Origin of the sequence: Salmonella sp. SAL04213 (assembly GCF_046550535.1) — a bacterium.
Classification (GTDB): domain Bacteria; phylum Pseudomonadota; class Gammaproteobacteria; order Enterobacterales; family Enterobacteriaceae; genus Salmonella; species Salmonella enterica.
Map to the genome: position 1 here is coordinate 57,672 of NZ_JBGDXS010000009.1, position 48,537 is coordinate 106,208.

41 protein-coding genes, 1 tRNA gene and 10 pseudogenes (1 of these 52 cut by a window edge) are annotated in these 48,537 nt (G+C 48.5%); 35 read left to right on the forward strand and 17 right to left on the reverse strand.

Annotated features, from left to right (window positions below):
- The 5 genes and pseudogenes from ACLJPQ_RS18885 to ACLJPQ_RS18905 form a co-directional block, all read left to right on the forward strand.
- Nucleotides 1–67, forward strand: a pseudogene (locus ACLJPQ_RS18885) (RHS repeat-associated core domain-containing protein); its annotated part reaches 106 nt to the left of the window's first position; the annotation flags it as partial.
- A 762-nt stretch (nucleotides 68–829) separates the two neighbouring features.
- Nucleotides 830–1,201, forward strand: coding sequence for a hypothetical protein (locus tag ACLJPQ_RS18890; RefSeq protein ID WP_161594455.1), 372 nt, complete (start codon nucleotides 830–832; stop codon nucleotides 1,199–1,201).
- Nucleotides 1,198–1,665, forward strand: coding sequence for a sugar tyrosine-protein kinase (locus ACLJPQ_RS18895; RefSeq protein WP_000828182.1), 468 nt, complete (start codon nucleotides 1,198–1,200; stop codon nucleotides 1,663–1,665). Before ACLJPQ_RS18890 ends, ACLJPQ_RS18895 begins: the two co-directional genes overlap by 4 nt.
- A gap of 29 nt (nucleotides 1,666–1,694) precedes the next feature.
- Nucleotides 1,695–1,851 (forward strand): annotated as a pseudogene (locus ACLJPQ_RS18900) (RHS repeat-associated core domain-containing protein); the annotation flags it as partial.
- 130 nt (nucleotides 1,852–1,981) lie between these two features.
- On the forward strand, nucleotides 1,982–2,260 hold the full coding sequence (locus ACLJPQ_RS18905) for a hypothetical protein (RefSeq protein WP_080184623.1): 279 nt from the start codon (nucleotides 1,982–1,984) through the stop codon (nucleotides 2,258–2,260).
- A 66-nt stretch (nucleotides 2,261–2,326) separates the two neighbouring features.
- On the opposite strand, the gene ACLJPQ_RS18910 is transcribed toward ACLJPQ_RS18905, so the two are convergent.
- On the reverse strand, nucleotides 2,327–2,641 hold the full coding sequence (locus ACLJPQ_RS18910; protein WP_080184619.1) for a SymE family type I addiction module toxin: 315 nt from the start codon (nucleotides 2,639–2,641) through the stop codon (nucleotides 2,327–2,329).
- A 52-nt stretch (nucleotides 2,642–2,693) separates the two neighbouring features.
- Between ACLJPQ_RS18910 and ACLJPQ_RS18915 the strand changes: the two are divergent.
- A pseudogene (locus tag ACLJPQ_RS18915) lies at nucleotides 2,694–2,855 on the forward strand (transposase); the annotation flags it as partial.
- A 64-nt stretch (nucleotides 2,856–2,919) separates the two neighbouring features.
- Here ACLJPQ_RS18915 and ACLJPQ_RS18920 read toward each other — a convergent pair.
- Nucleotides 2,920–3,510, reverse strand: a pseudogene (locus ACLJPQ_RS18920) (ATP-binding protein).
- A gap of 1,003 nt (nucleotides 3,511–4,513) precedes the next feature.
- On the opposite strand from ACLJPQ_RS18920, the gene tcfA reads away from it, so the two are divergent.
- The 6 genes from tcfA (at nucleotide 4,514) to tioA (ending at nucleotide 11,120) form a co-directional block, all read left to right on the forward strand.
- A complete protein-coding gene (gene tcfA, locus ACLJPQ_RS18925) occupies nucleotides 4,514–5,224 on the forward strand; it encodes a fimbrial chaperone TcfA (RefSeq protein WP_001009507.1) in 711 nt (236 codons plus the stop codon).
- Between the two features lie 50 nt (nucleotides 5,225–5,274).
- Entirely contained in the window at nucleotides 5,275–5,850 is a 576-nt protein-coding gene (gene tcfB / locus ACLJPQ_RS18930; RefSeq protein ID WP_000287812.1) for a fimbrial protein TcfB, read from the forward strand.
- Between the two features lie 108 nt (nucleotides 5,851–5,958).
- A complete protein-coding gene (gene tcfC, locus ACLJPQ_RS18935; protein ID WP_023138327.1) occupies nucleotides 5,959–8,646 on the forward strand; it encodes a fimbrial outer membrane usher protein TcfC in 2,688 nt (895 codons plus the stop codon).
- A gap of 22 nt (nucleotides 8,647–8,668) precedes the next feature.
- Nucleotides 8,669–9,775 (forward strand): CfaE/CblD family pilus tip adhesin, encoded by a 1,107-nt coding sequence (locus ACLJPQ_RS18940; RefSeq protein WP_023138326.1) that lies wholly within the window; start codon nucleotides 8,669–8,671, stop codon nucleotides 9,773–9,775.
- Nucleotides 9,776–9,907: 132 nt separating this feature from the next.
- Nucleotides 9,908–10,363, forward strand: a complete 456-nt coding sequence (tinR, locus tag ACLJPQ_RS18945) for an Lrp/AsnC family transcriptional regulator TinR (RefSeq protein ID WP_000141547.1) — start codon at nucleotides 9,908–9,910, stop codon at nucleotides 10,361–10,363.
- Between the two features lie 139 nt (nucleotides 10,364–10,502).
- The gene (gene tioA / locus ACLJPQ_RS18950) at nucleotides 10,503–11,120 is read left to right on the forward strand and encodes a protein TioA (RefSeq protein WP_023138325.1); all 618 of its coding nucleotides are present in this window, start codon (nucleotides 10,503–10,505) and stop codon (nucleotides 11,118–11,120) included.
- Nucleotides 11,121–11,722: 602 nt separating this feature from the next.
- On the opposite strand, the pseudogene ACLJPQ_RS18955 reads toward tioA, so the two are convergent.
- Nucleotides 11,723–11,835, reverse strand: a pseudogene (locus tag ACLJPQ_RS18955) (hypothetical protein); the annotation flags it as partial.
- A 56-nt stretch (nucleotides 11,836–11,891) separates the two neighbouring features.
- Between ACLJPQ_RS18955 and ACLJPQ_RS18960 the strand changes: the two are divergent.
- The gene (locus ACLJPQ_RS18960) at nucleotides 11,892–12,080 is read left to right on the forward strand and encodes a hypothetical protein (RefSeq protein WP_031603244.1); all 189 of its coding nucleotides are present in this window, start codon (nucleotides 11,892–11,894) and stop codon (nucleotides 12,078–12,080) included.
- Nucleotides 12,081–12,083: 3 nt separating this feature from the next.
- On the opposite strand, the gene pagN is transcribed toward ACLJPQ_RS18960, so the two are convergent.
- The 4 genes from pagN to fadE form a co-directional block, all read right to left on the reverse strand.
- The gene (gene pagN / locus ACLJPQ_RS18965; protein WP_079954830.1) at nucleotides 12,084–12,803 is read right to left on the reverse strand and encodes an adhesin/invasin protein PagN; all 720 of its coding nucleotides are present in this window, start codon (nucleotides 12,801–12,803) and stop codon (nucleotides 12,084–12,086) included.
- Between the two features lie 330 nt (nucleotides 12,804–13,133).
- The gene (locus tag ACLJPQ_RS18970; protein ID WP_000788200.1) at nucleotides 13,134–13,541 is read right to left on the reverse strand and encodes a Spy/CpxP family protein refolding chaperone; all 408 of its coding nucleotides are present in this window, start codon (nucleotides 13,539–13,541) and stop codon (nucleotides 13,134–13,136) included.
- A gap of 309 nt (nucleotides 13,542–13,850) precedes the next feature.
- The gene (locus tag ACLJPQ_RS18975; RefSeq protein ID WP_000015789.1) at nucleotides 13,851–14,618 is read right to left on the reverse strand and encodes an amidohydrolase; all 768 of its coding nucleotides are present in this window, start codon (nucleotides 14,616–14,618) and stop codon (nucleotides 13,851–13,853) included.
- 108 nt (nucleotides 14,619–14,726) lie between these two features.
- On the reverse strand, nucleotides 14,727–17,171 hold the full coding sequence (gene fadE / locus ACLJPQ_RS18980; RefSeq protein WP_000973041.1) for an acyl-CoA dehydrogenase FadE: 2,445 nt from the start codon (nucleotides 17,169–17,171) through the stop codon (nucleotides 14,727–14,729).
- A gap of 239 nt (nucleotides 17,172–17,410) precedes the next feature.
- Here fadE and lpcA point away from each other — a divergent pair, with 239 nt between their 5' ends.
- Both lpcA and ACLJPQ_RS18990 read left to right on the forward strand, forming a co-directional pair.
- Complete coding sequence (lpcA, locus tag ACLJPQ_RS18985) at nucleotides 17,411–17,989, forward strand: D-sedoheptulose 7-phosphate isomerase (RefSeq protein WP_000284051.1); 579 nt, start codon at nucleotides 17,411–17,413, stop codon at nucleotides 17,987–17,989.
- A gap of 212 nt (nucleotides 17,990–18,201) precedes the next feature.
- A complete protein-coding gene (locus ACLJPQ_RS18990; RefSeq protein WP_000333387.1) occupies nucleotides 18,202–18,969 on the forward strand; it encodes a class II glutamine amidotransferase in 768 nt (255 codons plus the stop codon).
- On the opposite strand, the gene dpaA is transcribed toward ACLJPQ_RS18990, so the two are convergent.
- Entirely contained in the window at nucleotides 18,940–19,680 is a 741-nt protein-coding gene (gene dpaA, locus ACLJPQ_RS18995; protein ID WP_001225658.1) for a peptidoglycan meso-diaminopimelic acid protein amidase, read from the reverse strand. The genes ACLJPQ_RS18990 and dpaA overlap by 30 nt on opposite strands.
- A 249-nt stretch (nucleotides 19,681–19,929) precedes the next feature.
- Between dpaA and dinB the strand changes: the two genes are divergently transcribed.
- The 3 genes from dinB (at nucleotide 19,930) to prfH (ending at nucleotide 22,954) form a co-directional block, all read left to right on the forward strand.
- On the forward strand, nucleotides 19,930–20,985 hold the full coding sequence (gene dinB / locus ACLJPQ_RS19000; protein ID WP_001226204.1) for a DNA polymerase IV: 1,056 nt from the start codon (nucleotides 19,930–19,932) through the stop codon (nucleotides 20,983–20,985).
- 218 nt (nucleotides 20,986–21,203) lie between these two features.
- Nucleotides 21,204–22,343, forward strand: a complete 1,140-nt coding sequence (locus tag ACLJPQ_RS19005; protein ID WP_000528878.1) for an RNA ligase RtcB family protein — start codon at nucleotides 21,204–21,206, stop codon at nucleotides 22,341–22,343.
- Nucleotides 22,340–22,954, forward strand: coding sequence for a peptide chain release factor H (gene prfH, locus ACLJPQ_RS19010; protein ID WP_000602086.1), 615 nt, complete (start codon nucleotides 22,340–22,342; stop codon nucleotides 22,952–22,954). The genes ACLJPQ_RS19005 and prfH overlap by 4 nt, the downstream gene beginning before the upstream one ends.
- 154 nt (nucleotides 22,955–23,108) lie before the next feature.
- On the opposite strand, the gene pepD is transcribed toward prfH, so the two are convergent.
- Entirely contained in the window at nucleotides 23,109–24,566 is a 1,458-nt protein-coding gene (pepD, locus tag ACLJPQ_RS19015) for a cytosol nonspecific dipeptidase (RefSeq protein WP_017442094.1), read from the reverse strand.
- A gap of 248 nt (nucleotides 24,567–24,814) precedes the next feature.
- Here pepD and gpt point away from each other — a divergent pair, with 248 nt between their 5' ends.
- The 3 genes from gpt to crl all read left to right on the forward strand — a co-directional run bounded on the left by gpt (nucleotide 24,815) and on the right by crl (nucleotide 27,065).
- Entirely contained in the window at nucleotides 24,815–25,273 is a 459-nt protein-coding gene (gpt, locus tag ACLJPQ_RS19020; RefSeq protein WP_001292018.1) for a xanthine phosphoribosyltransferase, read from the forward strand.
- An 88-nt stretch (nucleotides 25,274–25,361) separates the two neighbouring features.
- Entirely contained in the window at nucleotides 25,362–26,606 is a 1,245-nt protein-coding gene (gene frsA / locus ACLJPQ_RS19025) for an esterase FrsA (protein WP_000189586.1), read from the forward strand.
- Between the two features lie 57 nt (nucleotides 26,607–26,663).
- Complete coding sequence (crl, locus tag ACLJPQ_RS19030) at nucleotides 26,664–27,065, forward strand: sigma factor-binding protein Crl (RefSeq protein ID WP_000174693.1); 402 nt, start codon at nucleotides 26,664–26,666, stop codon at nucleotides 27,063–27,065.
- Nucleotides 27,066–27,115: 50 nt separating this feature from the next.
- Here the strand turns inward: crl and phoE are convergent, their stop codons facing one another.
- Nucleotides 27,116–28,168, reverse strand: a complete 1,053-nt coding sequence (gene phoE, locus ACLJPQ_RS19035; RefSeq protein WP_001043668.1) for a phosphoporin PhoE — start codon at nucleotides 28,166–28,168, stop codon at nucleotides 27,116–27,118.
- Nucleotides 28,169–28,450: 282 nt separating this feature from the next.
- On the opposite strand from phoE, the gene proB reads away from it, so the two are divergent.
- From proB to ACLJPQ_RS19055, 4 genes and pseudogenes are all read left to right on the forward strand, one after another.
- A complete protein-coding gene (gene proB / locus ACLJPQ_RS19040) occupies nucleotides 28,451–29,554 on the forward strand; it encodes a glutamate 5-kinase (protein ID WP_001285275.1) in 1,104 nt (367 codons plus the stop codon).
- Nucleotides 29,555–29,565: 11 nt separating this feature from the next.
- On the forward strand, nucleotides 29,566–30,816 hold the full coding sequence (proA, locus tag ACLJPQ_RS19045; RefSeq protein WP_023218789.1) for a glutamate-5-semialdehyde dehydrogenase: 1,251 nt from the start codon (nucleotides 29,566–29,568) through the stop codon (nucleotides 30,814–30,816).
- Nucleotides 30,817–30,931: 115 nt separating this feature from the next.
- Nucleotides 30,932–31,007: transfer RNA gene (locus ACLJPQ_RS19050), tRNA-Thr, on the forward strand.
- Between the two features lie 163 nt (nucleotides 31,008–31,170).
- Nucleotides 31,171–31,410, forward strand: a pseudogene (locus tag ACLJPQ_RS19055) (Arm DNA-binding domain-containing protein); the annotation flags it as partial.
- Between the two features lie 32 nt (nucleotides 31,411–31,442).
- On the opposite strand, the pseudogene ACLJPQ_RS19060 reads toward ACLJPQ_RS19055, so the two are convergent.
- A pseudogene (locus ACLJPQ_RS19060) lies at nucleotides 31,443–32,222 on the reverse strand (IS3 family transposase); the annotation flags it as partial.
- Nucleotide 32,223: 1 nt separating this feature from the next.
- On the opposite strand from ACLJPQ_RS19060, the pseudogene ACLJPQ_RS19065 reads away from it, so the two are divergent.
- The 8 genes and pseudogenes from ACLJPQ_RS19065 to ACLJPQ_RS19100 all read left to right on the forward strand — a co-directional run.
- A pseudogene (locus ACLJPQ_RS19065) lies at nucleotides 32,224–32,946 on the forward strand (diol dehydratase reactivase subunit alpha); the annotation flags it as partial.
- Between the two features lie 109 nt (nucleotides 32,947–33,055).
- Nucleotides 33,056–33,379 carry a DUF1889 family protein gene (locus tag ACLJPQ_RS19070; RefSeq protein WP_071591294.1) on the forward strand — a complete coding sequence of 108 codons (324 nt, stop codon included), beginning with the start codon at nucleotides 33,056–33,058 and terminating at the stop codon, nucleotides 33,377–33,379.
- A 341-nt stretch (nucleotides 33,380–33,720) separates the two neighbouring features.
- A complete protein-coding gene (locus tag ACLJPQ_RS19075) occupies nucleotides 33,721–34,959 on the forward strand; it encodes an MFS transporter (RefSeq protein ID WP_080184622.1) in 1,239 nt (412 codons plus the stop codon).
- Between the two features lie 131 nt (nucleotides 34,960–35,090).
- The gene (leuC, locus tag ACLJPQ_RS19080; RefSeq protein WP_080184617.1) at nucleotides 35,091–36,512 is read left to right on the forward strand and encodes a 3-isopropylmalate dehydratase large subunit; all 1,422 of its coding nucleotides are present in this window, start codon (nucleotides 35,091–35,093) and stop codon (nucleotides 36,510–36,512) included.
- A 1-nt stretch (nucleotide 36,513) separates the two neighbouring features.
- Nucleotides 36,514–37,140, forward strand: a complete 627-nt coding sequence (gene leuD, locus ACLJPQ_RS19085; RefSeq protein WP_000379343.1) for a 3-isopropylmalate dehydratase small subunit — start codon at nucleotides 36,514–36,516, stop codon at nucleotides 37,138–37,140.
- A 14-nt stretch (nucleotides 37,141–37,154) separates the two neighbouring features.
- On the forward strand, nucleotides 37,155–38,033 hold the full coding sequence (locus ACLJPQ_RS19090; protein ID WP_000780210.1) for a fumarylacetoacetate hydrolase family protein: 879 nt from the start codon (nucleotides 37,155–37,157) through the stop codon (nucleotides 38,031–38,033).
- Nucleotides 38,033–38,947 carry an alpha/beta fold hydrolase gene (locus ACLJPQ_RS19095; protein ID WP_000105592.1) on the forward strand — a complete coding sequence of 305 codons (915 nt, stop codon included), beginning with the start codon at nucleotides 38,033–38,035 and terminating at the stop codon, nucleotides 38,945–38,947. Before ACLJPQ_RS19090 ends, ACLJPQ_RS19095 begins: the two co-directional genes overlap by 1 nt.
- A gap of 33 nt (nucleotides 38,948–38,980) precedes the next feature.
- Complete coding sequence (locus ACLJPQ_RS19100) at nucleotides 38,981–39,946, forward strand: LysR family transcriptional regulator (protein WP_000859023.1); 966 nt, start codon at nucleotides 38,981–38,983, stop codon at nucleotides 39,944–39,946.
- On the opposite strand, the pseudogene ACLJPQ_RS19105 reads toward ACLJPQ_RS19100, so the two are convergent.
- Nucleotides 39,891–40,163: pseudogene (locus tag ACLJPQ_RS19105) on the reverse strand (cytoplasmic protein). The gene ACLJPQ_RS19100 and the pseudogene ACLJPQ_RS19105 overlap by 56 nt on opposite strands.
- 691 nt (nucleotides 40,164–40,854) lie before the next feature.
- On the opposite strand from ACLJPQ_RS19105, the pseudogene ACLJPQ_RS19110 reads away from it, so the two are divergent.
- Nucleotides 40,855–41,254, forward strand: a pseudogene (locus ACLJPQ_RS19110) (hypothetical protein).
- Between the two features lie 47 nt (nucleotides 41,255–41,301).
- On the opposite strand, the gene stbE reads toward ACLJPQ_RS19110, so the two are convergent.
- The 5 genes from stbE to ACLJPQ_RS19135 all read right to left on the reverse strand — a co-directional run bounded on the left by stbE (nucleotide 41,302) and on the right by ACLJPQ_RS19135 (nucleotide 47,260).
- The gene (stbE, locus tag ACLJPQ_RS19115) at nucleotides 41,302–42,060 is read right to left on the reverse strand and encodes a fimbrial biogenesis chaperone StbE (protein WP_080184616.1); all 759 of its coding nucleotides are present in this window, start codon (nucleotides 42,058–42,060) and stop codon (nucleotides 41,302–41,304) included.
- Nucleotides 42,026–43,351, reverse strand: a complete 1,326-nt coding sequence (gene stbD / locus ACLJPQ_RS19120) for a fimbrial usher protein StbD (protein WP_000899093.1) — start codon at nucleotides 43,349–43,351, stop codon at nucleotides 42,026–42,028. The genes stbE and stbD overlap by 35 nt, the downstream gene beginning before the upstream one ends.
- 4 nt (nucleotides 43,352–43,355) lie before the next feature.
- A complete protein-coding gene (locus ACLJPQ_RS19125) occupies nucleotides 43,356–45,917 on the reverse strand; it encodes a fimbrial outer membrane usher protein (protein ID WP_080184615.1) in 2,562 nt (853 codons plus the stop codon).
- Complete coding sequence (gene stbB / locus ACLJPQ_RS19130) at nucleotides 45,901–46,662, reverse strand: fimbrial biogenesis chaperone StbB (RefSeq protein WP_000781492.1); 762 nt, start codon at nucleotides 46,660–46,662, stop codon at nucleotides 45,901–45,903. Before stbB ends, ACLJPQ_RS19125 begins: the two co-directional genes overlap by 17 nt.
- A gap of 61 nt (nucleotides 46,663–46,723) precedes the next feature.
- Nucleotides 46,724–47,260: a fimbrial protein gene (locus tag ACLJPQ_RS19135; RefSeq protein ID WP_000062035.1), complete on the reverse strand. Its 537-nt coding sequence runs from the start codon at nucleotides 47,258–47,260 to the stop codon at nucleotides 46,724–46,726.
- Between the two features lie 663 nt (nucleotides 47,261–47,923).
- Here ACLJPQ_RS19135 and ACLJPQ_RS19140 point away from each other — a divergent pair.
- The gene (locus tag ACLJPQ_RS19140; protein WP_410967607.1) at nucleotides 47,924–48,487 is read left to right on the forward strand and encodes a winged helix-turn-helix domain-containing protein; all 564 of its coding nucleotides are present in this window, start codon (nucleotides 47,924–47,926) and stop codon (nucleotides 48,485–48,487) included.
- Nucleotides 48,488–48,537: the final 50 nt, after the last annotated feature.

Below are 48,537 nucleotides of genomic sequence, written 5' to 3' on the forward strand. Positions count from 1 at the left end.
GAAAGGGGGATTAAATCCTTACCACTATCCGTTGAATCCCGTCACAGATACAGATCCGCTGGGATTGTTTACATGTGAATTATGTAGTCGCATGATAGATGAGACTAATAATAGTCTGGATAATCTTCCATTTAATCCGGCAAAAATGTTAACGGCTAGTTTAAATACGGCTAATTCTGCAAGATTGCACACAAGTGGGGTAACCAAACTCGGGATAGGTATTGCTGCTGATGGATTTATTATATCGTCTCCAGTGGGCAATGTCTCTCTGGCATGGGGGGAATATCAAATTAGCAACTGCTTCATATAACAGGGCAAATTTATGATTATCAGAATCACTTAATGAAACCGACAAGGATAGGTGCTGGAGAAATTTATTAGATGTATTCCCTTATAGCGAACAGTTTGACGCCCAGGTAAGCCATCAATTAGCGATGTGTGTAAAGAGAAACTCCATAACATGATGGATTCTCCAATGAATTTCATCAAAAAGATAGGGACATTGATGTTTGATGAATATGATTAATAAAATATCCATGTTGATCTTTATTATTGGAAGTATAATCGCGATAATATGGGTATTATATGCCACTTTATCGAAAAGAGGGATGTTTAGAGATAATCTTAAAAAAATAATCAAGATAATATGTGATTTATTTTGGGGGATAGGCTGATAACTCTGAGTAAAGAATATCAGAGACTGTACATGAAATTATTAATCCTTCGTTGAATAAAAGCCGGGAAATCATTATAGGCGGATAACCGCATCACGGAAGATATGTAGTAACTGTACCGGTATGACTGTTACGGGAGGCTGACGCCGGAGCAGATGGCGGGACAATTGGAGCTGGAGTACACACCCCCAAAGGAAAGAGAGGTTTGTGCGTATTATTCATTGTGTGATCATAGCGGTACAGGTACTTCTGCTGGTTTGTTATTCACACTATCAGCCCCTGATGCTGATTTATCACCAGGAATATCAGAGTCTGGAGGGGATTCTTATGGGGCACTTCTTGCGGGAGTGGCTTATACAGATGCTCGTAATAAAAATGATAGTTATAAATATACAAAAGGTGTGAGTATGGGACCCGGATTTGGAGACTGGGGGGAACTCACATGCTCCCGGCATTCGAGGTGTCTATCGGAGATTTTCGATCTGATGGATAAGGAATATGATTGGTTATCAGGTGAATTCAAGTGAAAAGAAATAGATTTTTTCTATCGTTACTATTTATGGTGTTGATTGTGTTGTTCGTTATTCTATTTTTTACATGGTTAGGTAGAGAGAATATTAAAAATGATAGCGCTATTCGAGAAGTTGCGAAAGAAGAAGTTGATAAGCTTTTTTCTCTTTATAATAAAGGGGAGTATGCTGAGATATATGATTTGTCATGTGACTCTTTCAAAAATGCCACTGCGAGAAAAGATTTTTTAACAGTTATGGGAACTAAAATGAAAATACTCGGTGAATTTAAAGGGCGAAAACTTCAATATAGTAATGTCATTAATTCAAAATCCGTGGAGTTATATTATAGAGTGGACTATATTAACTATTCTTTAATTGAAGAATTTAACTATATTAAAAATGATGGACAAAAAATATGCTTGCAAGCAATGTTTACGGATGATGCGGGGAAACATGGGGAGGTAATTAAATTACATTAACGTGTGATAACTCCAGTTAGAGCCTATCCCAATGCGATGAAGAATTGGGGCTGTATTATAACTAGCACCGTTCTATAATCCGGGACTGGGAAGGTATATTACGCAGATCCAATAGGGCTGAAAGGGGGATGGAACCGATATCATTCTCCGCTGAATCCTATTACAGATAGTGATCCTCTTGGCCTTATTACTTGTGGTGCTGATAGAGGTGATTCTGGCAAGTTATTAAGATGAAAAATGGTTGAAAATAATTGCGTTAGTGAATGCTCATTTATGCCTTTACCTACAAAAAGTAACGGATTTGCTTGCTGGAATTGTGTTAACGAATGCAAATAAAATCAAGGCTGTTGATGTTTTTACTACAGGAATAAGTATGGTTAACGATAAGGATACAGCTATATTAATTAGTGAGTTAATGTTGAGATTCGGTAAGGAACTTGATGAATCTGTTGCTGTTGTTCAGTCCCGTTGTGATGAGGATGAATTTAATGTATATCGAGAAACGGTTGGTTTTATCATGGGTGAAATGCTTATTAAAATAATGAATCCATTATATGAAAAACATCCAGAAATAAAACCAAAAGGATTGAAATAAAACATCTGGAACCGGATGAATAATGTGTAAAAGCCGGAGGGGTTATCTTTTCCCGGCTTTTTATTATCAATTACTCATTAACTCCTGTTCCGTTCTTTTACGTTTAATCACCGGAATATCCCCGGTATCGTTCAGCGCCCCCAGAAATTTTTTTAACCACTGTTCTGCATTCCGTTTATTAATGCGGGTTACACCCATCCCTTCAATACAGCCAAAGAGTCCGCGGGTATGCTGCGGCGTGATCACGATGCAATCCCTCATTACCCGCACCTTGACGGGCATCCCGTTAATAAACCCCGCCTGCGGCATCCATTCACCGTACAAACGAACTGAAAGTCTCTCAACGCGTGAGTATGTAAGTATCCCGCATAATCGAGCCATTCACATTTAGAGATCATCCGGCATAATCAATCTGCCAACGCAGGAGATCGCTGTGCGTAAAGCCCGTATTACTGCGCACCAGATCATCGCTGTGATTAGATCAGTTGAATCCGGACGGATTGTTAAAGATGTCTACCGGGAGGCCGGTATTTCTGAAGCCACCAGGGACAACTGGAAGTCTGGATACGGCGGCATGGAAGCTTCTGATATTAAATCTTGAGGATGTCAACGCCAGGATTTATGGTCGTTTTTCGCTATTTTTAATGTCCGCTGTTTGATCACTTCTGCTGTCCGCTTTCCGCCATTTCATCTTCACTGATTGGCGTTGCGCTTTTGGTCAGCGCCCCGACTTTGCGTTTTTCCTTCAGTTGGTAACTTTCTCCTTTGATATTCAGTGTGGTTGAGTGATGCAGCAGCCGATCCAGGATCGCTGTTGCCAGCACGTTATCACCGAACATCTCTCCCCAGTCTGCGAAGCCTTTGTTTGACGTCAGGATAATGCTCGCTTTTTCATACCGTCGGTTCAGCAGTCGGAAGAACAGACTGGCTTCCTCACTGGTCATTGGTAGGTAACCTATTTCGTCCAGGATCAGCCCTCGCGCATAGCTCAGTTGTTGTAGCTGGCGCTCCAGGCGGTTTTCCAGCTTCGCTTTCATCAGCGTCTACCAGCCTGTCCTGCGGCATGAACAACACCCGATGGCCCACATCTGCCGCTTTCACACCGGGGGCAGCGGCCAGGTGGGTTTTCTCCACTCCGGGGGCCCCAGCAGGATCACATTCTCGCAGCGCTCCACGAACGCCAGACCGGCCAACTCCCGGACGACCTTACGATCGATGCCTGGCTGGAAGCTGAAGTCGAACTGCTCCAGCGTTTTGACTCATGGCAGACGAGCCTGTTTCAGCCGGGATTCCATTCCGCGCTGATGTCTGCCGTTCTATTCCTGCTGTAGCGCCATGCACAGGAATGTCGACTTATTTTTGGGCTGACAGAGGCATTGGTCGTTAAGACTTGTATATTCATGTTGCTTACTCGCACAAAAGGGGGAAAGGAACCGTAAACAACATTGACAGGTAAGGGACTGGCATCAATTTGAATGGTGTTTTTTTATAACATTATGTTTTAAAAGGTGAATTATATTTTCATGGTGAATTATTCTGTTTTCTATTGTTGTTTATGGAGTATTTAACCAATATTTCGGCTAAAAACAGTGTATTATATTGATTACACTTTGCTGGAGAGGTGTAAACATCAAGCATAACCATATGATGTATATTAGTTTTTGTTTGCTGATATCATATTTTTAACAGATATTGAGCAAGTAAATCTGATCTAACTGTAACTTTAGTTTTCTAAATTAATTACCTTGCTTACTTTTTTTTACCTGGTTTTGTAAAACCTCATAATGATCAGTCTATTTGTGGCTTTGTTTAAGGTTTATTTGGTTTTGTAGTCTGAATTGTATCTCCCTCCTGGAGGGCTTTCTTTAGATTCTCTGTCTCCTACGTTGTTATGTTACGTATTTGTTGCTTTGAAGGGGGTGAAAATACAGTTCCATTTATCTGAGTAAGTCAGGTACACAGTAACAACTTTCTTATAAAGAATTTCCAAAATTTTTACTGCGGCGTTATTAATTGTTCAGCGATTCTTACAGATCTGTCGTTCGCTTTTGGTGAATGAAATCCGTGGACTTTTATTTACTAATTTTTCCTTTCCTGAAAAAAACAGAGGTATTGAGCGAAAAATTTTATTCCGTATGATGCCCTCCACACAAAATGTATTAACACTGAATCGTAATTTGCTTCTTTATGCTGATAACTTTCTGTCTATGCTAATACTAAAATTTAGATGACTTTTATACGGTAAAATCTGGTATGAATTTTAAAGATACTCTTCCCGGGGTGTTTCTCTGTGTCGCTATGTTTGCATGTGGTCATGCCAGGGCGAATATGCTCGTTTATCCCATGGCGGCAGAAATTAATAGTAGCCGCGAAGAGGCCACCTCGCTGTTCGTCTATTCTAAATCAGATCATGTGCAATATATTCGAACAAGAATCATGCGTATTGAACACCCTGGTATGCCACAGGAGAAGGAGGTACCAGCAGGGAATGATATAGAGACAGGACTTGTTGTCTCCCCGGAGAAATTTGCCCTTTCCCCGGGAACAAAAAAAACAATACGTGTTATCAGTACTCAGGCACCGGAAAGAGAGGAAGCCTGGCGGGTATACTTCGAGGCTGTTCCTGAACTGGAAGATGATCCACAGGCAGGCGGAAAGCAAAATTCATCCGTAAGTGTGAATCTTGTCTGGGGGGTGTTGCTGCGTGTTTCTCCGTCAGACCCCAGGCCTGCGCTGGTAACGAACGGTCACCACCTGCTGAATACGGGAAATACCCGGCTTTCTCTTATTCGGGCCGGCAACTGCGACACCACATGCCACTGGCAGAATATAGACAAAAGTATTTATCCCGGCGGGAGTGCTGATATTCCGGCCGGAATAAAAAGTAATGCATTTCGTGTGGAATATCGTACGGGTGCAAATTCACCGGTAATCTCTGCTGATTTAACAGCAGCCGGAAAGTAAAAACACACGGAGCGTACGCTATACCCTACATTTATTCTCAGGGGGAGCGGATGTATACCGAGTGTACATATATCACTGTAATAAACAACAAAGCAAGGTTATTTTTTATGAACATGAAAACATCTTTTATTGCCGCAGCTGTGGCATTGGCCACCGTTTATTCTTTTTCTGTTTCTGCGGTTCAGAAGGATATTACCGTCACTGCCAATATTGACAGCACACTTGAACTGCTGCAGGCCGATGGTTCATCCCTCCCGTCGACTATGAAGCTGGATTTCATGCCGGGTAAGGGCCTGGTCCATAAATCACTCCAGACCCGCCTTTACAGCAACGATCAGACCAAGTCGGTTAATGTAAAACTGTTGAATGCTCCACAACTTATCAACGTCCTGGATCCCACCAAAACCATTGATATGGAAGTGACTCTGGGAGGACGGTCACTGACCACCACCAATTCTGTACTGGAAGCTAAAACCCTGTTCCCGGACGGAAAAACTGGCGATGCTTCAGCTCCGCTGAACCTGGATATTGGTCAGAAGGCTGGAGCAGCCTTACAAAACCTGCCTGCCGGTGAATACAGCGGATTGGTCAGTCTGGTGATTTCACAGGCTGTCACTGCCGGCTAATAACCGGTTATTAGCTCTTCATCTGATCCGGTTTTGGGGTGTCACCGTTCGTACCTGAACCGGATCCGGTATTGATCTTATTATTCATTGCAATTCAGGTCTCTTTACGTGAGTCGTTATTTCTGGATGTATTATTTACTGGGGTTGTGCAGTTTTACCAGCCAGGCAACTCTTATTCCCCCTCCTGGATTTGAATCTCTGCTGGAAGGACAGACTGAGCAAATTGAAGTGTTGCTACCAGGGCATTCACTGGGATTATTTCCGGTGGTGGTTAAACCGGACACCGTGCAGTTCATGTCCCCATTGATGGTACTTGAAAGCAGTGGGCTTGCCGCGTTGCCGGCCGCAGAACGGCAAAAAGCGCTGGCTGCACTCAGCCGTCCGTTGCTACGTAACAGCAATCTGGTCTGTGGTGTCTCAGAAGCAAAAGACAGCAGCGAGTGTGGTTACGTGGCAACAGATAAAGAGGATGTTGCGGTTATTTTTGATGAGAACAACGCTCAGTTATCTTTGTTTCTTAACCGGGACTGGTTGCCGGATGAAGAACGACGTGATAAACGCTGGCTGACTCCGACCCCGGAGGGTGTCAGCGCATTTATTCACCGCCAGACGCTGTATCTGAGTGATGATCTCCACAGTCGTAATATGACACTGAATGGTAGCGGTGCCCTGGGGCTTGGTGATGGTCGTTATCTGGGAGGCAACTGGGCGGCTATCTGGAATCAGTCAGAACATTACAATAACAGTCAGGCCTGGTTTGACAATCTGTTTGTCCGTCAGGATCTCGGCAATCAGTATTATCTCCAGGCTGGTCGGATGGATCAGCGGAATCTGTCCAGCGCCACGGGGGGGGATTTTGGGTTCAGTCTGCTTCCCCTGAGCCGGTTTGATGGATTACGAACCGGGACCACCCAAGCTTATGTTAACCATGAGGTGGACCAGAATGCCACTCCGGTTATGGTTCAGGTTACCCGAAATGCCCGTATTGATATTTATCGTGGCAGCGAGTTGCTGGGGAGTCAGTTCCTGACCCCGGGAATGCATACCCTGGATACTCACTCTCTTCCACCGGGAAGCTATCCTCTGGCGTTGCGGGTGTATGAGGATGGGATTCTGCGGCGAACGGAGACCCAGCCCTTCAGTAAGGGGGGCAATAGCTTCAGTGCACAGACCCAGTGGTTTATTCAGGGCGGGCTGGAAGATACCGGGGATAAAGCCAGCCATTATGACGGTGAGACTGTCATGGCTGCCGGATTCCGAACTGGGCTGCGGAAAAATATCAGTCTGACCGAAGGTATCTCTCTGGCACATGAGGCCTGGTACAGTGAAACCCGACTGAATTCACAGCATGCAGTGCTGGATGGCACGCTGGACCTTTCTGCCGGGATACTGCATGGGACAGACAGCACGAGCGGTAACACTGAGCAGGTGACATACAACGACGGATTTTCCGCGAGTCTGTGGCGTAACCATACGGAAAGTGATGCCTGTAGTGGTCGTCATCCACAGTCAGTGCATGCCAGTATGACCTGCCAGACTTCGATGAACGCCTCCCTGTCGGTTCCGGTGGGGAACTGGTATGCCCTACTGGGATACAGTACCAGCAGGACAGAAGGTCGGCCGGTTTACCGGGGATATGATGATAACAGTGACAAAGAAAATGTGTTCTGGCGACAGGCATACATCCCTGCCTCTCACCGCGAATCTGCTCAGGCTAGTGCAACGTACAGCCTTAATATGGCTGGCATGAATATTAATACCCATGGGGGAGTATGGCGAACCCGAAATGACGGAGTGAATGATGATGGCTTGTTTATGAGTGTCAGTGTGTCATATGCCTCTCAACCACCGACAATGACTGGCAGTAATGGGTATACCTCAGCCGGGACCGATATTCACAGTAGCCGGAATCAAAAAACACAGACGTCCTGGAATGTGAACCATGTGAGATCCTGGCAGCAGGATCTGTATCGTGAACTGTCGGTGGGTTTCTCCGGTTATAACGACGACAGCTGGAGCGGGAGTCTCGGCGGACGCATGAGCGGCCGTATGGGTGAACTGAGCGCCACTATCAGTAACTCCCATCAACGTAATGCGGGCAGCGCCAGTTCACTCACCGCTGGCTACAGCTCGTCTCTGGCGTTATCCCGTAATGGACTGTTCTGGGGAGGTGGTCAGGACGGTGAACCGGCCTCTGGCATGGCGGTGAACGTGGAGTCAGAGGGGGACGAGGGCAGTAGCGGGAAAGTAGTCAGCGTTCGTGGCAGCAGCCAGCCGTTCAGTCTCGGTTTTGGTCAGCAGTCGCTGTTGCTGATGGAAGGCTATAACGCCACGGAGGTGACCATTGAGGATGCAGGGGGTAGTTCACAGGGTATGGCAGGCGTAAAAGCGGGAGGGGGAAGCAGGCGTTACTTCCTGACACCCGGGCATCTGCTGGTTCACAACATCAGCGCCAGTATGAGCCGACTGTACGTTGGCCGCGTACTGGACAAGGATGGCAGACCGCTGCTGGACGCACAGCCACTGAACTATCCATTTTTGTCGTTGGGACCTTCCGGGCGATTTAGCCTGCAGAGCGAGCATAAAGAATCCAGCCTGTGGCTGCTGTCAAAAAACAGGATCCTGCGTTGTCCGATGTCAGTACATAAACGTCGGGATGTTATGCAGGTAGTGGGTGATGTGCGGTGTGAATTAAGTGACGTGGATGCCCTGCCACAGGCGTTGCAAATATCGCCGCGGGTCATCCGTTTACTGAACGTTGCTGGTCTGCTGCGCCATTCCGTTCAGGAAGCCTGACGTAGAGATAAAGGCGTTAACTATGAGTAATAAAATGAAGTGGACGAGTATGACAGCCCATTGGTCAGCAATTATTAATTTCATCCGAAAATACGTTCGCTCTGCAAGGATGGTTGCAATTCATCTTCTGGTACTGTGGTTACCTGTTTCAGCTCAGGCTGAAAGGGAGAGCGACTATTCATGGAACCTGCCAGTCTCTGGGAATATAGACCTGAATGCACTCCCTGAACAACAGGATATATGGTCTATTAAGGTAGTCCGAAGGGATTTCGGTCTAGGGTACTTTTCATTAATGTGCCTGTCTGAAAACGATGATGTTTTCGGAAAATGCCGGACAAGGGTTCCAGACGGTGTGTGTGCTCAACCTTTCCAAAACGTGCCATTACGGTTTACGCGGCAGGGTAGTGGTGAGACGATTACCCTGACCGTGGCAGGTAGGTTTGCTAATCATGATGAGGGATTTGCAGGATCGGTGACCTACAGCGAGATGGCGGATCACGTCATTATAAAAACATGGATTCTGCGTGAGGAGTTGAAAAAAATCCCGACTACCGGCATCTGGACTGCGCATCTGCAGATGCGATCTTTGCGATGGTGGAATATTCCAATCGGTAGTTTAGTGTCGGATATCACGCTGAATGTAACAGACCACTTTGCAGAAAATGCGGCTATTTACTTTCCGCAGTTTGGTACTGCAACCCCTCGTGTTGACCTGAATCTTCACCGGCTGAATGCCTCACAAATGTCGGGCAGGGCTAATCTGGATATGTGTCTGTATGACGGAGGTGTGAAAGCCCGTTCATTACAGATGAAGATAGAAGGAAGCAATAAGTCAGGTACGGGATTTCAGGTTATAAAGAGTGATTCTGCTGATACGATTGATTATGCGGTCAGTATGAATTATGGGGGACGAAGTATTCCTGTCACCCGTGGCGTGGAGTTCAGTCTGGATAACGTGGATAAAGCAGCAACGCGTCCGGTGGTACTTCCCGGGCAACGGCAGGCGGTACGTTGTGTGCCAGTGCCCCTTACCCTGACAACACAACCCTTTAACATCAGGGAGAAGCGTTCTGGTGAATATCAGGGAACGCTGACAGTGACAATGCTGATGGGAACACAAACCCCCTGACAGTAATTATTTATTTTATTGATATCTTTCTTATATGGTTTTTTAAATCAGAGTTCTCTTTATATACTTGTTTTATTTAATAAAGAGAATCTATTCACTTATGAAAATCAATGCGTGAGGTTCTGCTTTCCTATGACTGAGTATTTAGATGATAAAGATAAAGAATTATTGAAAGAAATCCAAAAAGATTGTGCGCAAACTTTATGGCAACTTGCATATAAAGTGGGACTTACGCCCACACCATGTTTCAAACGTTTAAAAAAACTTAAAGACAGGGGGGTTATCATTGGTCAGTTCGCTTTATTGGATAAAGAAAAACTAGGTCTTTCACTTAATGTCTTTATTATGATTAACATATCTGAGGAGCAATACGCTAGTATTTCTGAGAAAATAAAGTCAATGCCTGAGGTTATTGCCTTTTATCGAATTTCTGGATCATTTAATTATTTAATGCATACAGTATTTACAGATATGAACGATTACTATAGTTTTTATGAGAAAATAATATTAACTAATTCTTCAATTAGTGGATCTGCATCGAGCTTTGTTCTTGAGCAAATAAAGGAAACAAACGAACTACCAGTGTGAAAGTGTGATGTGTACTTACTGATTTAATACATTATTATCCTTCTTACGGAACAACAACGGCAGATTGCGGCTGTTGAACAAGGATTTTAATCAGCAGTGGTGAAATTAAGCGGCACAGAATAACACAGCGGAATATCACATGGTTAAATATCACCCCGTGCATGTAACAAAAAACCGCATTAAAACAGATGATGTTACTGATATTTATTTCGTTGAACCCTTCTGGAAAGAAGGCGAAAACAACATAATTGAGTCATTGATGTTTTTTGAAGAGTTACAAAAGTCATTTAATTTATTCAACCATAAATATGGGTTAAATAAATATATACTCAGGATCCCCTGGGAATTTGTGCTCATACATATGGAAAGGATCAGTAAATTAAATAGCGTCGGGTTATTTGCTGTTTCTGTTGACTTTAATAACAACCACAAATTTCTGAGCGAGTACATCAGGAGTCGCAGAGATTATGGTATGGAAGTTTGGTTTGATTTTTGTGGTAAACATTCTTATTCCAGTGAAATTAAAAACCTTGGGTTCTTTTTTCAGGCTTGCGTAGTGCCTCGTGATCCTAATTTTATTAGTAGTGTTTATCATTATCATAAGTTCCAAAAGATTCTTGTCGGGGATATAAATGATGTAGAACAGAGGGCCGTGTACCAGAACGAAGTTGATTACATGTATGGAATGCAATGGCCATCGTCATATGACGGTTTTTTCTTTCGGGATCATAAAAAAAATGAAACTTGGTGTATATAACAGAAGGAGTGAAAATTTGAATCAAAAATATCTTATTTATTTTTTGTTTAATTATTGTTTTGTTTTTTTATTACGATTAAATATAAAGAACATCATTGTTCGTGTGGTGGGGAGGCTGGAAGTTTAGGGGATGACCGTTTATCAACAATTTTATTACAGCCACCATACGAATGGTTTATATATGCACTAGATGTATTATTTTAGTTTAATATATCGATGGTTACTATTTGCATTGATGATGTTCCGTTATATTAAGGAATATACATCTGTATCTCTTTATACGCACGCTCACATTACTAATCATTATTAATATGAGTGTGGTTCTTGTTTTACGCATGCATGGTTGCATGTGACGTTAAATTTAAATGAGCTGACTGTATGAATTCTAAATACTTTAGAGAGGTGTTTTTTGTCTCGGTAGTTGTTATATTATTATTTTATTTGGTGTTATTTGCAGCCAGTGCTCATGCTGAAGGCGGCTTCAGCTCTGGAGGCATTGGGTTATTTATGACGGGAACAAGAGAGATGCTACTGTAGAGATAATAAATTCTGCTAAAGATTCCCCAATTCTTGTGCATTGACATCCTCCACGTCCTGAAGGGCGTGGGTTCCTGCTTCAACGGGCGGCCTGACTGCACGCTCCTTCCACAGGCAAGCACGGCGTGTCCCGCTCTAAAATGTTACGCGCGCCGTTTACATCGGCGTTCGCAGTATATCTTCATACCAGACACTTGTAAGTATCTCGCATAATCGTGCCATTCACATTTAGAGATCATACAACAGGACGGGGCTGTTTTTGGGCAGCCGGAAGTTAAGCCCATACCAGAAACGTTGCAGTGTACTGAAAAATGGCGCCAGGTTGCACCTGTTCAACGATTTTCTGAAGGCGCAGGAGTATTCATTACTGATATCCTCCATTGCGCCTTCGGGAACCCACAGAACCAGCTATTTTACCGATAGTGTTTAAAAGGCGTAAGTAATGCCGAGCATGAAGTCATTGGAGGCAGCCTTTGTGTCTGCATCATAAGCGGTATGTTCATCACCAGCATAGTGATTTTTTGAAATGCTTACTTTGCCTGCATTAATGTATTTATAACTGGCGTCAATCATAATATTATCTGTTACAGCATATTTTGCACCGATACCTGCGCCCCAGGCAAAGTTATTTTTTGAAGCAGACAGAGTTTCATTAATACCAAAACCAACAGGAATGGTGTTATTACTTAGCTTCACATGAGCGAGGCCAACGCCTGCGCTGATATAGGGTGTAAATGCCGTACTATTGTGAAAATCATAATAGCTATTAACCATGTAAGTGGTCATTCGGACCTGATTTTTTACATTTATGTGTACTGGCTGACCAAATGCAATAATATCCTGCCCGCCTTTAGCATCCGTCTCACCTCTGAAAGTGGTATCCAGTTCTAAACGTACTGGAAGCTGGAATGGATCATAAAAGTCATAACCGATAGCAACCCCGCCGCCAAAAACGCCTTTGGTACGATCAGGTAACGTTGCATGACCATTGACTATCTCATCCTGGCTGAAGGTTGAGTTGATTCCATAGACATTTACTACGGATGTCCCCGCTTTCCCGGTGATATAGATCCCTTCTTTTGCTGATGCAGTAGCGGACCAGGCTACCACAAGGGGAATGATGCAGACTGCGAAAAAGTTTTTCATTTCAGAACCTGCCTTAATATTGGGCTAAAAGACAAGTTTCACGGTATAGGGTGTGATATAACGATTACATAAACGAAGCCCAAAAAACGGTCTATTGTAACGCTGGGTTTTCTGTAAGCGGGTAAAAAATGAGATGAAGATTTTAAATAACAATACGATAATCGTCGGTATGGAAATCCATCTCCTCGCCAAATTGCCCCACGTACGGTTTCACTTCTACGTTATGTAACGGGTAGTGTTAGATAGAGCGATGCTGTAAGAAAAAGATGAAGATGAATTTGTACCCGACCTGGATAAAGCCCGTTATCCCGGAATAACGGGCAAAAATATTTACTCAAGTGCCTGGGCGAGATCTTGTTGTACCTGTTGACGCTGTTCTGGTGTTAAGACTTTGCTTAAATCAAAATAATATTTAACCCGATAATAGCGAGCCTGTTGTTCTATGTTACTGAAGGCTGCAAGCTGCTGTTTTACGGCGGCGTCATCCCATTTACCGGATTTAATCACCTCTATCAGCGCACCGTCTTTAATTCCCTTCATAGAAATCTGACTGACGTCGGTTTCCAGTTGTTGGTGAAGTTTTTTGATCCGGGTAATCTGATCGTTTGTCAGCTTCAGATGCTGGACAATAGGATCCTGGGCGGGCAGGGGAGGATTGGGGACAGCGGTGGCGAAAGCGCCAAAAGAAACGCCCGCCAGAGTCGCTGCCAGTAAAGTTGTGCGTACAAAGTTTTTCATGAAGATATCCTGATAAGGGAGTGATTAACCGTTTTTATTACCCACGAATGGCGAGCAATTATCTTAGAGCCTATCCCAGTAGGCGTTATTGGCGCAGCCAGTTTGGACACGGACAGCGCGCAAAAACCGGAGCGTACACGTAGTACGTGAGGATTTTGAGCACTGCCCAGGTCCAAAATGGCAAGTAAAATAGCCCTAATGGGATAGGCTCTTAGTCAGAATACGTTGCCTGCCACATTACGCCACGCGAATTTGTTTTACGGAGAGTTACGGAGTGAAACAATCCCGCCGCGGTGAGCGGCAGGTTGCTTACAAGGTGAATGGATCGGCATCGCGCCAGGCTGGAAATTTTTCGCGATAATCCTGCAAGGCGACGAGAGAAAGATCGGCATCGATACGTGTCGCCTGGTGTGGTTCGGCGGTGGCGATAATGTCGCCTTGGGGATTAATGATCCGGCTATCGCCGCGATAATGTAACCCGTTGCCATCGGTGCCAACCCGGTTGCAGCCTGCGACATAAGCCTGATTTTCAATAGCGCGCGCCGTCAGTAATGTTTGCCAGTGTAGCGAGCGCGGCGCGGGCCAGTTCGCTACATACAGCGCCAGATCGTAATCATTGCGGTTGCGCGACCATATCGGAAAGCGCAGATCGTAACAGATCAGCGGCAGAATGCGCCAACCGCGCCACTGCACGATGATGCGTTTATCGCCTGCGGCATAATGTTGATGTTCATCCGCCATACGAAACAGATGGCGCTTATCATAGAGATGAACCTTGCCTTCCGGTTCAACCAGTAAGAAGCGATTTACGGCGCCGCGCTCAGTTTGTAGCGCCGCGCTGCCGGCAATCAGAGCGTCAGTTTGTCGGGCTTTGGCCTGCATCCACGTAATCACGCTATCTTGCGAAAGTGAGTTATTAGCGGCCTCCATCGCAAAGCCGGTGGTAAACATTTCAGGCAGAACAATCACATCCCGGCCAGATACGAGCTCTAGCTGTCTGTCAAAATGACGCAGGTTTGCCGGGCCGTCCATCCAGACTAAAGGTTGTTGCAACAGAGTAATTTTCAAACCAGACACGATCGGAGCTCCTCATTGAACAGCGTCTTTACACTGTAGCATGAGCAATAATAAAAAAGCGGCAAGAAAAAGCCCCGCGAAAGCGGGGCAGGAAAGACGCGAGACTGATTATGCGGCTTCGACTTTACGCACTTTCTCCGGCAGCTTTACCGGTTTGGTCGCCAGCGCTTCAGGTTCAAAATCATCAACGTTGATACTGCGCAGGCGGCTCTCTTCCGCTTTCGCCAGGATGGCGGCTTCATCTTTATCTATAAGCCCTTTCGCCAGCGCATTGCGCGCCAGTTCATCCAGACGAGTAAACGGCAGATTTTTACCCAGTTCTTTGCAGATGCGCTGGTGGATAGGGTCGGCAGCGATGACATCACGCAGCGCTTCTTCCAGTAAACCGACCGGATTATGTTCGGCGGGCGTCAGATACTGACCGCGCCCAATGCGTGAACGTGTGGCGTTCGGCACCTGCAGGATCTTCGCCACGGCGTGATCCAGCTTATCAGACGGCGCCAGATAATGACGGCCAGTCGGGAAGATCATCGCGGTGAGCAATCCGGCCACGACGCGGTTCGGGAAGTTCTGCAGCAGATCGTCCATCGCTTGTTCAGCACGATACAGCGCATCCTGTACGCCCCAGTGCACCAGCGGCAGGTCGGCTTCGTGGCGACCTTCGTCGTCGTAACGCTTCAGTACGGCTGAGGCCAGATAAAGCTGACTCAACACATCGCCCAGACGCGCGGAGATACGCTCGCGGCGTTTCAGGCTGCCGCCCAGTACCGCCATTGACACGTCAGACAGCAGCGCCAGGTTTGCGCTCAGTCGGTTCAGATGCTGGTAATAACGCTTCGTGGCGTCGCCGGTTGGCGTATGGCTCGTTAATCCGCGGGTCAGGCCAAGCCAGAAACTGCGGACGGTATTGCTGCCGACATGGCCGATATGTTTAAACAACAGCTTATCAAAGGCATTGACATCATTATTCTGCGCTGCGGCCATCTCTTCCAGTACATAAGGATGGCAGCGAATGGCACCCTGACCAAAGATCATCATGCTACGGGTCAGGATATTCGCGCCTTCCACGGTAATCGCGATAGGCGCGCCCTGGTAAGCACGCGCCAGGAAGTTGCTCTCGCCCAGCATAATGCCTTTACCCCCAGTGATATCCATCGCGTCGATAATGGACTGCTGGCCGCGGTGGGTGCAGTGGTACTTCACGATAGCCGACAGTACCGCCGGTTTTTCGCCCAGCATAATGCCGTAGGTGATTAACGATGCGGCGGCATCCATCACATAAGCGTTACCTGCAATACGCGCCAGCGGTTCTTCAATACCTTCCATCTTGCCGATAGAAATTTTGAACTGACGACGAATGTGAGCATAGGCGCCGGTTGCCAGCGCGACGGATTTCACCCCGCCAGTGGAGTTGGACGGCAGGGTAATACCGCGTCCTACCGACAAACATTCCACCAGCATACGCCAGCCCTGTCCGGCCATTTTGGGGCCGCCGATAATATAATCAATAGGCACGAAAATATCGTTACCGCGGGTTGGGCCATTCTGGAACGGAACGTTAAGCGGGAAGTGACGACGACCAATTTCCACACCCGGCGTTGAGGTGGGGATCAGGGCGCAGGTAATACCCAGCTCTTCTTCTCCGCCTAACAATCTATCCGGATCGGAAAGCTTAAACGCCAGACCCAACACGGTAGCTATCGGCGCCAGCGTAATGTAACGCTTGTTCCAGGTCAGGCGCATACCCAGCACCTGCTGGCCCTGCCATTCGCCCATACAAACCACGCCGGTATCCGGAATGGCGCCTGCATCAGAACCTGCTTCCGGGCTGGTCAGTGCAAAGCAGGGGATCTCCTGGCCGCGCGCCAGTCGCGGCAGATAGTGATTCTTCTGCTCTTCCGTACCATAGTGCTGCAACAACTCGCCAGGGCCGAGTGAGTTTGGAACGCCGACGGTGATAGCCAGAATCCCGGAGACGCCGGACAGTTTTTGCAGTACACGGGACTGCGCATAAGCGGAGAACTCCAGCCCGCCGTACTCTTTTTTAATGATCATCGCAAAAAAACGATGCTCTTTCAGATAAGCCCACAGTTCCGGCGGCAGATCCGCCAGTTCATGGGTAATCTGGAAATCGTTCGCCATCCGGCACGCTTCTTCTACCGGGCCGTCGAGAAACGCTTGCTCTTCGGCAGTGAGTTGCGGTTGCGGATAGTTGTGCAGTTTTTTCCAGTCAGGCTTGCCCTGGAACAGATCGCCTTCCCACCAGGTTGTACCGGCATCAATCGCTTCTTTCTCGGTGCGCGACATCGGCGGCATGACCTTACGGAAGCCGCGGAACACCGGTGCGGAAATCATTGATTTTCGCATCGGTGTGAGGTTAAACGGCACGAGGATAATGGCCAGAGGAACCAACAGCCAGATGGACCACAGGCCAGCGACGCCAAGTGCGGCGGTCCAGGCGAGCAGAATCAGGCTGCTGAGAAATAAACTCACGCGGTGATAGAACAATGCGCCGAGCAGAACAACCGTAGCGATAATACTCAAAATCATCATAACGAAAAGCTCCCTTGCTTGTAGGAGGTCTGACCACTTGTGATGATTAGGTTGTAGTGGATGTAAAATTTTTTAGCAATGTGTTTACAAAATAATTACAACAAAGCTCACATTGTTGCCGTTTTTGGGGGCACGAAAAATCAAAAGCGTGAGGCGTTAATTCGGCTTATGCTTCTCGCCTGTACTGCTATCCGGTACACTGCATACTGTCATTTACATTCATGCTGAAGGATATCCTCATGTACCAGGATCTTATTCGTAACGAACTGAACGAAGCGGCGGAAACGCTGGCTAATTTTTTAAAAGATGACGCCAATATTCACGCTATTCAGCGCGCGGCGGTCCTGTTGGCTGACAGTTTTAAAGCGGGTGGTAAGGTACTTTCCTGCGGTAACGGCGGCTCCCATTGCGATGCGATGCACTTTGCTGAAGAGCTGACAGGTCGTTATCGTGAAAATCGTCCGGGCTACCCGGCTATTGCGATTTCTGATGTTAGCCATATATCCTGCGTCAGTAATGATTTTGGCTATGACTATATTTTCTCTCGTTACGTTGAGGCGGTAGGGCGCGAAGGCGATGTCCTGTTAGGGATCTCGACGTCGGGTAACTCTGGTAACGTGATTAAAGCGATTGCCGCGGCCCGTGAAAAAGGTATGAAAGTGATTACGTTGACCGGCAAAGACGGCGGCAAAATGGCGGGAACGGCGGATATTGAAATTCGCGTACCGCACTTCGGTTATGCCGATCGTATTCAGGAAATTCATATCAAAGTGATTCATATCCTGATTCAACTGATCGAAAAAGAGATGGTTAAATAACTATACCCGTCATACTTCAAGCTGCAGGTGAGTTGGTTGCGCTCAGAAACCCCAGTCACATAGTTATCTATGTTCCTGGGGATTTCCTCCCTTACCGCCTTCCTGCAACTCGAATTATTTAGGGTATAGCATATTGTTTTCTTTGATATTTTTAGTTTTGATTGGCTGTAAAAATTACGCCTTCCCGCTTAAGGCGTTTGTGGAGGTGATGTATGTGCGAACTGCTTGGGATGAGCGCCAATGTGCCGACGGATATCTGCTTTAGCTTCACCGGACTGGTGCAGCGTGGCGGCGGAACCGGGCCGCATAAAGACGGCTGGGGAATTACCTTTTACGAAGGAAAGGGCTGTCGCACGTTTAAAGATCCGCAACCGAGCTACCATTCGCCGATTGCGAAACTGGTACAGAATTACCCGATCAAGTCCTGCTCGGTTATCGCCCATATCCGTCAGGCTAATCGCGGTGAAGTGGCGCTGGAAAATACACACCCTTTTACCCGGGAATTATGGGGACGCAACTGGACTTATGCTCATAACGGTCAGCTCAACGGTTATAAGTCGCTGGAAACCGGTAATTTTCGTCCGGTGGGGGAAACCGACAGCGAAAAAGCGTTTTGCTGGCTATTGCATAAATTAACGCAGCGTTATCCCCGCACGCCGGGCAACATGACGGCGGTATTTAAATATATTGCGACACTGGCGACGGTATTACGTGAAAAAGGCGTTTTTAACATGCTGCTGTCAGATGGGCGATATGTGATGGCGTTTTGCTCAACCCATTTGCACTGGATCACTCGCCGGGCGCCGTTTGGCGTAGCCACGCTGGTGGATCAGGATATGGAAATTGATTTCAGCTCACAGACCACGCCAAATGACGTGGTTACCGTGATTGCTACCCAGCCGCTAACGGGGAATGAAACCTGGCAAAAGATTATGCCAGGCGAATGGGCGTTATTTTGCCTCGGAGAGCGTATAATTTGAGGCCAGCTGTGGCTGAACGACTTCGTGACTCAACGGTTTGCTCACGACGTAACGCCCATCAACGATAGAAACAGTTGGCGGCTTATGCGTTTGTTCAAAATAATCGTAGCCGGGTTTTAGCTGCGCCCAGAAATCTTTGTAATATGAATATTTATGACGCTGCATATTGGCGTCGGTCATCCGAAACGGATAAATACTCACCTGCACGCTCGGCTGACCAAAGACCAGCGCGGCGGTGACAAACTGGAAAATCTCATCAATGCCGCTGTCGGTCATGGCATAGCAGCCGACGGAAACACAGGCGCCGTGAATCATCAGATATTTACCATCATAGCCATGCGCGCGATCGTAGGCATTGGGAAAACCAATGTTGATGGCCTTATAAAAACGGCTGTCTGGCTTGAGTTGATTACGCTGAACGCTGTAAAACCCTTCCGGACTTTTAAAATCGCCCTGACGGCGTTTCGGGCCTAACCCGCCGGAATAGTTGCAAATTTTGTAGCTATCAAGCAACTGGTATTGCTCACCCATTTTGACGTAGAGATCAAGGGTGCGCTCTTCTTTAAAAATCTGAATATAGACCGGTGAGCCCATTAACTGCTGCTTATACTCTTTACTGACCGGCGTGACGGGGCTGCTGCTGCTCAGCAAACCGGCAAATGAGACGCACGGCATCAGAAGCATCGCAAGAAAAAATGCGATTTTACGCATACTGCTTGTTCCTTGATAAAACGGTTACACACGCCAGAACGGCAAAAGAGTCCCCAAATCGGAGTAATCTGGATTTGGAGCGCTCACATTAGCACCACGGCAGTTTTTCGCAAGTCCCCGTGTGTACGTTTACAATTTTCCCGCCGCTTTCGTCGTCATACCTTCGAATATGTCGCATTTTTAACGCGAATGTCTCTTTGCGCGCAATAAAACATACTGTACACTTAAACAGTATTGTGGGGGCGAGCGATGCGCAAAATCATACATGTTGATATGGACTGTTTTTTTGCCGCAGTAGAGATGCGTGATAATCCGGCGTTACGCGATATTCCCATTGCCATTGGCGGGAGTCGTGAGCGAAGAGGCGTTATCAGTACCGCCAACTATCCTGCGCGCCAGTTTGGCGTACGTAGCGCGATGCCGACCGCCATGGCGCTAAAGCTGTGCCCCCATCTCACCTTACTGCCTGGCCGCTTTGACGCCTATAAAGAGGCTTCGCGGCATGTACGTGACATCTTTTCCCGCTACACTTCACTGATTGAACCGCTCTCGCTGGATGAAGCCTGGCTGGATGTGACTGACAGCCCGCACTGTTATGGTTCGGCAACTCTGATCGCCAGGGAGATTCGTCAGACTATTTTCAATGAACTGCAACTCACCGCCTCCGCCGGCGTTGCGCCAGTGAAATTCCTGGCGAAGATCGCCTCCGATCTCAATAAACCGAACGGACAATATGTTATTACGCCAGCCGATGTACCCGGCTTTCTTAAAACGTTGCCGTTAGCCAAAATTCCAGGCGTGGGGAAAGTTTCCGCCGCCAAACTGGAAAATATGGGGTTAAGAACCTGCGGGGATATTCAACAGTGCGATCTGGCGATGCTTCTCAAACGCTTCGGTAAATTTGGTCGGGTATTATGGGAGCGTAGTCAGGGTATTGACGAGCGTGATGTTAACAGCGAAAGGCTGCGTAAATCGGTAGGCGTTGAGCGTACTCTGGCGGAGGATATTCATGAATGGTCGGACTGCGAGGCCATTATTGAACATTTATATCCGGAACTGGAGCGTCGTCTGGCTATAGTAAAGCCCGATTTACTGATTGCCCGACAGGGCGTTAAATTAAAATTTAATGATTTTCAGCAAACCACTCAGGAACATGTCTGGCCGCAATTAAATAAAGAAGACTTAATTACCACCGCCCGTAAAACCTGGGACGAGCGTCGCGGCGAGCGCGGCGTACGGCTGGTGGGGTTACACGTAACGCTGCTCGACCCTCAGTTGGAACGACAGTTGGTGTTAGGGTTATAAGTCAGGCCATTAATATTTTATCACTATTACGATTGCGCCATCTAAATTTCAGTATTACTATACCCACGTTTTCTCATTCTCAATAACTGCAAAGGAGGTTCATCATGACACTTTATTCTCTGAACGCACTTTGCAGACCTTTCCAGGATTAATTTTCTTTTATTGCCCTGGATTAGTCTGCCATTTCCTGATTTTTTAATTCATATATGGAATGGTATATGGGCAATTATATTCGTCCTTTATCAGATGTGGTATTTTCTATCGCATCGGATAACCTGTGGATCGAAGATTCCGCGATCCAACAATTATATACGACGGCTAAGTTAACCGGTATGAAACGCGTTATCGGGATGCCAGATCTGCATCCGGGGCGCGGCTACCCTATTGGCGCAGCCTTTTTCTCACGTGGACGTTTTTATCCGGCGCTGGTCGGCAACGATATCGGCTGCGGCATGGCGTTATGGCAAACGGATATTTTAGGGCGTAAATATAACGCCGATAAACTGGAGAAGCGGCTGGCGTCGCTGCCTGACGTGGCGGACGCGCAGTGGCTGGAGGAGAATGTCCCCGCCGCAATGCAGCATCATTCGTGGCGCTCTGCGCTGGGTTCTATTGGCGGCGGCAATCATTTTGCCGAGCTGCAACAGGTCGATCGCATCGTCGATGCTGATTCGTTCGCATTGTCAGGGTTAAAAAAAACGCAGTTATTACTGCTGGTACACAGTGGTTCACGCGGTCTGGGGCAAGCTATCCTGCGTCGTCATGTGGAGGCGTTTTCGCATAACGGTTTGCCGGAAGATAGCGACGATGCGCGCCGCTACCTTGCAGAACATGACGATGCGCTGGCATTTGCCCGCAGTAATCGCGCGCTGATTGCCCGCCGGATACTGCAACAGCTCAGGGCTGAGGGCGAACCGCGGCTGGATGTGGCGCATAACTTCGTTGAACCCTGTACTGTCGCGGGTGAGGCGGGGTGGCTGCATCGTAAAGGCGCTACGCCAGATGGGCAGGGACTGGTGATTATCCCCGGCTCGCGCGGCGATTATAGCTGGCTGGTGAAACCCGTCGTCAGCGAGGAGAGCCTCTTCTCCCTGGCGCACGGCGCGGGGCGCAAATGGATGCGTACCGAGTGTAAAGACCGGTTATCGGCAAAATTTACCCCGCGACAGCTCTGCCGTACCGGGATGGGTAGCCGGGTGATTTGCCGCGATCGCCAGCTCATTTATGAAGAAGCGCCGCAGGCGTATAAATCCATCGATAGCGTTGTGGATTGTCTGGCAGACGCCGGACTGATTACGCCAGTTGCCTGCCTGCGTCCGGTGCTGACGCTGAAAACCTCAGGGGAGAAAAGCGCATGATCTTACTGCAACTTTCTTCTGCGCAGGGACCGGACGAGTGTTGTCTGGCGGTAAAAAAAGCGCTGGATTGTCTGACGAAAGAAGCTGCCAGAGAAAAGGTATCGTTGACGCGACTTGAAACAGAGCCGGGACGATTACCAGACACGCTACGTTCCGCGCTGGTCTCGCTGGACGGCGAAAAAGCCATGGCTTTCAGTGAACGTTGGTGCGGCACGTTACTGTGGATTTGTACCAGCCCGTATCGCCCGCACCATGGGCGAAAAAACTGGTACGTCGGCATTGGGCGCTTTTCCGCCGACGAGCACATACAGTCTGATGAGATTCGTTTCGAGACTCTGCGCTCTTCCGGCCCGGGTGGGCAGCACGTTAATAAAACCGACTCGGCAGTGCGGGCCACGCACCTGGCGAGCGGGATTAGCGTGAAGGTTCAGTCGGAGCGCAGTCAACATGCGAATAAGCGTCTGGCCCGGCTGCTGATTGCCTGGCGGCTGGAACAGCAACGGCAAAATGAGTGTGCGGCGTTGAAGTCTGAAAGGCGTCTGTTCCATCATCAGATTGAGCGCGGCAATCCGCTACGGATATTTAAAGGAATGGCGTTTACGCCACAATAATTCGGTGCTACCAGCGCTGTTATAGGGCTGTCTGGCTATTCGCGTGTAGCCGCAGCGCTATTCAGCGCATCCAGGAGAGCTTATCTGGCAATGGATACCCGATATTCCATATTGATAGCCCGTCCAGAAATGGGACGGGCATTTTAGCGCTTTCTTACTTCGCAGGAATCGCTTTCAGCAATTCGGTCAGCAGAGTCCAGTAGTGGCCGACGCTTTCGATATGCACCTGCTCATCCGGAGAGTGAGGTCCGGTAATGGTAGGCCCAATAGAAACCATGTCCATATCCGGATAGGGTTTCTTAAACAGACCGCATTCCAGGCCGGCGTGGATAATCTGGATGTTCGGTGTTTTGTTGAACAGACGCTGATAGGTTTCCCGCACCAGGTGCATGACCGGCGAGTTCGCATCGGGCTGCCAGCCAGGATAGCTGCCTTTTGCTTCGGTTTTCGCGCCAGCCAGCTTGCCCAGCGAATCCAGCATACTCACCACATAATCTTTACCGCTGTCGATTAGAGAGCGAATCAGGCAGTGAATTTCGACATTCGCATCGGACATTGTGACCACGCCAACGTTCAGCGATGTTTCCACTACGCCTTTCGCCACGTCTGAATTGCGGATCACGCCGTTCGGCGTTGCGTTCAGCAGGCGCACAAAGGTATCGCGTGACGGCGCGGTCAATGCGGCTTTATCACTGGCAACCTCATTGAGTTGCAGCGTCAGGTTTTTCTCTTTTTCCGCCAGTTCGTTTTTCAGAATATCCTGGTAAGCGTTCACTAATGTTTTCAGAGCGCCTACGTTGTCTGCGGCAACGGCGAGGGTAGCGAACGCTTCGCGCGGAATCGCGTTACGCAGCGTGCCGCCGTTGAAATCGATCAGACGCAGATCCAGTTCTTCTGCGTGCCCGGCCAGAAAACGCGCCAGCAATTTGTTGGCATTGCCAAGGCCGAGGTGAATTTCACCACCGGAGTGGCCGCCTTTCAGGCCTTTCAGGGTTAGCTTAAAGCATGCAAATCCTGCGGGTACAGCTTCACGGGTCAACGGCAGATTAGAGGTAAAATCGATGCCGCCTGCGCAGCCCATATAGATCTCACCTTCTTCTTCAGAGTCGGTGTTGATCAGGATGTCGGCCTGCAACCAGCCGGACTGGAGGCCGAACGCGCCATCCATGCCCGCTTCTTCGGTCATGGTCAGCAGCACTTCCAGCGGGCCGTGGACGACATTATCGTCAGCCAGTACCGCTAACGCAGAAGCCATTCCAATACCATTGTCGGCGCCGAGCGTAGTACCGCGCGCTTTAACCCATTCGCCATCAATATAAGGCCGGATGGGATCTGTAGTGAAGTCGTGAACGGTGTCGCTATTTTTTTGCGGCACCATATCCAGATGCGCCTGTAAAACGACCGGCTTGCGATTTTCCATACCTGCAGTGGCGGGCTTACGGATCAGAATATTACCGACCTGGTCGCGATCCACGTAAAGGCCTTTCTCTTTGGCCCAACTCACAATATGTTCCGCGAGTTGCTCTTCGTGATAGGACGGGTGAGGAATAGAACAGATTTTGGCAAAAATATCCCACAAAGGTTGTGGTGATAACTGAGACAGTTCAGACACGATAAGTCTCCTTGGCGGTGGTCTGAAAAACGTTCTTACAGGCCACAGGGTTAGCGGAATTGATAACTCTTACGAGATGCGACTGAGAATACCACTTTCTCCGCCTGCGGGTAGTATAAAGCATACAAAAAGAGGCGTGGATTCCGCTAAACACTGGTTTTTAGCGCGTCAGGTCTCTATAATCTCGCGCAACTATTTCCCCCTCGAACACTTTTTAAGCCGTAGATAAACAGGCTGGGACACTTCACATGAGCGAAAAATACGTCGTCACCTGGGACATGTTGCAGATTCACGCACGCAAACTGGCGAGCCGCCTCATGCCTTCAGAACAATGGAAAGGCATTATTGCCGTAAGTCGTGGCGGCCTTGTACCGGGCGCACTACTGGCGCGTGAATTGGGCATTCGTCATGTCGATACCGTATGCATCTCCAGCTACGATCACGATAACCAGCGCGAACTGAAAGTGCTGAAACGTGCAGAAGGCGACGGCGAAGGCTTTATCGTCATCGACGATCTGGTCGATACCGGCGGCACCGCCGTCGCGATTCGCGAAATGTACCCTAAAGCGCATTTCGTCACGATTTTCGCTAAACCGGCGGGCCGTCCGCTGGTTGATGATTATGTTATTGATATTCCTCAGAACACCTGGATTGAGCAGCCCTGGGATATGGGTGTGGTATTTGTACCGCCGATTTCAGGTCGTTAATCAGCAGCTTTTCAGAGCGCCCGGCAATGCCGGGCGCTGTTTTATTGGTTACAATAAGCCTCTATGAGTATCCAAGGAGGCTGCACGAATGACACAGGCTAACCTCAGCGAAACCCTGTTCAAACCCCGCTTTAAACATACTGAAACGTCTACCCTTGTCCGTCGGTTCAATCGTGGGTCGCAGCCGCCCATGCAATCCGCGCTGGACGGTAAGAACGTCCCGCACTGGTACCGCATGATAAACCGCCTGATGTGGATTTGGCGCGGCGTTGATCCACGAGAAATCCTTGATGTGCAGGCGCGCATTGTGATGAGCGACGCAGAGCGAACGGATGATGATTTATACGATACGGTCATCGGTTACCGCGGCGGCAACTGGATTTATGAGTGGGCAAAGCAGGCGATGGACTGGCAGCAGAAAGCCTGTCAGGAACAGGACGCCATGCGCAGCGGACGCTACTGGCTTCATGCCTCAACGCTCTATAACATTGCCGCCTACCCGCATTTGAAGGGCGATGAGCTGGCGGAGCAGGCGCAGGCGCTGGCGAATCGCGCCTATGAAGAGGCCGCGCAGCGGTTGCCCGGCTCGTTACGTGAAATGGAATTTGCCGTTCCTGGCGGTTCGCCTGTCACCGCGTTTTTACATATGCCGAAAGGGGATGGTCCGTTTCCGACGGTGCTCATGTGCGGCGGCCTGGACGCCATGCAAACCGACTATTACACCCTGTATGAACGCTATTTCGCGCCGCGCGGTATCGCGATGTTAACGCTTGATATGCCTTCGGTTGGATTTTCATCAAAGTGGAAATTAACCCAGGATTCCAGCTTGCTCCACCAGCATGTGTTAAAAGCGCTTCCTAATGTCCCCTGGGTGGATCATACCCGTGTTGCGGCGTTTGGTTTCCGTTTTGGCGCCAATGTTGCGGTGCGTCTGGCCTATCTGGAAGCGCCGCGTTTGAAAGCGGTGGCTTGCCTGGGGCCGGTGGTCCATGCGCTACTTAGCGATCCGCAACGACAGAGTACGGTGCCGGAGATGTATCTGGATGTGCTGGCCAGCCGTCTGGGTATGCATGATGCTTCGGATGAGGCGCTGCGTGTGGAGCTCAATCGCTATTCGTTGAAAGTACAGGGGCTACTGGGCAGACGTTGTCCTACGCCAATGCTTTCCGGCTTCTGGAAAAACGATCCCTTCAGCCCGGAAGAAGAGTCTCGCTTAATTACAACATCATCTTCAGACGGTAAGCTGATAGAGATCCCTTTTAACCCGGTGTACCGCAATTTTGACCACGCGCTGCAAGAAATTACCGACTGGATTAATCATAGATTGTGTTAATAGATTGATAAATTCTATTGATTTGGTAAAACAGTTGCTTCATTAAAGGAGATCGCAATGACGTTACCGAGTGGACACCCGAAAAGTAGATTGATCAAGAAATTTACCGCGCTTGGCCCCTATATCCGGGAAGGGCAGTGCGAAGACAATCGTTTTTTTTTCGATTGCCTGGCAGTTTGCGTCAACGTGAAGCCCGCGCCAGAGAAGCGTGAATTTTGGGGCTGGTGGATGGAGCTGGAAGCACAAGAGAAACGCTTCACTTATCGTTATCAGTTTGGTTTGTTTGATAAAGAGGGCAACTGGACCGCAGTGCCGATTAACGAAACCGAAGTGGTGGAGCGACTGGAATACACGCTACGCGAGTTTCATGAAAAGCTACGCGACCTGCTGATTTCTATGGAGCTGGCGCTGGAGCCGTCTGACGATTTCAACGACGAGCCGGTAAAACTGTCGGCATAACCCTGCTGTCATGCCTGATGGCGTAGCGCCATCAGGCACAATGCGACTTATCAGAACTGGTAGGTCAACCCTATTGCCACAATATCATCGTCATTAATGCCTAACGTGTTATCGCTATTAAGCTGATTGATTTTGTAATCTACAAACGCGGACATATTTTTGTTGAAGTAATAGGTTGCGCCAACGTCAATGTAATTCACCAAATCCTCACTGCCGACGCCCTCAATATCTTTGCCTTTTGACAGCACATAGCCTAATGACGGACGCAGACCAAAATCAAACTGATACTGGATAACTGCTTCGAAGTTTTGGGTTTTATTGGCAAATCCGCCGGAAACTGGCGTCATGTTGCGGGTTTCTGAATAGAAGGTCGCAATATAAATATCATTAGCGTCATACTTTACACCCGTAGCCCAGGCTTCGGCTTTATCGCCCGTACCGCGGCGCTGCAGATTTTGCTCCCTGGTGCGATCGGAGAGAGTATAAGCGCCGCTGACGGCAAAATCGCTGCCGCCGAAATCATAGCTCACGGATGTGCCGAAGCCGTCGCCGTTTTGCTTTTTCACATCGCGATCTTCGTTTTTCCCCTGATACTGTAAGGTAAGATCCAGTCCATCAACGATGCCGAAGAAATCGGTATTGCGGTAAGTCGCCAGCCCGCTGGCGCGTTTAGTCATAAAATTATCGGTCTGGGCGGAAGAGTCGCCGCCGAATTCGGGAAACATATCCGTCCAGGCCTCAACATCGTACAGCGCGCCCAGGTTACGTCCATAGTCAAAAGAACCGATATCTTTTAATTTCAGACCAGCAAAGGCCAGGCGGGTTTTTTGCTGGGACGAATCACTTTCGGCTTTATTACCGGCAAACTCAGCTTCCCAGCGCCCGTAGCCGGTCAATTGATCGTTAATTTGCGTTTCGCCTTTAAAACCAAAACGAACGTAGCTTTGATCGCCATCTTTGCTGTCATAATCGCTCATATAGTGCATGGCTTTAACTTTTCCATACACATCAAGCTTATTACCGTTTTTATTGTAAACCTCGGCGGCGTGAACAGATGCTGATGCGATGATACTCACCACTATTGCCAGAGTGCTCTTATTCATTTCCATTCCTGTTTTAATTACGCGCTATGATTTGTCGGGAGACCCGGTAAAAAACAGGAAGGTTTTTAACGTTCGGTAATGAAAGATTTATGACAAAGTGAGAATTTTTTTAAAAAAATATGTTTAATTGTTGCGGTAATAAAATGGTCAAATTCTGCCGCTACGCTTGCTGATCCTGCGCAACAAAATTTCACGCTACGCGTACAGGTTGTTGGCAACCGGAGCCAGTCCTGCTAAAACGTTCATTTGGTCTTTATTTCTTATTTTGAACGGCAGAGAATCATGAGTGACAGCCAGACGCTGGTCGTAAAACTCGGCACCAGCGTGCTAACAGGCGGATCGCGCCGCCTGAACCGTGCCCATATCGTAGAACTTGTCCGCCAGTGCGCGCAGCTACACGCCGCGGGACATCGTATTGTTATTGTTACCTCTGGCGCGATTGCCGCCGGACGTGAACATCTCGGCTACCCGGAACTGCCGGCAACGATCGCCTCTAAACAGCTTCTGGCGGCGGTAGGGCAAAGCCGCCTGATTCAACTGTGGGAGCAGTTGTTTTCAATTTACGGTATCCATATCGGGCAGATGCTGTTGACGCGTGCGGATATGGAAGACAGAGAGCGCTTTCTGAACGCCCGCGATACGCTGCGTGCATTACTGGATAACCATATTGTGCCGGTTATCAATGAAAATGATGCCGTTGCGACAGCGGAAATTAAAGTGGGCGATAACGATAACCTCTCCGCGCTGGCGGCGATCCTGGCAGGCGCGGATAAACTGCTGCTGCTGACCGATCAGCAAGGATTATTTACCGCCGATCCGCGTAGCAATCCGCAGGCGGAGCTTATCAAAGATGTGTATGGCGTTGACGATGCGCTGCGCTCTATCGCGGGAGACAGCGTTTCTGGGCTGGGAACCGGTGGTATGAGCACTAAGCTTCAGGCGGCAGACGTGGCCTGTCGCGCGGGTATTGATACGATTATTGCCTCAGGCAGTAAACCGGGCGTGATCGGCGATGTGATGGAGGGGATTTCCGTCGGCACCCGTTTTCATGCGCAAGCCTCGCCGCTGGAGAACCGCAAACGCTGGATCTTCGGCGCGCCGCCGGCAGGCGAAATTACGGTTGATGAAGGCGCGACCGCGGCAATGCTGGAACGTGGCAGTTCACTTCTGCCAAAAGGCATCAAAAGCGTGACGGGCAATTTCTCGCGGGGGGAGGTCATCAGAATTTGTAACCTGCAAGGGCGTGATATCGCTCATGGCGTCAGCCGTTATAACAGTGATGCTCTGCGGCGGATAGCCGGTCACCACTCTCAACAAATCGATGCGATTCTGGGCTATGAATATGGCCCGGTCGCTGTTCATCGTGATGACATGATTACTCGATAAGGAACAGGCATATGCTGGAACAAATGGGCATTGCTGCTAAAGCGGCGTCGTATAAGCTGGCGCTGCTCTCCAGCGGTGAAAAAAATCGCGTGCTGGAAAAAATAGCCGATGAACTGGAAGCGCAAATGGAAAGTATCCTCAGCGCGAACGTACAAGATGTTGAGCAGGCGCGAGCCAACGGCCTGAGCGAAGCGATGCTGGACCGCCTGACGCTGACCCCTGCGCGTCTGAAAGCGATTGCTGACGATGTGCGCCAGGTCTGTAATCTCGCCGACCCGGTCGGGCAGGTGATCGACGGCGGTCTGCTGGACAGCGGGCTACGTCTGGAGCGCCGCCGCGTGCCGTTGGGCGTGGTTGGCGTTATCTATGAGGCGCGTCCGAATGTTACCGTTGATGTGGCTTCTTTGTGTCTGAAAACCGGTAATGCGGTGATTCTACGCGGTGGGAAAGAGACGCATCGCACGAATGCCGCAACCGTTCGTGTCATTCAGAAGGCGCTGAAAGCTTGCGGTTTACCGGAGGCGGCGGTTCAGGCGATTGATAATCCGGACCGTTCGCTGGTCAATGAAATGCTGCGTATGGATAAGTACATCGATATGCTGATCCCGCGCGGCGGCGCAGGCTTGCATAAACTATGCCGCGAGCAATCCACAATCCCGGTGATTACCGGCGGGATTGGCGTGTGCCATATTTTTGTCGATAGCAGCGCAGACATCGCCCCGGCGCTGAAGATTATTGTCAACGCTAAAACCCAGCGCCCGAGCACCTGTAACACGGTGGAAACCTTGCTGGTGCATCAGGACATCGCAGAACGCTTTTTGCCTGCGCTGAGCAAGCAGATGGCGGAGAGCGGCGTGACGTTGCATGGGGATGAAACCGTCATGCAGGTACTGCATGGCCCTGCCAAACTGGTGCCGCTGAAACCGGAAGAGCTGGATAACGAGTTTCTGTCTCTGGATCTGAACGTTGTGGTGGTCGAAAATATGGATGGCGCTATCGGCCATATTCGCGAACATGGCACTCAGCATTCCGATGCGATTTTGACGTGTGATATGCATAATGCTGCGCGTTTCGTGAACGAAGTGGATTCCGCTGCGGTTTATGTCAACGCCTCTACCCGTTTTACCGACGGCGGGCAGTTTGGGCTTGGCGCAGAAGTGGCGGTCAGCACGCAGAAATTACATGCCCGCGGTCCGATGGGGCTTGAAGCGCTTACCACCTATAAGTGGATAGGCTTTGGCGATGGTACGATTCGTGCGTAATTAATGTCGAGCGGTGCAAAAATAGCCGGTTGAGTAGCAAGGCTATTGACGCACCGCCCGGTTAGTTTTAACCTTCTACCCCGTGATTCACCCGCGTGAACACACCCTTCTCAGGGCCGATATAGCTCAGTTGGTAGAGCAGCGCATTCGTAATGCGAAGGTCGTAGGTTCGACTCCTATTATCGGCACCATCTCAAGTTCCTCAAACGTCCGTATTCATCCATAAATACACTGATTTATAACGACTTTATTGCTTTTTTGTCCATCACCGTCCGTAACCATCCAGTAGAATCCGACACTGAAGGTGTATAGGATTGTGTATATGTTCCTGTTCGGTCTTGGATTCCTGTACACATGCCTTTAAACGATATGCAGATTCGCCGCGCTAAGCCTGAAACTAAAGCCTATACATTCGGAGATGGGCAAGGGTTGTCATTGCTAATTGAGCCTAATGGAAGCAAGAGCTGGCGGTTCCGTTATCGTTTTGCCGGTAAGCCAAAAATGATCTCGCTGGGTGTGTATCCAACGATCACACTTGCAGATGCCAGTTCTCGTCGTGATGATGCCCGAAAACTTGTGGCAGAAGGAAAGAGCTGTGATCCTACCTGCGTAATATGGGCACAACCCTAAGCGAGGCTCTGGTTTTCAAATTGTTCCGGACTGAGACCGCCACAGGCACTGTGACGACGCCACCGATTGTAATCACACTCACTATAATTAAACACTGATGTCCGCATTATTTCCCGGCTGACAAAGTCCTCTCCGTGGATACATTCCACCCTCAGCGTATGGAAGAAGCTTTCCGCACAGGCATTGTCGTAACAACAACCTCTGGCGCTCATACTTCCCCGCAGATTATGGCGTTTCAGTAAGCTCTGGTAATCCGTTGAACAGTACTGACCGCCTCTGTCTGTATGCACGATGACATTTTCCGGACATTTACGCCGCCACAGCGCCATCTGTAACGCATCGCAGGCAAGCTGTGCTGTCATCCGCGAAGACATCGACCAGCCAATGACTGACCGCGACCACAGATCGATAACCACGGCCAGATAAAGCCAGCCTTCACCAGTGCGAAGATACGTGATGTCACCCACCCACTTCTGATTCGGGCCGCTGGTGTAAAAGTCCTGCTTCAGCAGATTCTCTGAGACTGGCAGACCATGTTTGCGGTAACTGACCGGACGGAACCGGCGCGAGGCTTTCGCCCGCAGCCCCTGCCGACGCAGGCTGGCCGCCACGGTTTTCACGTTGAACTGGTAACCCTGAGCACGAAGCTCATCCGTCAGGCGTGGCGCACCATAGCGTTGTTTTGCGTCACTGAATGCTTCCCGGAAGACGTTATCACAGACAAGGTGGAACCGCTGACGCCGGTTTATCTGATGACGACGCTGATGCCAGACGTACCGCTTACAGATGCAGGCTATCGCCAGCGAGCTAAGCGCCCGGTTAAATACCCCAGTTGAAGTCGGTGGTGTGGAAGCCAACATGGCTGTGGCTGGCGCGTTAACGACGCCTGGATGCGACGCTCCGCTGGCGATCCTCGATTTAGGCGCAGGATCCACCGATGCCGCCATTATCAATAACGATGGCGTAGTGAAGGCGGTACATCTTGCCGGGGCGGAGAATATAGTCAGCCTGCTAATTCAAACGGAACTGGGCTTAAGCGATCCGTTTTTAGCAGAGGAAATTAAAAAATACCCGCTGGCCAAAGTGGAGAGCCTGTTCAGCATTCGCCACGAGAACGGCGCGGTGGAGTTTTTTCGTGAACCGCTCAGCCCGTCAGTATTTGCCAAAGTGGTGTATCTGAAAGAGGGCGAGCTGATCCCGGTCGATAACCAGACCTCGCTGGAGAAGATTCGTCTGGTGCGCCGTCAGGCCAAAGAGAAAGTCTTTGTGACCAACTGTCTACGCGCGTTACGTCAGGTCTCGCCCGGTGGCTCGATTCGCGATATCACTTTTGTGGTGCTGGTAGGCGGCTCATCGCTGGATTTTGAAATTCCGCAGATGATCACCGATGCGCTGGCGCATTACGGCGTTGTCGCCGGGCAGGGCAACATCCGGGGTACTGAAGGCCCACGCAATGCGGTGGCAACCGGGCTGGTTTTAGCCGGAGAAGCCAAAAAATAGCGCAGAAAACAGCCGCGCAAGCGTTTAGCTGCGGGGTAAGTCAAAGAAAGGCGATGTTCTCTTTGATATCCCGGCGGAGTTGGGTACATAGTATCAAGGTGTCTCTCACGTGGTTAATTTTAAGGATAAGAGCATGCCAACAGCAATTGAGAAAGCCTTGGATTTTATTGGTGGTATGAACACATCGGCGTCAGTACCCCATTCAATGGATGAAAGTACCGCTAAGGGAATTTTAAAGTATTTGCATGATTTAGGCGTGCCAGTAAGCCCGGAAGTTGTGATGGCACGGGGTGAGCAGGAGGGATGGAATCCTGAGTTCACGAAAAAAGTGGCCGGATGGGCAGAAAAAGTCGCCTCCGGTAACCGCATCCTTATCAAAAACCCAGAGTATTTTTCGACCTATATGCAGGAGCAGCTCAAAGAACTCGTGTGAGCTGACTATCGAATAAAACGCTAACGGACGTTTCCATCTAAGGATGGCGGCGTCCAGAAGGGGTTGCCAGTGACAGTTTTGGACTGCCGATTCATTTCTTTTCGTCAAATTAATGTCTATATATTTATTGAATAAATATATAGTTCATAACTTACTACGTTGCCATTACCGCGTCATTCTTAGATGATCTACATTTCATAAAACACTTGATTCCATTTTGTCTCTATTAAGAAAAATAAAATGTGAACGCTGTCAATTCTGCAAACGTAAAAGATAAATATTGTATACACGGATGTTTGTTGGCAAACAGGCAGATGGCAATCAGGATCTTTTACGGAACATTGTGTATGAAAAATAATATTGAAGAGACAATAGGTAAGTACTTGCCTATTTTAATGATATTACCTCTGGCGGGTTTGGCAGAGTTAGCTTCTTTATATTCAATCCAGGCTTTATTACCAAAGTTAAGTGAGGTTTATAATATCCCATTGAATCAGGTAGGGATGATTTTGTCTGCTGAGGTGGGGTTTCTGGCATTAGCCATGTTATTTAGCGGCACGTTATCTGACCGTTTTGGGCGAAAGCCAATCATTTTTTATTCGTTGCTGGCAGGAGGTATTTTAACTCTATTGTGCGCAACTGCATCATCATGGCCGATGCTGGTGGTATACCGCGCTTTGCTCGGCATTGCAGTAAGTGGTATTACGGCGGCCGTTACAGTCTATATCAGTGAAGAAGTCTCTCCTGCTTTGGCAGGGATTGTTACTGGATATTTTATTTTTGGCAATTCGCTAGGGAGTATGTCTGGTCGTGTGTTTGCAACTTTGATGATGGAGCATGTATCTATAGATACGATTTTCTTTATCTTCGGTGGTGTTCTGATTGCTATGGCACTCGCGGTGAAGTTGTTTCTCCCGACATCCCGACAGTTTGTTCCTACACCTTCACTACAGCTTGGTGCAGTGTTGAAAGGCGGGTTGGAACATTTTAAGAATATCCGCGTATCATTATGTTTTGTCATTGGATTTATTCTTTTCGGCTCTTTTACGTCCATCTTTAATTTTCTGGCGTTTTACCTGCATCGACCGCCTTATGAGCTGAGCTACACCTGGATAGGTTTGATTCCAGTTAGCTTCTCATTAACTTTTTTTCTTGCGCCATATGCTGCCCGTGTCGCGTTGAATATTGGGTCGATGAATGCGCTCAGTATGCTGATCATCTGTATGATGGTCGGTGCATTTCTTACGCTAATCGCCCCTTCTCTGTGGGTTTTCATTTCAGGTATCGTTTTACTGTCAGTCGCATTTTTCTCTGCTCATTCCACCGTATTAGCCTGGGTCAGTTCACGGAGTCCAAACGCAAAAGGACAGGCGACATCGTTTTATCTGCTTTGCTACTACTCTGGCGGTGCAGTAATGGGATATTTAAACGGGTATCTTTTCTCCTGGCAGGGATGGAATGCTATTGCGGTATCATGTCTGATGATGCTGGGGATAGGATTATTTATCTGCCGGTTTATTTTCGCAAAATATGAGAAAAAACCGCAAATCAAAACACAGTCAGTTCAGGAGAGTTTCTGATTATAGACACGAAGTGTGTTTTTATACTTTCCATAATGGAATCATCATTTTTTCATTAATGTGTCACTATAGCTAAAAGCTTAAATTGTGAATATTTGGCTACCCGGATATTCGTTGCTCCAGGAATATATATGTCTGCTAAAACGCTGTATGAAAAATTAGTTGAGTCACATACCATTCGTGAACTTGATAACGAAGGACATGTTTTACTTTATATTGATCGTTCAATACTGAATGAATATACCAGCCCGCAGGCATTTAGCGGGTTAAGAGAACGCGGCCGCACCGTTCGGCACCCCGACACGTTTTTATTGAATATTGACCATGTTAATCCCACGCGGTCGCAACGGGATGACTTAATGACCGATCCGGGAGGACAGCTACAGGTTGATTACTTTCGGGAAAATGCCGCTGACTTTGGCATCACATTATTTGATGTGCTGGATCCGCGTCAGGGGATTGAACACGTGGTTGCTCATGAACAAGGGCTAGTGATGCCTGGCATGGTGATCGCCGCCGGGGATAGTCACACGACAACCTACGGTGCATTTGGCGCGCTGGGCTTTGGTATCGGGACGTCGGAAATTGAACATCTGCTGGCCACGCAGACGTTGGTTTACCGCAAGCTCAAAACCATGCGCGTAAGTGTTCAGGGAGAGCTACCTTTCGCCTGTTCCGCAAAAGATATTGTTCTTGAATTGCTTGAACGTATTGGCGCTGATGGCGCGACGGGATATGCCATTGAATTTGTGGGTGAGGCCATCAGCGCGTTGAGCGTTGAAGGACGAATGACGCTCTGCAACATGGCGGTAGAAGCGGGGGCGCGTGGTGCCATTATTGCGCCGGATAAAAAGGTTTTTGACTATATCTACGGTAAACCGCAAATGCCTGTAGGTGAACTCTGGCAGCAGGCATTGCTGGAATGGTCACAGTTGAGCAGCGATGCTGATGCGGTATTTGATAAGACGGTGGCGATCAACTGCCGTGATCTTGAGCCTAAAGTCACCTGGGGAATCAGTCCGGATCAAACAGGTTCCATCACCGGACGTGTGCCTTTCCCGGAACAGGAAACCAATCCGCTTAAGCGCCTGGCGCTTGAGAAGGCCCTTCATTACATGGGATTAATGGCTGGCATGTTGCTGAAAGATATTCGTATCTCTCACGCTTTTATTGGTTCATGCACAAATGGTCGCATTGAGGATTTGCGTGCCGTTGCGAAGGTGCTTGAAGGGCGCAAAATCGCCAGCCATGTTCGCGGGATCATTGTGCCTGGTTCAACAATGGTAAGACGCCAGGCGGAAGAAGAAGGACTGGCGAAAATCTTTATTGCTGCCGGTTTTGAATGGCGGCAGTCGGGTTGCTCAATGTGCCTTGCGATGAATGAAGATGTGTTGTCGCCCGGCGATCGCTGTGCATCAGGTACGAACCGTAATTTCCCTGGACGACAGGGCGCTGGAGCAAGAACGCATTTGATGAGCCCGGCGATGGTTGCGGCGGCGGCGGTAGCGGGGCATCTGGTCGATGTTCGGTCATTACTTCAGGCAGGGGAATAAGATGGATACGTTTAAGCAAATCAGCGGGCGAATTGCGCCGATGCTGGAACCGAATATCGACACTGATGTGATTATGCCAAAACAGTTCCTGAAAGGGATCGATCGCCAGGGGCTGGATAAAGGGGTGTTTTTCGATCGTCGCTTTATGGCTGGCGGCCAACCAAATCCTGATTTTATTCTGAACATGCCGGGCTGGCAGAGCGCGACATTCTTGCTGGTTGGCCCCAATTTTGGCTGTGGATCGAGTCGTGAACACGCCGTATGGGGATTAAAACAACTGGGAGTACGGGGGCTGATAGGTAGCACATTTGCAGGCATTTTCGATGATAACTGCCAACGCAACGGGATCCTCACGGTCTCATTAGATGAACCTGCTTTGGCGCGCCTGGCGCAGCTTGCCGCGAGTGCTGATACCAATTCTATCACTGTTTCACTCGATCGCTGCGAAATTACGACGGCAGAGGAAACGATCTCCTTTGTGATCAGTGAACTCAAACGGGCGATGCTGGCCGCAGGCGAAGATGCGATAGCCTGGACATTGCAATACTTGCCGGAGATTGAAAATTTTGAGGTTGCGCATTATTCACGGCGGCCGTGGTTAAAACGCCCTGCATCCCCGCGCGGCTAAGGAAGAAGACTGCAATGAAACTGGTTCAATATCTTGTGAACGGTGGCAAACGCTACGGCATTATGCAGGAAACCGGAATAATTGATCTCTCGCAGCGGCTTGGCGACAAATATCCCACTTTGAAATCTCTACTGTGCGCTAATGCGCTGACGGATGCGGCGTTATGGTGTGATGAGCCGGCGGATTATTACTACCAGGAAGTCACTTTTCTGCCGGTGATTGACGATCCGCAGAAGATCATCTGTGTCGGAATGAATTACGCCGATAAGCGTATTGAGTTTAATGAAACCAACCCGGCCCCAACCCTTTTTGTCCGCTTTGCGGATTCTCAGACCGGGCATAATGGCCTGCTGCTGAAGCCTGAAAATACCAATGAGTTCGACTACGAAGGTGAATTAGCCGTAGTGATTGGGCGGCGATGCTCCCGGGTCAGCGCTGAGGATGCTTTAGATTATGTCGCCGGATACAGCTGCTATATGGATGGTTCAGTGAGGGACTGGCAGCATAGCTGGTTTACGGCTGGAAAAAACTGGCCTTCGACAGGATCATTCGGTCCGTGTCTGGTGACCACAGACGACATTCCCGATCCCCAGATGCTACGTTTACTGACACGACTAAACGGGCGGGAGGTGCAGAACGAATCTACGGCAAATATGATCCATCCTATCGCTTCACTCATTGCTTATATAAGCACCTTTACTCTGCTTTCCCCTGGCGACACGATCCTCACAGGGTCGCCTGGTGGAGTGGGCAAAAAACGCGTTCCACCGCTGTTTTTACACGATGGTGATGTTATTGAAGTTGAGATTGAACATATTGGAACCCTGCGCAATGTCGTCCGGGATAGCCGTTATTTAACATCATCTGTTAGCTGGCATGACGGGAGAAAGTGATGAGTACACTGATTGAATGCGGCGCCTCTCCGTTTATTCCGGGGTTTGCGCTCAAGGATGTTCGTCTGGAAAATGGTCTGACGGTAAGAGTGGCTATCGGAGGCAGCGGTTCACCTTTGGTACTGCTACATGGGCATCCGCAGAATCATACAACATGGCGGAAAGTCGCACCGACATTGGCGCAAAATCATACAGTCATTTTGCCGGATTTGCGTGGCTATGGCGACAGCGATAAACCAACGAGCGATCCGGCGCACCGTACCTATTCAAAGCGCACCATGGCGCAGGATATCGTCATGTTAATGGATGCGCTCGGCTTTTCCCGTTTTGCCTTCGTAGGGCATGATCGTGGCGGACGCGTAGGACACAGGCTCGCGCTGGATTATCCGGATCGTGTGACCTGTTGTACTTTTATCGACATTGCTCCAACCGCGACGATGTACGCCTTGACCGATAAATCCTTTGCTACGCGTTACTTTTGGTGGTTTTTCCTGATTCAACCGTTCCCGTTACCCGAAACGATGATTGCGCACGATCCGGCATTTTTTCTGCGTAAGCATATTTCTGGCCAGCTAAAAATAGAGGGCGCGACCTCGCAGGAAGCATTCAATGAATACCTGCGCTGTTACCAGAACCCTGAGATGATCCACGCGATCTGTGAGGACTACCGGGCTGCTGCGACGATTGATTTGGACGATGATGCCGCAGATACGTCGGCGCGTATCCGGTGTCCGTTACAGTTGCTGTGGGGAGGACTGGGAACGGTAGGGCAACTATATGATGTGGTTGGTACCTGGAAAGAAAAGGCGCTAAACGTTCAGGGGGAAGCATTGCCTTGCGGACACTCCCCGCAGGAAGAGTGTCCTGAGTACTTTATCCAGAAACTTCAGTCCTTTTTACATTCAGTGTTATAACTCGGTCATCTTTTGCAACTTCGCACTGATGCTATGAAAACGACACCTGTAGGAAAAAAACATCGCCAGCCCCTTGAGGGCTGGCCTTCTGTTGAAGATCTTTTCGTTTTTGTCACCGTTGCTCGCAACGGTGGATTTGCCCGGGCAGCGCTGGAGCTGGGGTTATCTCCCTCCTATATCAGCAAACGTATCGCTATCCTTGAAAAATGTCTCAACGCCCGGCTTTTTTTTCGAAATAACAGAGTGATGCGTCTCACACCGGAAGGCGAAAATGCGCTGGGTGGGGCTATGCAGGTCGTCAGTGAAATGGATGGTTTTGTCAGTCGTTTGGATAATCAACGTGGTGTGTTGGCTGGTAATATCACCATCAACTGCTCATTTGGTTTTGGGCATAAATATGTCGCAGAGGCGCTGTCGTCATTTATGATCGCCTATCCTGATATTACGGTAAAACTCACGCTAACGGATCGTGAAGTGGATCTGGTGGAAGAGGGGATCGATATTGAAATTCGCGTTGGGGATGATATCAACGAATTGTATATCGCACGGCAGTTAGCCACTAATCGACGGATCCTGTGTGCTTCCCCTGAATACCTCGAACGCCACGGCAAGCCAGAGTCTGTTAGTGCGCTTGTGCAGCACGATTGCCTAATGATTCAGGAAAAAAACTCGGCATTTGGCAATTGGATATTAACGGACGGTAAGCAGCAGACGCATTGCCGACTAAACGGTTTTCATTCTTCCAACAGCGGCAGTGTGGTGCTTATTTGGGCCCTGAAAGGTCATGGCATTACATTGCGGTCGGAATGGGATGTTGCGCAGTATATTGAACGAGGTGAGCTGGTTCGCGTGTTGCCTCAGTGGTATCAGGAAGCGAATATCTGGGCTGTGTATACCCGGCGTTCATCAAGTTCTGATCGTATCAAAATCTGCATCGATTTCCTCACGGAGCATCTTGCACAATGCTTGCCAGGCGGTAAAGCACCGGGCGTACTGTGATCAGTCGGCGCTAACTGTCGTGGCGCCAGATGCTCTGACTTACGTTTACTGTTAGGTGTTCTTTTTGCCAGCACCCAGTAGCTTTTAGGGCGTTGCGTTGGTGGCGCGGTTTTGTTTCCGCTATCGTGGCGAAGTTATCTTTTATCCCACCACGCGGCCCAACCTCCACATAGATACCTCCATTATTACCGGATTTCTCACCTGGTTTTAACGTCATATTTTATCACCTGATTTTTGGGTGACGATTATCGGAGGTTGAGAATTCTATTGGTATCGGCTGGATGGCATTGTAAGTATCACACACTCACTCCATAACAATCAGATTGATTGAGCGACTACTTTAGCTCAATAGATATGTGTTCATCTTAAGCGTATTATCGCAGGTTGGCAATTAAAATCCTTTTAAAAAACAATACCATCCATCAATTCAATATGCTGATTTTTCGAGGTTTTCTCAAATTTAGTTATGCTTATGTAATGCTACCTAACTGACTAAAAGTAATGCTCTTTTCACACAAAAGCCTTAACAGAGGAAACGCAATATTACGTGACTTAATGCCTCTGCTCATTCTCATTAGTTATACCAATGTAATGTTTTCTCACAGCAAAAGAGAAGTAGCTACCTGTGCAGCATTATAGGCGGAAAATCCATTGGGGGTATCACCAAAGATGAAATAGAAAATTAATATTATTAATTAAATGAATATGAAATAGGTATTGTTCCTGTTATCGTTACAACCTTTTCTGTCATAACAATCTTCTCATTTTCTTTCTCGCATACTTGCTGAGCATGGTATAAATGTCTATGAGGACGTCAGCTCGGAAAGCATTCGTTCTGTATGGTATGCCTTTCGCTATTCTCAGGGGTGTGAAATGAAAGTTTTCTTTGACGGAGTCTATATAAAAATATGAAATTGATAATAATTCTCCTTCTCGCGCTATTCCCGTTATGTTCATCTGCCAGCAATCATTATGCCCTTGTTTTTGAAAATAACACGATACTGCTTGTTTTAAATCTTAAATGTTCCCCCCTGTGATTTAAACTGCGCAAATATTCAATATCAGCTTTTCAATAAAGAGACGGAGTCTGTTATTTCAGGGGTTGCTAAGCCTGTGACAACGGGCATCGAAAATAATTTTCGCGGTTATATGATGCGTAATAATAATACGTTCTACACATTAATTGAATCAGATAATGAAAACGTATGGGATATGTCTGTTGAGGAGAAGGGAACTCAACAGAACAAAGATGCCGTGCAAAAAGTAAAATATCAGCTTAATGCTATTTTTGACAATGGTACATGCTGAATTCTGGCTTATCTCAGGGATACGATCGTATCCCTGAATATTTCCCATCAAAACTCAGGAATAAAATTACTCTTACTAATATATTTTTCCAGTATGGCGGTATATTGTCGCCAGTTCCCGGAATCATTGATTACTGCATAATTTATCGATGCTCCCGGCGTTGGCGAGCGTGTTAGCGGCACATCAAGTGCTGTTTTCGGCGCAACCATGATATCGCCGATACTTTTCTTGTCGTCCGTCGTTAGTGTTAAACTCATATACCACGAGGTGGGGTTAACTATCCGTATAGTATTCTCTTTAGCAATAAAGCGTAATTTTTTCTCCTCCGCTTCCGTGGGCGCTTTTAATCCGGTCGGGCGAATTAAAATTTTTAGCCGCAAACGAAGCGGTAACACCAGTTTTCGCGGGTGGTTTTTAATGTCCTGGGTGACTGGCGGTATCTGATAAATGTTTAGCCAGAAGAGACTCTCCCGGTCCGTTGCAAGCTGCTGGCGGGAGCTCAGGAGCAGGCGAAGCGTTCTCAGTTCTCCTGGCTGCATTTTAAATACCGGCGGCAGCGCCACCAGCGGCGTTTTGCTGTTATCCGGAGAGGCGTCAATGTTTCCGGCGTCGGTCCATACCTGTAACAGCATCGGCGTTGTATTATCGTTGGATAATGTCAACGATTGAGCGACCTCATCTGAAGCAAAAATAATTCGGGTTCTGTCAATATTAACGGCAGCTTGTGCCGGGCCATACCATCCCGTCAACCCGAGTAGCGTTAATATGACTTTACTGAAAACTAACCACTGCCTGTAATTGCGCATTCACGCTTCCTGCCGTTACTGTTTGTCCGCCGATCGCCTCAAGCGAGGCAGTAAAATCACCGCTGTAGGTTTCTACTGAACCGGATGATACCCGTGTGGTTAAATCTTTATAGCCATACCAGCCTCGGGCGTTGCCAGTGCCTGTCTTGATCCGATCGGGTAACAGGTTAATCGGCGTACCGGCATCGTTATAGATGCGGATACCCACTCCGGAAGCTACGCCAGGTTCGCCATAATGGGTGTCCAGTAGCCACGACAGACCGCCTGCGGATGTGGTTAGCCCCAGGCGACGCGCCGCCGCCACAGCGGTGGGTTGATTAACGACAAACCCCATTGCGACATTAGCGGCGCTGGTGGACGGGAGGGCACTGGACACGGCGCCGGACTCACATTCCAGGCTGACGTGGAAAGGCGCCTGGCTATTGCCTCCGGCGGCTAATATGCCGACGGCGACAGGGGGAATTTTCACGATCGCAGGATAATCTGTGATTTTACATAACGCGCCGCGAACATAGGTGACGCTATTATATGTACTCCATGCCCCGGGCCAATAGCTGGGCCAGCCATAATAATCGCTGGCATGATCCAGTCCCGCTTTGATCCGCTCGGTAATCAAGCCTGGGCCTTTAAACGCGATATAACCCCGAGGCTGCGTCCAGGTATCTCGGTCCATTGGATTCTGGTAGGCAAAATATTTTCTTGAGTCAATTTTAAACATCTCATATAGCACGTTGCTAAACGCGCTGGCAGGAATATAAATATATTTGTCATCCTGAAACCAACTGTCTGCGGTAAGTTGGCGTTCTTTCCAGAAACGGCTGTAATATTCGCCGGTACTGAGGTTTGTCATACGGACAGCAACATTACGCTCCACATCATAATAGGCGCCTTCTACTTCGGGAGTAAAAAATGCCCCCGCAAAAGCGCTATCGCCATTTGTCGAATACATCTCATAGAGCTTCCCGGCATCGGCGGTATCGCAGCGGTAAAGTACCTGTTTACTGGAATAGGGCGTTCCGGTGGCGGCCGTCAGGAAGTTACCGATCCCACTGGCCAATAGTGTGCCGGAGGGTTGAAATGTTTCACTATTACTGATGCTAATCACCGTTGGCAAACCGATATTACCGGTATTTGTGTCAGTTGCGCCGATCCAGTTTTGCGCCGTGTAGCCCGCTTTTATCGCCGCGTCAGAGAGCGCGCTCTTATCGGTGACTTTGATACATGACGACCATGTTCCGGCGCTGACGAACAGGCTGGTGATAAACAATAGCGTTCGGAAACTAAAAAGCATTGTGCTATTCCTTCTCGCAGATTTTGTTCAGATAGAGAAACGGTTCTTTGGTGTGAAGATCGAGTTGGTAGGCAACCCGGCAACGCTGGTTTGCCCCTGTTCCCCAGCGCACCAGTAGAGAACCCGACGGATGGGCGATACGGGCATAAATCTGCCCACTCTGGCCGACCATGCCGATGTTTGTGCCTTCACCGTTGAAAACATCAGCGCCCATTGGCGGTATGCCGCCATCCGGCATCTTCACGGAGATCAGCACTGCTTTGCCGCTGATAGTGGCGAAATTGACACGCGCGATGGCGCCGGCATAGGGCACAATCTGCTGACTTCCTCCCGTCAGTTCGGCATCGCTGCGCATCTTACGGGTGTCGAGCGTAACGTTATTGACGCGGTAAGGAGATAACGAAGGCAGAATGGCGTAACCAAAGCGATCAACCACAGCGCCCTGGCCATTTTGTACGATCGCGCCCTGCGCGCCATCGGCATGAATAAGCGCAAAGGTATCGCTGGTATAGGGGCCAGCCGTCAGACCGCCAGGGTGAAGAACCAGGGTGCCGGACGCGCCCAGCCCTTCCTGACGATAGTTATCACCCTGGTCATAGTTGGCGCGAAGTGCGCCAAACCGGGTGTTTTGTTGTAGATTACCGCCAAACGTCGTTGGCGCGCTGCTATCGCTATTACTATTGCGATAACGCTCGTAGCCGCCATAAACCGACCATGACAGGTCGCTGTTTTCACCGCTACTGCCGGTCATGGATACGGTTGAGGAACGGCTTTGACTGGACTGGTTATAATTCATGGCGACAGACGTTCTGTTTTCGCCCCAATCCAGCGGTATAGAGACATTAAACGACATTGTGGTTTCGGTATATTTTTGTCGGCTACTCATGTCCAGTGGTTCGTTAACGCCGTGATAAAAGCGATCGTAATCCCAGGTGGTGCGCTGTCGTGCGATATTCACCCCGTAGCTTATATTCCGCCACTGGTTGCTATACCCCATTTGTAGCTGTGTTATACGCGATTGGTTATTGTAGTAGTCTGCGGTGCTGGCGCTGAGGTTAAGCGTGCCAAGCCGTCCTAACGGCTGGCTTACCGTCGCGGACAGGCGATTGCGCTGATGCAGCGTGTCGGAGTAGTAATCAATCCCCGTTTTTGCTTCCCGGCGTACGCCGAGCACGTCCTGAAGATCGCGAAAGCCGTTGGTTGAATAACGATAAGCCGCCAGTACCAGGTTAGTGCCGGTGGTAAACGTTTTGCTGTAACTGAGTTCCGCGCGCCAGCCTTGCTGGCGATCGTTATGCTCTGCGCGCGCATTCGACCAGGTGGCGTTAAGGCCGAACGCGCCCATACCGCTGGCCCAGACACCGCCCGCCAGCCATGCCTGGTAACGCTGCGCAATTCGTGAACCGAGGTTGAGGGTAATGGTGTTATTAACGCCGTGCTGGAACGTTCCCTCAAAGAAACGATTTTCAATATCGTAGTACTGACGAACCCTGCCGAAGGCCAGCGAATAGTGCCAGTTACCGGGACGTACCGAATCCGGCACGGAAGAATAAGGCACGGTGAAACGTGAGGTTTTACCGCTGGCCTCGATAACCTCTACCTCCAGATCGCCTTGATAACGGGTGTTGTACAGATCGTCAATATAAAATGGGCCCGGCGGAACGTTGGTTTCATAAATCACTTTCCCCAGTTGTTTTACTACCACGTGCGCGCTACTGGCCGCTACGCCCCGAACTTCCGGCGCATAACCGCGTTTGCCCTGAGGGCGCATCCGCTCGTCGGTGACAAGCTTAGCCCCGTTAAAGGACAGACTGCCGAATAAGCTGGAGTCCGTATAGCTATCGCCCAGCGACAGAATACTGTTAATAGACGCGACAGGTCTTTGCACCCAGGTTCGAACGCTATTATAGCGCCAGGCGCTTCCGCTCTGGTTGCTATTGGCATAGCGCAGATTACTTTGATGACGGACCTGCCAAAGTCCGAGGTTAACGCCCATGTTTAAACCGCTCCATAAGTATTGGTAGCGATAATGGCTGTCGGTATTTTCGGTGTGGGTCCAGTTTGTGTTATGGCGTAAAAACAGCGCCAGCGCGCCGCTATCCCACTCTGAAGGGGAGATATAACCGCGCGGTTTGTGCGTAAGTTCGGTCATTGGAATCGTCAGCAACAGGCGAAGCGTGGCGCTATCAAATTGCCAACCGGCATGAGGCACCCACTCCCTGAGCGGGCGACACTCGGTCGCAGCGTCGGTCGCGGGGAGTGATTTTATTTGTGCCGCTTTCATCACCGATAAGGGCAGGCAGGGTTCAGTCTGTTGACCCTCTTTTACAGCATTAAATCGAATATTAGTGCTCGAGGTTACCAGCGTGCCATTAACGTAAACGTCGGCAAGATAGTCTCCGGAAGGCGTTTGCCGTTCATTAAAACGGACAATATTTTGTCCGTAAGTGGCCCCCTGAAGTAGCGCAGGATCAAAATAATACTCTTCACCTTGCGCGGAGCCTGAGCAAACTATGGCGATCAATAGCGCAAGGCTTTTGCGGTTCAAATTAATGGTGGGGGACATCGTAGCTCTCGCTTATCCTTGCGCCCAGGTCGTTAACCAAAGTAACGGTGACTGTACCGGAGAAGGATTTGAGTGACCGTTTGCCCGGCAGCCACCAGGTTTGACTGGAGAAAGGGGCAATCATGTCAGCATCCAGGTTATACGAAGCGCCGTTCACTTTTACATTCAGGTTACTTAAAGAGGCAAACCAGGGCTGCGGATTAACAATAACAATACCGCTTTTTCCGGAACCCTTATTTACCGTTTTAATCTGTAGTTTTTTCGCCAGATTATCAGGTTTACCTAGCCCGTCAGGACGATAGAAAAGTTTTATTCTTGAGCGCAGCATCACCAACATTTTATTTTGTCCGCTGTCGCTGCCAATATTCGTTGGTGGTACCTGTAATACGTTAAACCAGAATACTGACTCACGATCCTGCGGCAATTTTTTCGTGTTGTTATAAATTACGCGTACCACCTGGCCTGCTTTGGGTTGAATACGAAATACCGGCGGCGTGGCAATGAACGGCATCGCGCTGCTATTTTCCGGGCTGGTATTCATATCGCCATCGTCAAACCAGGTTTGTACGATATAAGGTATTGCATCATTATTTTTTAACTGCACATCTACGGAGGAGGCTGTTGATGGGTAAATTATTCGGCTACCCAAAATAGTAACGCTCGCCCACGATGCTGTGGCGGGTAGGGCCAGCAATAGAAAAACTATTAAGTAATATAATGCGGAATGTCGGGTATCCATTTTCATCTCAACAACTCCCTGGCGATTGAAAATGGTCTGGCGTTTCAACGCCAGACCGTAGCGACAATTATTTATACGAAACGGCGTATTGAAGGGTGGCAGCGACTGTCCCAGCCTCTGCTTTCCCGGTAGAGTAATACCGCGCGGTATAAGTCGCGCTCGCTTCAGAAGCATTTGGTTCCAGCTGTAGGTCGCCGTCGCCAGTAAAGCCGCCGGTCAGATTGATTGGCTCCCCTGAAGTGTCGAGTAATTGGACTTCAACATTTTTCGCGCTGCCAGTATTACCCAGGTTACCGTTACTGGTGACCTGATTACCGACAAAGACAGTGGAAATTTTTGTTGTTTTGTCCTGAGAGCCGGTACACCCGGACAGCCCAATATCAAACGTTATTGGCCCCGCAGTTTTCCCTTGTTCTGATAAGTCTTTAGTACTTACTGTTGGCAATAACACGACGGGTTTAGCCTGATTACCATTAATCACGACAGAGCACGTTTCATCAGAGACTTCCCCTTGAAAGGTGATGGTGTTATCAGAAACAGCCATCGCACTGCTGGAGACAAGAAGCGAGCCTGTGATCATTGCTAAATATTTTTTCATAGACATATGATAATGTTCCTGTATTAATCTTTACTTTTTCAGGACGAGTGCAATTCGCCCGAATGTTTCGTGCTTATGGAGGAGTGGTAAAAATAACGATCATTAACTCTATTTTTGGATGTGAGCTATACCCTCCTGACTATTGATAATGCGATATAAAACAAACAGACTTATTTCTCTTATCATGAAATAGAGCGATAAGCGCTTTCGTCCATGCATCTCATTAGTACAACTGATAGTGTTATCATTTGATTGAGTGTAATCCGATAACAATTCTCTCCGCGTCTGAATAGATAGACTATGTTGCAATACAAACCTGCACATTTTTGCTATGTAAAATCCGCATCAGTTAAACCTCCCGATGGATAATACGATGGTGAGATTAAGGTAAATTTTCTGAAATGTGCTTCTGAAACAGTATAATTAGTCTTACTTTTTTCTTACTTTTGGCCTTTCAGAAGTTTCCTGAGTTTGCGTTAAGGTAAAGAGAAGTGTTCAGATTTACCTATAACTGTTTGATTTGTAATGTGCAGGTAATACTTGTGTCAATTATTGTTTACTATAAGTGAGACTTATAAGTTAAACTCAGGTTAATTAGGGGGCTGAATTCTTTTTTGAGCATGATAATATGTCGTCTGAATGATGGATGCAGTTACCTTTAGGATTGTCATGAATGAAAGCATATTTTTACTTGATAAGCGTGTTGTATTTGATAGTACGAAGATGACCTTATCGCATGGTAATGAGATAATCAGAATATCAGAAGCTGAGACCCATCTGCTTCTTGCTTTTTGGCATGGTCTTTACAAAAAAGAAGATATTATTCATTTTGTTTGGGAAAATCGTGGAGGCTGCGTCTCAGAATCAAGTTACTATAAACTCATTAATCAAATGAGAAATGATTTTAGTAGCATCGGTCTACAGTCATCTGACATCGTAACTCGCCCTCGGGTGGGGGTGTCGCTGTCTGTTGCCATTGAACCTATAAAAAAAATCACCTCCCTAAAGGTGAGTGATGAAAACGTTAAAGGCACCCCGACTCGGGAGAACATATTTTACAAAATTAAACGTCACAGCGTATTTGTGGTATTAGCAGGAGCCATTCTTCTGGCATTGCTCTATGGTGTATTTACTATATATAAAGCGCCTGTTCGTAACAGCCCTGATAGTTTTTTTACATATCTTGGCGAATATAACGATTATGCAGGTGATGCTGCCAACTTACTGATTTAGTGTATGATGGTGTTTTTGAGGTGCTCCAGTGGCTTCTGTTTCTATCAGCT

Bases quoted from the DNA above. Each gene is read 5' to 3' on its own strand.
- crl (WP_000174693.1), top strand. From the start codon at position 26,664: ATGACGTTACCGAGTGGACACCCGAAAAGTAGATTGATCAAGAAATTT.
- leuC (WP_080184617.1), top strand. From the start codon at position 35,091: ATGTCTGCTAAAACGCTGTATGAAAAATTAGTTGAGTCACATACCATT.
- gpt (WP_001292018.1), top strand. From the start codon at position 24,815: ATGAGCGAAAAATACGTCGTCACCTGGGACATGTTGCAGATTCACGCA.
- ACLJPQ_RS18990 (WP_000333387.1), top strand. From the start codon at position 18,202: ATGTGCGAACTGCTTGGGATGAGCGCCAATGTGCCGACGGATATCTGC.
- proB (WP_001285275.1), top strand. From the start codon at position 28,451: ATGAGTGACAGCCAGACGCTGGTCGTAAAACTCGGCACCAGCGTGCTA.
- proA (WP_023218789.1), top strand. From the start codon at position 29,566: ATGCTGGAACAAATGGGCATTGCTGCTAAAGCGGCGTCGTATAAGCTG.
- ACLJPQ_RS19005 (WP_000528878.1), top strand. From the start codon at position 21,204: ATGGGCAATTATATTCGTCCTTTATCAGATGTGGTATTTTCTATCGCA.
- ACLJPQ_RS19140 (WP_410967607.1), top strand. From the start codon at position 47,924: ATGAATGAAAGCATATTTTTACTTGATAAGCGTGTTGTATTTGATAGT.
- ACLJPQ_RS19135 (WP_000062035.1), bottom strand. From the start codon at position 47,260: ATGTCTATGAAAAAATATTTAGCAATGATCACAGGCTCGCTTCTTGTC.
- tcfB (WP_000287812.1), top strand. From the start codon at position 5,275: ATGTATACCGAGTGTACATATATCACTGTAATAAACAACAAAGCAAGG.
- pagN (WP_079954830.1), bottom strand. From the start codon at position 12,803: ATGAAAAACTTTTTCGCAGTCTGCATCATTCCCCTTGTGGTAGCCTGG.
- ACLJPQ_RS18940 (WP_023138326.1), top strand. From the start codon at position 8,669: ATGAGTAATAAAATGAAGTGGACGAGTATGACAGCCCATTGGTCAGCA.
- dpaA (WP_001225658.1), bottom strand. From the start codon at position 19,680: ATGCGTAAAATCGCATTTTTTCTTGCGATGCTTCTGATGCCGTGCGTC.
- ACLJPQ_RS19125 (WP_080184615.1), bottom strand. From the start codon at position 45,917: ATGTCCCCCACCATTAATTTGAACCGCAAAAGCCTTGCGCTATTGATC.
- fadE (WP_000973041.1), bottom strand. From the start codon at position 17,171: ATGATGATTTTGAGTATTATCGCTACGGTTGTTCTGCTCGGCGCATTG.
- tioA (WP_023138325.1), top strand. From the start codon at position 10,503: ATGGTTAAATATCACCCCGTGCATGTAACAAAAAACCGCATTAAAACA.
- ACLJPQ_RS19100 (WP_000859023.1), top strand. From the start codon at position 38,981: ATGAAAACGACACCTGTAGGAAAAAAACATCGCCAGCCCCTTGAGGGC.
- tcfA (WP_001009507.1), top strand. From the start codon at position 4,514: ATGAATTTTAAAGATACTCTTCCCGGGGTGTTTCTCTGTGTCGCTATG.
- lpcA (WP_000284051.1), top strand. From the start codon at position 17,411: ATGTACCAGGATCTTATTCGTAACGAACTGAACGAAGCGGCGGAAACG.
- ACLJPQ_RS19090 (WP_000780210.1), top strand. From the start codon at position 37,155: ATGAAACTGGTTCAATATCTTGTGAACGGTGGCAAACGCTACGGCATT.
- leuD (WP_000379343.1), top strand. From the start codon at position 36,514: ATGGATACGTTTAAGCAAATCAGCGGGCGAATTGCGCCGATGCTGGAA.
- dinB (WP_001226204.1), top strand. From the start codon at position 19,930: ATGCGCAAAATCATACATGTTGATATGGACTGTTTTTTTGCCGCAGTA.
- ACLJPQ_RS19095 (WP_000105592.1), top strand. From the start codon at position 38,033: ATGAGTACACTGATTGAATGCGGCGCCTCTCCGTTTATTCCGGGGTTT.
- tinR (WP_000141547.1), top strand. From the start codon at position 9,908: ATGACTGAGTATTTAGATGATAAAGATAAAGAATTATTGAAAGAAATC.
- frsA (WP_000189586.1), top strand. From the start codon at position 25,362: ATGACACAGGCTAACCTCAGCGAAACCCTGTTCAAACCCCGCTTTAAA.
- stbB (WP_000781492.1), bottom strand. From the start codon at position 46,662: ATGAAAATGGATACCCGACATTCCGCATTATATTACTTAATAGTTTTT.
- ACLJPQ_RS18970 (WP_000788200.1), bottom strand. From the start codon at position 13,541: ATGAAAAACTTTGTACGCACAACTTTACTGGCAGCGACTCTGGCGGGC.
- stbE (WP_080184616.1), bottom strand. From the start codon at position 42,060: ATGCGCAATTACAGGCAGTGGTTAGTTTTCAGTAAAGTCATATTAACG.
- stbD (WP_000899093.1), bottom strand. From the start codon at position 43,351: ATGCTTTTTAGTTTCCGAACGCTATTGTTTATCACCAGCCTGTTCGTC.
- ACLJPQ_RS18890 (WP_161594455.1), top strand. From the start codon at position 830: ATGGCGGGACAATTGGAGCTGGAGTACACACCCCCAAAGGAAAGAGAG.
- ACLJPQ_RS18910 (WP_080184619.1), bottom strand. From the start codon at position 2,641: ATGGCTCGATTATGCGGGATACTTACATACTCACGCGTTGAGAGACTT.
- prfH (WP_000602086.1), top strand. From the start codon at position 22,340: ATGATCTTACTGCAACTTTCTTCTGCGCAGGGACCGGACGAGTGTTGT.
- phoE (WP_001043668.1), bottom strand. From the start codon at position 28,168: ATGAATAAGAGCACTCTGGCAATAGTGGTGAGTATCATCGCATCAGCA.